General features: G+C 66.7%; 45 protein-coding genes and 1 pseudogene. 34 read left to right on the forward strand and 12 right to left on the reverse strand.

Features of this window, described 5'->3' with window-relative positions:
• The 27 genes from ACE026_RS02570 to ACE026_RS02700 all read left to right on the forward strand — a co-directional run.
• Positions 1–331 (forward strand): helix-turn-helix domain-containing protein (locus ACE026_RS02570; RefSeq protein WP_486037618.1); only part of this gene is annotated, 331 nt, incomplete at its 5' end.
• 174 nt (positions 332–505) lie between these two features.
• Positions 506–925 carry a CopL family metal-binding regulatory protein gene (locus ACE026_RS02575; RefSeq protein WP_126941173.1) on the forward strand — a complete coding sequence of 140 codons (420 nt, stop codon included), beginning with the start codon at positions 506–508 and terminating at the stop codon, positions 923–925.
• Positions 926–1040: 115 nt separating this feature from the next.
• Positions 1041–2912 (forward strand): copper resistance system multicopper oxidase, encoded by a 1872-nt coding sequence (locus ACE026_RS02580; protein ID WP_017354985.1) that lies wholly within the window; start codon positions 1041–1043, stop codon positions 2910–2912.
• Positions 2909–4186: a copper resistance protein B gene (locus ACE026_RS02585; RefSeq protein ID WP_017354984.1), complete on the forward strand. Its 1278-nt coding sequence runs from the start codon at positions 2909–2911 to the stop codon at positions 4184–4186. The genes ACE026_RS02580 and ACE026_RS02585 overlap by 4 nt, the downstream gene beginning before the upstream one ends.
• A 108-nt stretch (positions 4187–4294) precedes the next feature.
• Positions 4295–4969, forward strand: coding sequence for a c-type cytochrome (locus ACE026_RS02590; protein ID WP_239522785.1), 675 nt, complete (start codon positions 4295–4297; stop codon positions 4967–4969).
• Between the two features lie 19 nt (positions 4970–4988).
• Entirely contained in the window at positions 4989–5498 is a 510-nt protein-coding gene (locus ACE026_RS02595) for a nuclear transport factor 2 family protein (protein ID WP_026070602.1), read from the forward strand.
• A 14-nt stretch (positions 5499–5512) separates the two neighbouring features.
• On the forward strand, positions 5513–6037 hold the full coding sequence (locus tag ACE026_RS02600) for a DUF411 domain-containing protein (protein WP_229301210.1): 525 nt from the start codon (positions 5513–5515) through the stop codon (positions 6035–6037).
• Between the two features lie 70 nt (positions 6038–6107).
• Positions 6108–6458 (forward strand): four-helix bundle copper-binding protein, encoded by a 351-nt coding sequence (locus ACE026_RS02605; RefSeq protein ID WP_026070601.1) that lies wholly within the window; start codon positions 6108–6110, stop codon positions 6456–6458.
• Between the two features lie 162 nt (positions 6459–6620).
• Positions 6621–7004: a copper homeostasis periplasmic binding protein CopC gene (gene copC, locus ACE026_RS02610; protein ID WP_486037622.1), complete on the forward strand. Its 384-nt coding sequence runs from the start codon at positions 6621–6623 to the stop codon at positions 7002–7004.
• Between the two features lie 10 nt (positions 7005–7014).
• The gene (gene copD, locus ACE026_RS02615) at positions 7015–7944 is read left to right on the forward strand and encodes a copper homeostasis membrane protein CopD (RefSeq protein WP_017354978.1); all 930 of its coding nucleotides are present in this window, start codon (positions 7015–7017) and stop codon (positions 7942–7944) included.
• Between the two features lie 61 nt (positions 7945–8005).
• A complete protein-coding gene (locus ACE026_RS02620) occupies positions 8006–10432 on the forward strand; it encodes a heavy metal translocating P-type ATPase (protein WP_080354477.1) in 2427 nt (808 codons plus the stop codon).
• A gap of 44 nt (positions 10433–10476) precedes the next feature.
• Entirely contained in the window at positions 10477–10899 is a 423-nt protein-coding gene (locus ACE026_RS02625; RefSeq protein WP_017357200.1) for a hypothetical protein, read from the forward strand.
• Positions 10900–11157: 258 nt separating this feature from the next.
• Positions 11158–12351, forward strand: a complete 1194-nt coding sequence (locus ACE026_RS02630; protein WP_229296417.1) for a TolC family protein — start codon at positions 11158–11160, stop codon at positions 12349–12351.
• Positions 12348–13760, forward strand: a complete 1413-nt coding sequence (locus tag ACE026_RS02635; protein ID WP_017357198.1) for an efflux RND transporter periplasmic adaptor subunit — start codon at positions 12348–12350, stop codon at positions 13758–13760. Before ACE026_RS02630 ends, ACE026_RS02635 begins: the two co-directional genes overlap by 4 nt.
• A gap of 1 nt (position 13761) precedes the next feature.
• Positions 13762–16911 (forward strand): efflux RND transporter permease subunit, encoded by a 3150-nt coding sequence (locus ACE026_RS02640; protein WP_037591652.1) that lies wholly within the window; start codon positions 13762–13764, stop codon positions 16909–16911.
• A gap of 172 nt (positions 16912–17083) precedes the next feature.
• Positions 17084–17596 carry a MerR family transcriptional regulator gene (locus tag ACE026_RS02645; protein WP_017357196.1) on the forward strand — a complete coding sequence of 171 codons (513 nt, stop codon included), beginning with the start codon at positions 17084–17086 and terminating at the stop codon, positions 17594–17596.
• A complete protein-coding gene (locus ACE026_RS02650; RefSeq protein ID WP_065427866.1) occupies positions 17593–17907 on the forward strand; it encodes a DUF2933 domain-containing protein in 315 nt (104 codons plus the stop codon). Before ACE026_RS02645 ends, ACE026_RS02650 begins: the two co-directional genes overlap by 4 nt.
• Before the next feature lies 1 nt (position 17908).
• A complete protein-coding gene (locus ACE026_RS02655) occupies positions 17909–18574 on the forward strand; it encodes a methyltransferase family protein (protein WP_017357195.1) in 666 nt (221 codons plus the stop codon).
• Positions 18571–20958: a heavy metal translocating P-type ATPase gene (locus ACE026_RS02660; RefSeq protein WP_486037626.1), complete on the forward strand. Its 2388-nt coding sequence runs from the start codon at positions 18571–18573 to the stop codon at positions 20956–20958. Before ACE026_RS02655 ends, ACE026_RS02660 begins: the two co-directional genes overlap by 4 nt.
• The gene (locus tag ACE026_RS02665; RefSeq protein ID WP_049436410.1) at positions 20955–21362 is read left to right on the forward strand and encodes a hypothetical protein; all 408 of its coding nucleotides are present in this window, start codon (positions 20955–20957) and stop codon (positions 21360–21362) included. The genes ACE026_RS02660 and ACE026_RS02665 overlap by 4 nt, the downstream gene beginning before the upstream one ends.
• A 133-nt stretch (positions 21363–21495) precedes the next feature.
• A complete protein-coding gene (locus ACE026_RS02670) occupies positions 21496–22830 on the forward strand; it encodes an MBL fold metallo-hydrolase RNA specificity domain-containing protein (protein ID WP_229301209.1) in 1335 nt (444 codons plus the stop codon).
• On the forward strand, positions 22827–24344 hold the full coding sequence (locus ACE026_RS02675; RefSeq protein ID WP_049404647.1) for a thymidine phosphorylase family protein: 1518 nt from the start codon (positions 22827–22829) through the stop codon (positions 24342–24344). The genes ACE026_RS02670 and ACE026_RS02675 overlap by 4 nt, the downstream gene beginning before the upstream one ends.
• The gene (locus ACE026_RS02680; protein WP_017355176.1) at positions 24341–25255 is read left to right on the forward strand and encodes a ribose-phosphate diphosphokinase; all 915 of its coding nucleotides are present in this window, start codon (positions 24341–24343) and stop codon (positions 25253–25255) included. The genes ACE026_RS02675 and ACE026_RS02680 overlap by 4 nt, the downstream gene beginning before the upstream one ends.
• Complete coding sequence (locus ACE026_RS02685) at positions 25252–27717, forward strand: phosphoketolase family protein (RefSeq protein ID WP_017355175.1); 2466 nt, start codon at positions 25252–25254, stop codon at positions 27715–27717. Before ACE026_RS02680 ends, ACE026_RS02685 begins: the two co-directional genes overlap by 4 nt.
• Positions 27718–27742: 25 nt before the next feature.
• Positions 27743–29335: an ABC1 kinase family protein gene (locus tag ACE026_RS02690; RefSeq protein ID WP_017355174.1), complete on the forward strand. Its 1593-nt coding sequence runs from the start codon at positions 27743–27745 to the stop codon at positions 29333–29335.
• A 63-nt stretch (positions 29336–29398) separates the two neighbouring features.
• Complete coding sequence (locus ACE026_RS02695; RefSeq protein WP_082316348.1) at positions 29399–31474, forward strand: heavy metal translocating P-type ATPase; 2076 nt, start codon at positions 29399–29401, stop codon at positions 31472–31474.
• 19 nt (positions 31475–31493) lie between these two features.
• Entirely contained in the window at positions 31494–32597 is a 1104-nt protein-coding gene (locus tag ACE026_RS02700; RefSeq protein WP_036196077.1) for an acetate/propionate family kinase, read from the forward strand.
• Positions 32598–32633: 36 nt separating this feature from the next.
• Here ACE026_RS02700 and ACE026_RS02705 read toward each other — a convergent pair whose 3' ends face one another.
• The 4 genes from ACE026_RS02705 to ACE026_RS02720 form a co-directional block, all read right to left on the reverse strand.
• The gene (locus ACE026_RS02705; protein ID WP_017355170.1) at positions 32634–33833 is read right to left on the reverse strand and encodes a hypothetical protein; all 1200 of its coding nucleotides are present in this window, start codon (positions 33831–33833) and stop codon (positions 32634–32636) included.
• A 94-nt stretch (positions 33834–33927) separates the two neighbouring features.
• Entirely contained in the window at positions 33928–34203 is a 276-nt protein-coding gene (locus ACE026_RS02710; RefSeq protein WP_465251337.1) for a GDCCVxC domain-containing (seleno)protein, read from the reverse strand.
• Positions 34133–34420, reverse strand: coding sequence for a heavy-metal-associated domain-containing protein (locus tag ACE026_RS02715; RefSeq protein WP_017355169.1), 288 nt, complete (start codon positions 34418–34420; stop codon positions 34133–34135). The genes ACE026_RS02710 and ACE026_RS02715 overlap by 71 nt, the downstream gene beginning before the upstream one ends.
• A gap of 8 nt (positions 34421–34428) precedes the next feature.
• Positions 34429–34785: a mercuric transporter MerT family protein gene (locus tag ACE026_RS02720; RefSeq protein ID WP_017355168.1), complete on the reverse strand. Its 357-nt coding sequence runs from the start codon at positions 34783–34785 to the stop codon at positions 34429–34431.
• A 41-nt stretch (positions 34786–34826) separates the two neighbouring features.
• Here ACE026_RS02720 and ACE026_RS02725 point away from each other — a divergent pair, with 41 nt between their 5' ends.
• On the forward strand, positions 34827–35252 hold the full coding sequence (locus ACE026_RS02725; protein WP_017355167.1) for a MerR family transcriptional regulator: 426 nt from the start codon (positions 34827–34829) through the stop codon (positions 35250–35252).
• On the opposite strand, the gene ACE026_RS02730 is transcribed toward ACE026_RS02725, so the two are convergent.
• The 3 genes and pseudogenes from ACE026_RS02730 to ACE026_RS02740 all read right to left on the reverse strand — a co-directional run bounded on the left by ACE026_RS02730 (position 35249) and on the right by ACE026_RS02740 (position 36366).
• Positions 35249–35635, reverse strand: a complete 387-nt coding sequence (locus ACE026_RS02730; RefSeq protein WP_486037633.1) for a hypothetical protein — start codon at positions 35633–35635, stop codon at positions 35249–35251. The genes ACE026_RS02725 and ACE026_RS02730 overlap by 4 nt on opposite strands.
• A 167-nt stretch (positions 35636–35802) precedes the next feature.
• Positions 35803–35950 (reverse strand): annotated as a pseudogene (locus tag ACE026_RS02735) (S1 RNA-binding domain-containing protein); the annotation flags it as partial.
• Positions 35951–36021: 71 nt separating this feature from the next.
• Positions 36022–36366, reverse strand: a complete 345-nt coding sequence (locus tag ACE026_RS02740) for a hypothetical protein (RefSeq protein WP_486037635.1) — start codon at positions 36364–36366, stop codon at positions 36022–36024.
• Positions 36367–36608: 242 nt separating this feature from the next.
• Here ACE026_RS02740 and ACE026_RS02745 point away from each other — a divergent pair, with 242 nt between their 5' ends.
• The 3 genes from ACE026_RS02745 (at position 36609) to ACE026_RS02755 (ending at position 45999) form a co-directional block, all read left to right on the forward strand.
• Positions 36609–36797 (forward strand): helix-turn-helix domain-containing protein, encoded by a 189-nt coding sequence (locus tag ACE026_RS02745; protein ID WP_486037637.1) that lies wholly within the window; start codon positions 36609–36611, stop codon positions 36795–36797.
• Between the two features lie 233 nt (positions 36798–37030).
• Positions 37031–45742 carry a GH36-type glycosyl hydrolase domain-containing protein gene (locus tag ACE026_RS02750; RefSeq protein WP_486037639.1) on the forward strand — a complete coding sequence of 2904 codons (8712 nt, stop codon included), beginning with the start codon at positions 37031–37033 and terminating at the stop codon, positions 45740–45742.
• Complete coding sequence (locus ACE026_RS02755) at positions 45739–45999, forward strand: hypothetical protein (protein WP_486037641.1); 261 nt, start codon at positions 45739–45741, stop codon at positions 45997–45999. Before ACE026_RS02750 ends, ACE026_RS02755 begins: the two co-directional genes overlap by 4 nt.
• Positions 46000–46007: 8 nt before the next feature.
• On the opposite strand, the gene ACE026_RS02760 is transcribed toward ACE026_RS02755, so the two are convergent.
• The 4 genes from ACE026_RS02760 to ACE026_RS02775 form a co-directional block, all read right to left on the reverse strand.
• On the reverse strand, positions 46008–46724 hold the full coding sequence (locus ACE026_RS02760) for a hypothetical protein (protein ID WP_486037643.1): 717 nt from the start codon (positions 46722–46724) through the stop codon (positions 46008–46010).
• A gap of 101 nt (positions 46725–46825) precedes the next feature.
• Entirely contained in the window at positions 46826–49930 is a 3105-nt protein-coding gene (locus ACE026_RS02765) for an efflux RND transporter permease subunit (protein ID WP_486037645.1), read from the reverse strand.
• Entirely contained in the window at positions 49927–51105 is a 1179-nt protein-coding gene (locus tag ACE026_RS02770) for an efflux RND transporter periplasmic adaptor subunit (RefSeq protein WP_486037647.1), read from the reverse strand. The genes ACE026_RS02765 and ACE026_RS02770 overlap by 4 nt, the downstream gene beginning before the upstream one ends.
• Positions 51102–52361, reverse strand: a complete 1260-nt coding sequence (locus ACE026_RS02775; protein ID WP_486037649.1) for a TolC family protein — start codon at positions 52359–52361, stop codon at positions 51102–51104. Before ACE026_RS02775 ends, ACE026_RS02770 begins: the two co-directional genes overlap by 4 nt.
• A gap of 62 nt (positions 52362–52423) precedes the next feature.
• Here ACE026_RS02775 and ACE026_RS02780 point away from each other — a divergent pair, with 62 nt between their 5' ends.
• Positions 52424–53098, forward strand: a complete 675-nt coding sequence (locus ACE026_RS02780) for a response regulator (RefSeq protein ID WP_121036806.1) — start codon at positions 52424–52426, stop codon at positions 53096–53098.
• Positions 53091–54488: a sensor histidine kinase gene (locus ACE026_RS02785; RefSeq protein WP_486037651.1), complete on the forward strand. Its 1398-nt coding sequence runs from the start codon at positions 53091–53093 to the stop codon at positions 54486–54488. The genes ACE026_RS02780 and ACE026_RS02785 overlap by 8 nt, the downstream gene beginning before the upstream one ends.
• Before the next feature lie 6 nt (positions 54489–54494).
• Here ACE026_RS02785 and ACE026_RS02790 read toward each other — a convergent pair whose 3' ends face one another.
• Positions 54495–54956 (reverse strand): hypothetical protein, encoded by a 462-nt coding sequence (locus ACE026_RS02790; protein WP_486037653.1) that lies wholly within the window; start codon positions 54954–54956, stop codon positions 54495–54497.
• A 422-nt stretch (positions 54957–55378) separates the two neighbouring features.
• Here ACE026_RS02790 and ACE026_RS02795 point away from each other — a divergent pair.
• On the forward strand, positions 55379–56216 hold an 838-nt coding region (locus ACE026_RS02795), incomplete at its 3' end, for a thioredoxin family protein (RefSeq protein WP_486037655.1).

Consider the following 56216-nt stretch of genomic DNA (forward strand, 5'->3'; position numbering starts at 1 on the left):
GCGCGTGACTTTGTCCGTCGACTCAACACCGACCTTCGCTCGACGCCTCCAACAAGCCCGCCTGCACACGGGTTTGTCGCAGAAGGAGTTGGGCATCCGGGCCGGTCTGGATCCTTACGTGGCCAGCCCCCGAGTCAACCAGTACGAACGTGGCAAGCACGAGCCCAAGCTGGAGACTGCTGAGCGGTTGGCCCAAGCGTTGGGGATCCCCGCCGCCTTCCTTTACACCGACGATGATCTGCTGGCCAAGTTGCTCCTGCGCTGGGGCTCGCTAAGCAAGCAGCAGAAGCGGGAGTTGGTGAAGCTGATCGAGGCCACACCCGAGAAGTAAACCGAACAAGCGCTAGCCCTATGGGCAACCCTTCGCCTCAACCCGCCCATTGGGCGCTCCTGGAGGGAGCTGCAGTGGCCGTGACTAGTGCGACTGACAAGTGGCGGCATCTCAGGCCTACTTGAGATTTTGTTCACGACCGATACACACGCGCCTTGTCTAAAGTGATTTACAATGTCGCCCGTGTCAGCCTCCTCACTTCTACTGCGACTGCTCCTGATCGTCATGCTCGTGCTTAACGGCGCGTGGTCGGCATTTGCGTCGATCAGTATGAACCCGGCCATGGAAGCGCAGGCCAGCGAAGTGGCTGCCGCGGTGCAAGGCGAAGAAGACTGCGTCGCCCATCACAGTGCTGAGAATCATCCCGATGCCACCTCGATTGAAAGGGCTGGCACTGGGCATGGCGACCATGCCGGTCCCGACTGTTGCAAGTCTTCTGCGTGCCGGTGCGCCTGCGTACACGCGTGCGCGAGCGCACTTCCGGCGCGCCTGCATGTTTCGGTGCAACTGGCCTTGGGCCTGGATGTCATGCCGCTGCCCCTAGGGCATGCGGCACCTGCCTTGCCTCATCTGATCCGACCACCGATCGGCTAAGCGTCCCTAAGCGCCGCAATGGCGCCGTTGGTGTGGCTTGCATGCCTATTTATAGGCCAGCCGCCCGCTCTGTACCACCGCCCGCCGGTGGCAACACGACGCTTGGAGCATTTTCATGTCGCATGATGATTTTCGTGGTCCACACGGTGGACCGCCGCTGCTACCTTCGCGGCGGCGATTTGTCCAGGGCTTGGCCTTGGGAGGCGCAGTCGCAGGATTAGGTTTCTGGCCCAAAGCCAGTTGGGCGCTCAAGGGCCCGGGACAACCCAACGTACTATCGGGCACCGAGTTTGACCTAACCATCGGCGAGACGCCGATGAACTTCACCGGCAAGACCCGCACCGCGATCACCGTCAATGGGTCCGTTCCGGCGCCGTTGCTGCGTTGGCGGGAAGGCACCACGGTCAACCTGCGTGTCTCCAATGCATTGCCCGCTAACTCCCTCCATGGCGCGGACACCTCCATCCATTGGCACGGCATCATTTTGCCGGCCAACATGGACGGCGTGCCGGGCCTGAGCTTTGACGGTATCGGACGTGGTGAGACCTACCACTACCGGTTCACCCTGCATCAGGGCGGCACCTACTGGTACCACAGCCACTCGGGGTTCCAGGAACAAGCCGGGCTCTATGGCCCGATCATCATCGACCCATTGGAGCCGGAGCCCTTCAGCTTCGATCGCGACTACGTCGTGATGCTGAGCGATTGGACAGACCTGGACCCGACGGCCCTGTTCGATCGTTTGAAGAAGATGCCGGGCCATGACAATTACTACAAGCGCACGGTCGGCGATTTTGCGCGCGATGTGAAGCGCAACGGCCTGTCGGCCACGTTGGAAGATCGCAAGATGTGGGGCGTGATGCGGATGACGCCCACGGATCTGTCCGACGTCAACGCCAACACCTACACCTACCTGATGAACGGCACGACCTCGCTGGGCAACTGGACCGGTTTGTTCCGCAGTGGCGAGAAGGTGCGCCTGCGTTTCATCAATGGCTCTGCCATGACGTACTTCGATGTGCGTATTCCGGGGCTAAAGATGACCGTGGTGGCAGCAGATGGCTTGTATGTCCATCCGGTTTCCGTCGACGAGTTCCGCATCGCGGTAGCAGAAACCTTCGATGTGATCGTGGAGCCCTCCGGGCAGGACGCATTCACCATCTTTGCCCAAGACTCCGGTCGCACCGGCTACGTCAGCGGCACGCTCGCCGTGCGCGAAGGATTACGCGCGCCCGTTCCGTCTGTGGATCCCCGGCCGCTGCTGACGATGGCAGACATGGGCATGGATCATGGATCGATGGATATGTCTGGCGGCAGCAAGGGCATGGAAGGCGGCTGTGGTGCGGCCATGGGCATGCCTGGCATGACCCCACCTGCCAGCGGTAACGCGACCTCGGCCCATGCAGGCCATGCGATGCCCGCCGCCGGCGATGGTGCCATGGCAGGCATGCAGCACGGGGGCATGCAATCACACCCTGCCAGCGAGACCAACAATCCCCTGTTGGACAACCAGGCCATGAGCGTGAGTTCGCGCTTGGATGATCCGGGTAATGGCCTGCGCGATAACGGCCGTCATGTACTGACGTATTCCATGCTCAAGAGCACCTTTGAAGACCCTGACGGACGCGACCCCGGTCGCGAGATCGAGCTGCATCTGACCGGACATATGGAGAAATTCTCCTGGGGCTTCAACGGTCAGAAGTTCTCCGATGTCAAGCCGCTGCGGCTGAACTACGGCGAGCGTATGCGCATCGTATTGGTTAACGACACGATGATGACCCATCCCATCCATTTGCACGGCATGTGGAGTGACGTGGAGGACGACAACGGCAACTTCATGGTGCGCAAGCACACGGTGGATATGCCGCCGGGTAGCCGACGCACGTATCGCGTGCGTGCCGATGCGTTGGGCAGCTGGGCGTTCCATTGCCACCTGCTTTATCACATGGAAGCCGGAATGATGCGCACGGTGAGGGTCGACGAATGAACATCAATAGACGCGATACCACCCTGACTGCGCTGACGCTGGCTATCTCGCTGGCCCTGGCCAATGCGGCCAGCGCCCAATCCATGCAGCACGGCTCCATGCCGATGGAGCAGGGCGCGCAGACCCAGACTCAGGATCACTCTGCACAACAGGCGCCGACATCAAAACCTGCGCCAGCCCAAAAGCCTGCAACACCGGCCAAGCCGAGCGAAGCGACGATCGATCATGCGACGATGGGCCACGCCGCGCCGCAGGCTAAAGCAGCCGAGCCTGCCATGCAGGGCATGGACCATTCGCAAATGGGGCACGTCTCGCCCGCGAGCACACCTGCGGCGCCCACAGCACAGGCGCAGTCGATGCAGGGCATGGATCACAGTCAGATGGCACAGCCCGCTGCAGCCGACACCTCTAGTACGGCCACGCCTGCGATGCAGGGGATGGACCATTCCAAGATGGGGCACGGCGCGCCTCCGAGCACGCCCGCAACGCCCAAAGCGCAGACACAGTCGATGCAGGGCATGGACCACAGTCAGATGGGACACGGGCCTGCAGTGCCAACGCAGCCGCGCACCCCGATACCCGCGGTGACGGACGCGGATCGCAAGGCGGCCATCGCGCCGGAACACGCGCATCCGGTGCATGACAACTCGATCAAGAGCTACGTGCTGCTCAATCGCCTGGAAGCCTGGGATGCCGATCCGGGCACCGGGCTGGGCTGGGAGGGCCAGGCTTGGATCGGTACGGACCTCAATCGCGTCTGGCTCCGCAGTGAAGGCGAACGCACGGATGGTCAGACCGAGTCGGCTGATCTGGAAGTGCTCTACGGCCGCAGTATCTCCACGTGGTGGGATGTGGTGGCCGGTGTGCGTCATGACTTCAAGCCTGGGGCATCTCAAAACTTCGCCGCTATCGGTGTACAGGGCTTGGCGCCGATGAAGTTCGAAGTGTCCGCCACAGCCTATCTCGGCGAAGGGGGCCAGACTGCCGCCAATGTCGAGGCCGAGTACGAATTGCTGCTAACCAACCGGCTGATCTTGCAGCCGCTGGTGGAAGTCACCGCCTATGGCAAGAACGATCCATTGCGCGGGATAGGTTCGGGTCTGAGTACCGCTGAGGCGGGGCTACGACTTCGTTATGAGTTCACCCGAAAGTTCGCTCCCTACATCGGCGTGGTGTACGAGCGCGCGTTTGGCAATACCGCAGACATGCGACGCGAGCATGGCGAGTCCTTTGAAGACACGCGCTTGGTCATCGGCCTTCGTACCTGGTTCTAAGGGGAACTGACAATGAAATCCAACAAAAGGATGTGGGTATGGCTCGGTGCCGGCGTGGGATTGGTTGCGGTCGCGGCAACTGCCACGGTCTCTCTGGGCGTGTACAACGTGGCCGCCGACGATCCGCATAGTCGCCCGGTGTATGCGCTACTTGAAACGGCGCGCGAGCGTTCCATTGAGGTGCGCGCCGCCAAGCTTCAGGTGCCCACGAACCTGGATGATCCTGAGCGTATCCGCCAGGGTGCGGGCAACTACAACGCCATGTGCGTGACCTGCCATCTTTCGCCAGAGGCGGCGGCCACCGAGATGAGCAAGGGCCTGTACCCCGCGCCACCGAACCTAAGCAAACAGTCGGTCGCTCCAGCTGAGGCGTTCTGGGTGATCAAGCACGGCATCAAGGCCAGCGGCATGCCCGCGTGGGGCGGCAGCATGGACGATGAGTTCATCTGGAACATGTCGGCCTTCCTGCAGAAGCTGCCCACGCTGGACAAGGCCGGTTACCAGGCGTTGGTGGCCAGCAGTGATGGTCATTCGCATGGCGGCGGCGAGACGCAAGGCCACCATGACGACGAAAAGGCCGAGGATCACCCTGCCCTATTCGAGCCGGGCAACAACTCCATGCCGCATGCGCACCCGCCGGGCGTGGACGACGATCACCACGGCCCGACACCCAGCGACACGGAAGTCGGGTTGGTGAGCCACGGCCATCCCGACGGCAAGGTGGAGTCGCACCCTGCACCACACACGCCCGTGGCCGATGACGGCCATGCGCACACCCATTGATCTCCTTGGAGCCCACGCAATGAACGCAACAGCAATCTCGTTCACCCTCGCACTGGCACTGGCCGTCGTGTCCCCCGCAATGGCGCAGGCGACACAGCCGCACGCACATCACCCCGCTGCCGCGGCATCTGCGGACGTCGACGTCCCAGTCACTGCAGAGGCCGCGGTCGCCGTAGCGGAGCGTTTCAACAGGGCCCTGTCTAGCGGCGATCTGGCCACGGTCGAAGCCCTGCTCGCTGCCGACGTCCTCATCCTCGAGTCCGGGGGTGCCGAGCGCAGCCGCGAGGAATATCTGGGTCATCACGCAGTCAGCGATGCGGCATTCCTCAAGGGCGCCCATCGCCAGCTGCTCCGTCAGCGTGCACGCACCGCTGGTGAGTTCGCATGGGTCGGAACCGAAAGCGAGCTGCACGCCCAGAAAGACGGTAAGCCACTGACCGTCCAGAGCACCGAGACCATGGTGCTGAAGCAGACCACCGACGGTTGGCGGATCGCCCACATCCACTGGTCTTCGCGGACCAAGCGCTAAGCGGAGAACCAGAAATGAAAACCTGCAGATTGAACCGACTGGCGTGGGCGGCTTTTGCGGTCGCCGGCCTGGGTGCCTGCACCCAAGCGGCTACACCCGCGCAATCCACCATCGCGCCCACTGCACAGGTCGTCCCGGAAACAGCCGACGCGACTCCAGCCGCCCTGCCACGCATGACCGTCCACAAGACCCCGACCTGCGGGTGCTGCGGTAGCTGGATCGACCACGTGAAGAAGGCGGGGTTCACCGTGGATGTGCATGACATGGATGACCTGGGTCCGGTCAAGGAGCGCCTGGGTGTCCCCTATGCAAAGGGCTCCTGCCACACGGCCGAGGTCGACGGATACGTCATCGAAGGCCATGTCCCGGCCGAGGACATCAAGCGCCTCCTCGAAGAAAAGCCGGACGCACGCGGCCTGGTCCTGCCCGGAATGCCGCTCGGTTCGCCGGGCATGGAGGTCCCGGAAGGACGCCAGCAGCCGTATACGGTCGAGCTGGTCCATCACGACGGAACCACCGAACCCTTCGCACAGCATTGATCCGCAAGAGCAACAGGGGGCGGTGTTGCGGGCGCGCCGATTCTCGTCCGCGATGAAGCAGGAGATCCACATGACTCACCATTCCGAAGACCACCGGTCTCAGGCCATGAACGAGTGCATCGACAACTGCACGCAATGCCACGCGATTTGCCTTGAGACCATCAACTATTGCCTGAGCAAAGGAGGTGCCCACGCAGCCCCGGAGCACATCGCCCTGCTGGCGACGTGTGCCGATATCTGCGCCACCAGCGCCGACGCCATGTTGCGTGGCGCCAGCGCTCACTCGGTGGTTTGCAGTGCCTGCGCGGAGATCTGCCGCCAGTGCGCCGAAGCATGCGACGCCATGAACGACCCGGAGATGGCGCGCTGCGCCGAAGTTTGTCGCCGTTGCGCGGAAAGCTGCAGCGCCATGGCGGCTTGACGCGTCGAGGATCCCGCCTGAGCGGCGGGATCCTCATCTCAAATATCAAAAGCCGACCAACCGTGGTTTCGGTGACAGCCCGACACCTAACGCTTGTCGGATCCAACACAGCACGGCGCCGAACGGGGCTTTGCATCACATTCGCAATGAGGATTTATCCCTATGAAATCATCAAACGTCCTTCGCTCCTTCGCGCTCGTCCTCGCGATTGCGGCTGGGCAGTTCTCCCTGCAGATCGCGCACGCCCACGCCGCGCTGCAGCAGTCCACACCGGCGGCAAATGCGGTGGTGGCTTCGCCGGGCCAGATCGATCTCGTGTTCAACGAAACATTGATTCCGCGGGCGTCGCGTCTCAAGTTGCTCATGAAGCACGGCAGTTCCACCATGCCGATCGAGAATTTCACGACCGAGATCGTCAACAACGGTAAGACCCTGCGTGCCAAGTTGCCCCAGCCGCTGACTCCGGGCGTCTATACCGTGGAATACCGCGCCGTCGGTGGTGACAACCACCCCATGCCGGACAGCTTCAGCTTCACGGTGCGCTGAGGAGTCGCGAATGTTCGACCTGTCGGCTTATGCACTGAGATTCCTGGAATACCTTGTCATCATGGTTCTTTTCGGGGTTCCACTCTTCGGTTGGTACGGGTCGCGTCGATCGGCACTCGCCGACGCCTTGGCCGGGTGGTCACTCATGGGCGTTCTATTGGCGGGTGCCGTAGCCGGTCTCGTGCTCACCGGGCTCGATGTCGTCTTCAAGACCGCGGGCATCATGGGAATGCCGCTTGCCGAGGTTGATCGCGCATCGCTTGGCTGGTATCTGCTCGAGACGTCCGCGGGCCGGGCAGCCATGGCGAGAGGCGCGCTGCTGGTCGCCCTGATGTTCGTGCTCGGATGGCATCGTCGCCGCGGGAAGGTGGAGACCGCCTTCCCGCTGGGGGCGATGCTGGCGGGCGGCGCACTCGCTTCGCTGGCATGGAACGGCCACGCCGCCGCTGGCGAGGGCTTGGCAGGCGCGGTCCGGCTTGCTGCAGGCATCGTCCATCTTCTCGCGGCAGGCGGCTGGATCGCAGCGGTCCTGATGTTCCTTGCCATGCTGCTGCGCGGCAAAGAGACGAACGGCAGCGGGCGTCTGCGATCAACGCATGACTTTCTGCATGGTTTTTCGACGCTGGGAACGATCTTCGTTGGTGCGCTCATCGTGTCCGGCATCGCGCACTACGGGGATCTCACCGCGTGGTCGTTTTCGGCCCTGTTCCAGAGCACCTACGGGAAGTTGCTGCTGTTCAAACTGGCCCTGTTCGCTGGAATGCTGGGTTTGGGAGCGCTGCACCGATGGACGCTGGTGCCGCGCTTGGAACGAGCGCTGACCAGCGGAGATCCCGCGCAGGAGGTGCGGGCTTTGCGGCAGAGTGTTACGGCTGAGGCCGCGCTGGCCATCTTGATCCTGATTGTTGTTTCAGTGCTCGGGACGCTCAGCCCCGAATAGCTGTGTAACCCGCAATGGCACACTGCCTTGGCAGTCCATCCCCACTAAAGCGAGCATCGGCATGAACTCACCGTCGTCCCATGACCATCACCATTCTGCAGGCGCAGCCCCTGTCGAGGCTGCGGATGGACGGGTCACCGATCCGGTCTGTGGCATGCAGGTCGATCCCGCCACGACGCAGCATCATGCGACCCACGCCGACACACCTTTCCACTTCTGCTCGGAGCGATGCCGCGCGAAGTTCGTGGCCGATCCGGAGCGCTATCTGACGCCCCAGGACGAACCCGAGGTGGCACAGCCCGGCGCCATCTACACCTGCCCGATGCACCCGGAAGTCCGGCAACAAGGTCCAGGCAACTGTCCCTTCTGCGGCATGGCGCTGGAGCCGGAAATGCCGAGCCTGGAGGACGATGACAATCCGGAACTTCGCGACTTCTCGCGCCGGTTCTGGTGGACGCTTCCGCTGACTGTGGTGACGCTCGTGCTGGCCATGTTCGGCCAGTACCTCCCGCGTGTCGTGCTGGGCGACGTGCAGATCCTGCCGTTGTCGATCGACGTGCAGACCTGGGTCGAGCTGGTCTTGACCACACCAGTCGTGCTGTGGGCCGGCTGGCCGTTCTTCGAGCGCTGCGTGCAGTCGATCCGCAACCGCAGCCCGAACATGTTCACCCTCATCGGGATTGGCGTTGCGGCCGCCTTTGGCTACAGCCTGGTCGCCACGCTGGCACCCGGCTTGTTCCCACCGTCGTTTACCGAACATGGGCGCGTCGGGGTGTACTACGAGGCGGCGGCGGTGATCGTTTCGCTGACCCTGCTCGGCCAGATGCTGGAACTGCGGGCGCGCTCGAAAACGTCCGCGGCGATCAAGGGCCTGCTTGGCCTGGCGCCGAAGGAAGCCCGGCGGGTCAACGCCGACGGCACCGAGGAAGACATCCCGCTGACCCACGTCCACGTCGGCGACCACCTGCGCGTGCGTCCCGGCGAGAAGGTGCCGGTGGATGGCGAAGTGGTGGAAGGCCGCTCCAGCGTCGACGAGTCGATGCTCACGGGTGAACCGATTCCGGTCGAGAAGACCGCAGGCGACCAGGTCATCGGCGCGACCCAGAACGGCACCGGCGCGCTGGTGATCCGCGCCGCCAAGGTGGGCTCCGACACCGTGCTGTCGCAGATCGTGCAGCTGGTCGCGCAGGCGCAGCGCTCCCGCGCGCCGATGCAGCGGATGGCCGATATCGCGGCCTACTGGTTCGTGCTCGCGGTGCTGGCGATCGCGGTGGCCACCTTCTTTATCTGGGGCTCCTTCGGTCCGGAGCCGGCCTGGACCTTTGCGGTGCTCAACGCGGTCTCGGTACTGATCATCGCCTGCCCCTGCGCGCTGGGCCTGGCGACGCCGATGTCGATCATGGTCGCCACGGGCAAGGCGGCGCAGGTGGGCGTGCTGTTCCGCGACGCCGAGGCCATCGAGCACATGCGCCGCATCGACACCCTGATCGTCGACAAGACCGGCACCCTCACCGAGGGGCGCCCCGCCTTCAAGGAAGTCGTGGCCTTCGAGGGCTTCGACGCCGACCGGGTCTTGCACCTGGCCGCCAGCCTGGACCAGGGCAGCGAGCACCCGCTGGCCGACGCCATCGTCGCCGAGGCTCGACGCCGGAACTTCGAGTTCGACCGCGTGGAGGACTTCGACTCGGTGACCGGCATGGGTGTGCGCGGGTCCGTGGCCGGCCATGCGCTTGCGCTGGGCAATACCGCGCTCATGGACGACCTGGGCGCCAATCCCGCTGCGCACGTCGACGTGGCCGAGCGGATGCGCCGCGAGGGCGCGAGCGCCATGTTCCTGGCCGTGGACGGGCGCCTGGCGGGGCTGGTCGCGGTTGCCGACCCGATCAAGGCGTCGGCCGCGGCGGCCATCAACGAGCTCCACGCCGCCGGGCTGCGCATCATCATGGCCACCGGCGACGGGCTCACCACCGCACGGGCCGTGGCCACCGAGCTGGGCCTGGACGAGGTGCATGGCGAAGTCCGCCCCGAGGACAAGGCCGAGCTGGTGCAGCGCCTCAAGCGCGAAGGCCGGCGGGTGGCGATGGCGGGCGACGGCATCAACGACGCCCCGGCGCTCGCCGCGGCCGACGTCGGCATCGCCATGGGCACGGGCACCGACGTCGCGATGTCCAGTGCCCAGATCACCCTGGTCAAGGGCGACCTGCGGGGCATCCTGCGCGCCCGGAAGATCTCCCAGGCCACCGTGGCCAACATGAAGCAGAACCTCACCTTCGCGTTCCTCTACAACGCGCTGGGGGTGCCGGTCGCGGCCGGGGTGCTCTACCCCGCATTCGGGATCTTGCTGAGCCCGATGGTCGCGGCGCTTGCGATGAGCTTGAGCTCGGTGTCGGTGGTGGCCAACGCCCTTCGCCTTGCCAAGTCGGCCGCCGTACCGTCCTCGCCGACCACATCTGTGCCGCGCCAGCCCCTGGGCCTGGCCAAGGATTGACTTGGATCAATTGCATCGGTTCCAGTAAGAGGTAAGCTCACGCCATGGTCCACATCCGCCATCGGAACTTGTTCCAGCGCACCGCCCTCCTCGCGATGGTGGCCCTGCTCTGGTCCCAGTTCGCGCTCGCAGGCCATGGCGATTGCCTGGATCTCCCAGTCACGCCGGCGGCGTTTGTCGCTGCCGCCACCGACACCCGACACGACCATGGCCACGGCTGCGATGCCGAGCTCCCCTCAGCGAGCAAGGCAGTGTGCGACGCGCACTGCACCGAGGGTGACATCTCGGCGGACAGTGGGCGCATCCCTTCGATTCCGCCGCTGCTGGCCGAAGCCTGGTTCTCCTGGCTTGCGATCGCCGCGATTGCGGATGCTGCGCCAGGTGTCACGGCTACATGGGTGGATTCGCCGCCCAGACCCGCCTGGCACCGACCTACCGCCCATCCAGCGGCACTCCTGCTGATCTGATGCCTGGACGCTGACTGCTCCGCACGTCTGTGCGGCGCAGTCCTGTGCGTTCGCGCCGTGGCTGCGTCACGGCATGTGTTCCTGCCCTCGTCCGAGCGACCTGCGTCGCGTCGGCCCAAGGACACTGATATGGCATCCCCGTTCGACCGACTGCCGGCCAGGCGCCTGCACCCTCGCCCTCTGTCCCGCCGTCTGCCACCGCTCCGGCACCTTCTTGCCGGCGTGCTTGCCGGCGCCTTGTGGGCCCTGGCGCTGCCGGTGACCGCCACCGAACCCGTCCCGGGGCACAGCCTCGAGTCGATCCGCGCCTGGGTTCTGGAACACAACCCGGAATTGCGGGCCATGGACTTCGAGGCCCAGGCCGCCGAAGCACGGATCCAGCCAGCGGGCGCCCTACCCGACCCGACGGCTTCCCTTGGATTCCGCGGCCTCGATCCGGACAAGCCCTGGCGCTCCGCCGGTGCCGAGCGCGAGGTCAACTACGCGCTGCGCCAGCGCCTCCCGCTTTGGGGCAAGCGCGCCCTGGCGCGGACCGCGGCCAGCCAGGACGCGGTCGCGGTCGGACTCGATCGCCTCACCACTGCGCGCGACTTGCTGGCCGACGCCGAGGCGGCCTACGCACGCTACTGGCATGCCGACCAGGCCGTGGCCGTGCTTGATCGCCGCATCGCCCTGCTCCGCCAGGTGGAAGAGATGGCCGGCGTGCGCTACGCCCTGGGTCGCGCGGCGCAGCAGGATGCCATCCGCGCCCAGGTCGAGCAGACCAGCCTCCAGCGCGAGCGGATCGAACGCCTCGCGACCAAGCAGGAGGCGGCCGCCACCTTGAACGCGGTGCTGGGGCGCCGGTCCGATGCACCGCTGGCGACTCCCGACGAGGCGCCGCGCCTCGCCGTCCACAGCGCCTCGCTTGCCGAGGCACTGGATGACGCCGATGCGCATCCCGCGGTGCGCTCGCAGCAGGCTCGCGCCGAGGCGGCGCGCACGAACGTGGTACTGCAGCGTCGCAACCGCTTTCCCGACATCACCCTGGGCGTGGGTGCGATGCAGTTCGGCAACGGCATCGAGAGCACCGAGCTGATGTTCGAGGTCGAGATCCCGTTCCAGCAGCGTGCCCGCCGCGAGCGCGAGCGCGAATCGCGCCTGCTCGAAGACGCAGCGCTTGCCCGCAGGGACGCCACGCTGCGGGCCGTCGAGGAACGCGGCGCTTCCGCCTGGTCGCAGTGGACCAACGCGCGCGAGCGTCGCGGACTGATCGAGAACACGCTGCTGCCGCAGGCCGACGCCACCTGGCAGTCCGCCCTGGCCAGCTACCAGGTCGGTGAAGTCGACTTCGGGACGCTGCTGGAAGCACTCAATGAATGGCAGGGCGCCGACCTCGCACGGGTCGATGCACTGCGTGACGAACTGTTGGGCGCCGCCGCCGTGCGCGCCATCGAAGGAGAGATCCGATGACCCGTGTCCAGACCCTGTCGCTCGCCATCGGCGTTGCACTCGCCGCCCTCGCCGTCGGCTGGATTGCCGGCCGCGCCACGAACGACTCCCCGACCGCGGGCACGTCGATCGACGGCCCGGCCGCAGAACGCAAGGTGCTCTATTACCGCAATCCCATGGGCTTGGCGGACACGTCGCCGGTGCCGAAGAAGGATTCGATGGGTATGGACTACGTCCCGGTCTATGCCGACGACGCACCGCCGGCGGCACCGGGCACGGTGGTGCTGCCGCCGGACAAGGTGCAGGCGCTGGGCGTGCGCACCGAAGCGGTCAAGCGCGGAGCCCTGTCCGCTACCGTGCGCACCAGCGGCACGGTCGAGGTCGACGAGACCCGGCAGTACGCGATCGCCCCGCGCTTCGAAGGCTGGGTGGAGCGGCTGTACGCGAACCAGACCGGCATGCGGGTCAGCGCCGGGCAGCCGCTGCTCTCCGTCTACAGCCCGCAGCTGGCCGCGGCGCAGCAGGAATACCGGCTGGCCGACGAGACCGCCCGCAGGCTGGCCGGGTCCGATCCCGCGAGCGCGGCGTCGATGGTCCGCCTGCGCGATGCCGCCCGCACCCGCCTGCGCAACTGGGAAATCAGTGACGCGCAGATGGGCAAGACGGGCCTGGTGCTCACCGCGCCCGCGGACGCGGTCGTGATCGAGAAGCCGGTGGTCCAGGGCGCGCGTTTCGAGCCCGGCGAAACCATCCTGCGCCTGGCGGACCTGTCGAAGGTGTGGGTGATCGCCAAGGTGCCGGCGGCGCAGGCCGCGGGTATCCAGCCCGGCCAAACGGCCCGCTTTGAAACCGTGGCCCTGCCGGGCCAGGTGGCCGAGGGCGAGGTCACCTTCGTGCAGCCCGTCATCGATGCGATGACGCGCACCGTGGATGTGCGCATCGCCCTGCCCAACCCCGCTGGCGACCTGCGGCCCGGGCTGTATGGGACGGTGGTGCTGGAGGAGCCGGGGGCTGGACCGGTCCTGACCGTTCCGCGCTCGGCCGTGCTCGACAGCGGCACGCGCCAGGTGGTGCTGGTCGAGACCGGCCCTGGCCGCTTCGCACCGCGCGATGTCAGCCTGGGGCGGCGCGGCGGCGATCGCATCGAGATCCTCGACGGCCTGACCGAGGGCGAGCAGGTCGTGGTCTCCGCCAACTTCCTGATCGACGCCGAAAGCAACCTGCAGTCGGCACTCCAGGGTCTTGAGGGTCACACAGGACACGGCGCGCCTTCGGGCACCGCTGAGGATCCACACGCCGGGCACGGCGAGGACGCCGCCGACCCGCACGCAGGTCATGGTGACGAGGCCTCTGATCCGCACGCCGGTCATTCCATGCCGGCTACCCCGGAAGAGACTCCGCCCGCCCCCACCGGCCACGAGGGGCACTGACATGCTTGGCCGTCTCGTTGAATGGTCGGTGCGCAACGTCTTCCTGGTGCTGCTGATGGCGCTGGCGATTGTCGCCGGTGGCATCTACGCACTGATGAACACGCCGCTGGACGCACAACCGGATCTGTCGGACGTGCAGGTGATCGTGTTCACGGAGTACCCGGGGCAGGCGCCCCAGGTGGTCGAGGACCAGGTCACCTATCCGCTGACCAGCGCCCTGCTCGCGACGCCGAAGTCGAAGGACGTCCGCGGCTTCTCGTTCTTCGGCGCCTCCTTCATCTACGTCATCTTCGAAGAAGGCACGGACCTGTACTGGGCGCGCTCGCGCGTGCTCGAGAACCTCAACGTCGCGTCGAAAAACCTGCCGGCTGGCGTGGCACCGGCACTGGGACCCGACGCGTCCGGCGTGGGCTGGGTCTACCAGTACGTGCTGCAGAGCGACCGCCACTCGCTGGACGAGCTGCGCGCGATGCAGGACTGGTACCTGCGTTACCAGCTCACCACCGCGCCCGGCGTGGCCGAGGTCGCCAGCGTCGGCGGCTTCGTGCGCCAGTACTCGATCACCGTCGATCCGGTCCGGCTGCGCGAGTTCGACATCCCGATTTCACGCGTGTCCGAGGTGATCGCCGAGAGCAACCGCGACGTCGGCGGCCGCGTGATCGAGATGGCCGAGACCGAGTACATGGTGCGGGGCCGCGGCTACCTGCGCGGTATCGAGGATATCGAGAGCCTGGTTCTGCGCGCCGAAGGGGGCGCACCGGTGCTGATCGGCGACGTCGCCCGGGTCGAACTGGTACCCGATGAGCGCCGTGGCATCGTCGACCTGGACGGCGAAGGCGACGTTGTGGGCGGGATCGTCATTGCGCGCTTCGGCGAAAACGCCCTGGCCGTGATCGGGGGGGTGAAGGACAAGATCGCCCAGCTTGCGAGTGGACTCCCCGAGGGCGTCAGCGTCCAGGCGGTCTACGACCGCTCCGATCTCATCGTGCGCGCGATCAAGACGCTACGCACGACGCTGCTCGAGGAGAGCCTGATCGTCGCACTGGTGTGCCTGGTATTCCTGTTCCATGCGCGCAGCGCGCTGGTCGCGATCGTCATGCTGCCCGTCGGCGTGCTGATCGCGGTGATCGCGATGCGCATGCTGGGCATGAACTCCAACATCATGAGCCTGGGCGGCATCGCGATCTCGATTGGCGTGATGGTCGACGCGGCGATCGTGATGATCGAGAACGCGCACAAGCACATCGAGCGCTCCGACGGCTCCCGCAGCCGGACCCAGCTGATCATCGATGCCTGTCGCGAGGTCGGGCCGGCGCTGTTCTTCAGCCTGATGATCATCACCGTCTCGTTCCTGCCCGTGTTCGCCCTGGAGGCTCAGGAAGGTCGCCTGTTCAAGCCGCTGGCCTTCACCAAGACCTTCGCGATGGCCGGTGGCGCGCTGTTGTCGATCACGCTGGTACCGGTACTCATGCTGCTGTTCGTGCGCGGCAAGATCGTGCCCGAGCACAAGAATCCGGTGAACCGGTTCCTGGTTGCGGCCTATCGGCCGGTGATCAACGTCGTTCTGCGGCATCGCATGGCCACAATCATGTTTGCGTTGGCCGCCCTGTTTGCAAGCCTGTGGCCTGCATCGCGGCTGGGCAGCGAGTTCATGCCAACCCTCAACGAAGGCACGCTGCTGTACATGCCCGCGTCGCTTCCGGGCATGTCGGTGACCAAGGCCTCGGAGCTGCTGCAGCAGCAGGACCGGATCATCAAGGGCTTCCCGGAAGTGGAGTCGGTGTTCGGCAAGGCGGGCCGTGCCCTGACGGCCACCGATCCCGCACCGCTGGAGATGTTCGAGACCGTCATCAACCTCAAGCCCGAGGACGAATGGCGGGACGGCATGACCACCGACAAGCTCATCGCCGAGATGGACGCGGCGCTGAAGTTCCCGGGCGTCGCCAACTCCTGGACGATGCCGATCAAGGCGCGCACCGACATGCTGGCCACCGGCATCCGCACGCCCGTGGGCATCAAACTCTTCGGCACGGACCTTGAGCAACTCGACGCGCTGGCCACCGAGATCGAAGCCGTGGTGCGCGAAGTGCCGGGCACGACCAGCGCGTTCGCCGAACGCCTGACCGGCGCCTACTACCTCGACATCACCCCCGACCTTGGCAGCCTGGCCCAGTACGGCGTCACCCTGGGCGAGGTGCAGAACGTGGTGGCCGCCGCGCTGGGCGGCGAGATCGTCACCACCATCCTCCAGGGCCGCGAACGCTTCAGCGCGATCGTGCGCTATCCCCGCGAACTCCGCGACGATCCGCACCGGATAGGCAGCCAAGTCCTTGTGCCGGTGCCCGGCGGCGCCCAGGTGCCGCTGGGCGAACTGGCGCGGATTGAGGTCAGGAAGGGTGCGCCGAGCATCCGCACCGAGAACGCGATGCTGGCGGCGTACATCTACGTCGACACCCGAGAGAGCGATCTCGGCCGCTACGTGAAGGCTGCGCAGGAAGCGGTCACCGAGCAGGTGCAGTTCCCGCCTGGCTACTACGTGACCTGGAGTGGACAGTACGAATACATGCAACGTGCCGCGGAGAAGATGCGTGTCGTCGTTCCGGTGACGCTGGCGCTGATTTTCCTGCTGCTGTACCTCAACTTCCGCCGTGTCACCGAGTCGCTGATCGTGATGCTGTCGGTGCCCTTCGCACTGGTCGGTGGCATCTGGCTGATGTGGATGCTCGACTACAACACCAGCGTCGCGGTGATCGTGGGCTTCATCGCGCTGGCCGGCGTCGCCGCGGAAACCGGCGTGGTGATGCTGATCTACCTCGACCACGCACTTGAAGCGCGTGCCGCGCAGAGGCAGGCCGAAGACCGGGCACTGGATTCACGGGACCTGCGCGAGGCCATCATCGAAGGCGCGGTCGACCGCGTGCGCCCGAAGATGATGACCGTGGTCGCGATCATGGCGGGCCTGCTGCCCATCATGTGGAGCAGCGGTACTGGCTCGGAAGTCATGCGCCGAATCGCTGCGCCGATGGTAGGTGGCATGGTGTCTTCGACCATCCTCACCCTGGTCGTGATCCCGGCGCTGTACTCGCTGATCAAGCAGCGGCAGCTGGCCAGGAAGCCGCACCCCTCCTCCGCACTACCCAAGGAGAAGTAGTGATGGGGCCGTTCAACGCAGGCAGGGACCGACGGCTCATGCAACTGTGGCCGCGAACATCCGTCCGTCCACGGCCAATTCGCGCGTTACTGGCTTCGCCCACCGCAAGGCCGGTTGACCTGTGTGCGAGACACAGGTCTAGCCTGATCAACACCTCGCCGGGAGCAAGCCGATGACGACCAAGGAAGAAGTGACGCTGCCGCTGATGACGGTCCGCCAGCTGGCACGGCAGGGCGATGTCACGGTGCATGTGGTGCGCAACTACCTGCGGCGCGGTCTGTTGCAAGCGGCCACGCATACCGAGGGCGGCTACCAGTTGTTCTCCACCTCGGAGCTCCTTCGCCTGCACTTCATTCGCACGGCGCAACACCTTGGCTTCACGCTGGGGGAAATCGAGGAAATCATCCACCACAGCCTGCTGCGACATAGTCCCTGTCCGCTTGTGCGGGACATCATTCGGCGCAGGCTCGACGACACCCGCCAACAACTGGACAGGCTGCTCGCCATGCACGGACGAATGGAGCGTGCCATCCACGCCTGGGCGGAGCTTCCGGACTCCATTCCGACTGGCGATGACGTCTGCGCATTGATCGAATCTGTTGCCGCTGCTGAAGGCGGCGGGTTCGTCAAGTCCACCCCCCGGCGACTTCTTGGACGCCGCCCCACAGAGGAGAATTTGCCATGACAGCCTCCAGTCCTGCCCCCTCAGGCTCCCGACGCTGGGTCTTCTGGATCTTCCTGGCGCTGGCCGTGTTCTATCTCGCCGTCGAGCACCGCGCCCACCTTGGGGGGACGCTTCGCTGGTTGCCCCTGGCCATCCTGCTGCTATGTCCCTTGATGCATGTGTTCATGCACAAGGGGCATGGCGGTCATGGAGGTTCCGGAAGTCATGGGCGCGACGGCAATGCCGACGACACACCCCATGGCCAGCATGAGAGCCGTAGCAAGCGGGCACTGAACGACGAAACGTCCGACACCTCGAACGGAGGGCACTGACATGCAGGCACCCGACTCCGGCTACGGTCTTTGGCTCCTCGCCGCCATCAACGCCGCGTTCTTCATCTTCTTCGCCTGGAGCTTCTACAAACCGCTGACCCGTTGGGACTGGCGTGGGTTCGGTATGTTCTCCGCCTTCGTCGTGGCCCTGTTCGCGGAAATGTATGGCTTCCCGCTGACGCTGTACGTCCTGGGCGGCTGGCTCAGCGCCAACTATCCGCAGGTGGACTGGCTGAGCCATGACGCGGGCCATCTGCTCGAGATGTGGTTCGGCTGGCGCGCCAACCCGCATTTCGGCCCATTCCACATCGCAAGCTTCGTCCTGATCGGCGGCGGCTTCTGGCTGCTGTCGGCCGCCTGGCCGGTGCTGTATCGGGCACAGCGTGAAGGCCGGCTCGCCCGCGAGGGCGTGTATGCGCGCATGCGTCACCCGCAGTACGTCGCCTTCCTGCTCGTGCTGACCGGTTTCCTGCTGCAGTGGCCCACGCTGCTCACGCTCGCCAGCTATCCAGTGCTCGTGTGGGCCTATGCCCGCCTGGCGCGTCGTGAGGAAAAAGACTGCTTGAGCCGCTTCGGCGACGACTACGTCCGCTACATGCAGGAAGTGCCGGCCTTCATCCCGCGACGCCGGCGCGGCCCCGCTCCATCCCAAGGAGAAACCCGATGACGCACGTCCACAAACCCACTGTGCGCACGCGCACCTGGCCCATCGGCGACATGGTGAGTGCCGGCTGCGCGCGCACGCTGGAGAAGGCCGTGGCCGCGCTGCCTGGAGTCAACGCCACCAGCGCGAATTTCGCTACCGCGACCCTGCAGGTGTCCTACGACCCGGCCCGCCTGTCGGGGGGCGCGGTCGCCACCGCGATCCGCGACTGCGGCTTCCAATGCAACGCGCCGATGCCCGATGCCGACCCCGCCGCAGGCGCGCACGCCCATGCTGCGCATGCCGGGCACGGACAGGAATTGGCCGCAGAGCGCCCCGCTGACGCCCACGCCGGCCACGGCGATGACGCCACGGATGCCGGTGGCCACGACGCCCATGCGGGCATGAACCACGGCAGCGATCTGCACGCCGCGGCGCGCGACATGGGCCGCCGCTTCCTGGTCGCCCTCGCCTTCGCGATCCCGGTATTCGTGTGGTCGCCCATGGGCGGGCTGATAGAGCCGCCGCCGGTGCCGTTCGGACTGCGCGAGAACGTCTGGTTGTTCCTGCTGGCGACCGGCGCCGTGCTGTATCCGGGCTGGCCATTCTTCAGCGCCGCGATCCGGTCCCTGCGACGGGGTGTGCTGGACATGGCGGTCCTGGTGCTCCTGAGCGTGGGCACAGGTTACGGTTTCAGCATCGCGTCGACGTTCTTCTTCGACGGGCCGAACTTCTACGAGGCCTCGGCCGTCCTGCTGACCTTCGTCCTGCTTGGCCACTGGCTCGAGATGCGGGCTCGCGCCGGCGCCTCGGACGCCATGAAAGCGCTGCTGAAGCTGTCCCCACCCCGCGCGGTCGTCCGGCGCGAGGGGCAGGAGCTCGACATTCCCACCGCTGAAGTGCTGGTCGGCGAGACCGTGATCGTGCGGCCCGGGGCGAAGATCCCGGTCGATGGCATCGTGACGGAAGGCAGCTCTCAGGTCGACGAATCCATGCTGACCGGCGAGTCGATGCCGGTGCGCAAGGATCCCGGAGAGTCCGTCGTCGGCGGATCGATCAACAAGAGCGGCGCATTCGCCTACACCGCCACCAAGATCGGCAGCGACACGGCACTGGCGCAGATCATCAAGCTGGTCCAGACCGCGCAGAACTCCAAGGCGCCCGCGCAGCTGCTCGCCGACCGCGCCTCGCAATGGCTGGTGCTGGCTGCGATCGTGATCGGGCTGCTGACCTTCGCGGTCTGGTTCTGGTGGCTGGGACAGCCGCTGCTGTTCGCGCTCACGCTGACGATCACCGTCTTCGTCATCGCCTGCCCCGATGCACTCGGTTTGGCCACGCCGATGGCGATCATGATCGGCACTGGCCTGGGGGCACGACACGGCATCCTCTTCAAGCATGCCGAATCGATTGAGAAGAGCGCACGCCTGGACGTGGTGATCTTCGACAAGACCGGCACCCTGACGGTCGGCGCCCCCGAGGTGGTCGACATGGCGGTCGCGCCGGGCTGGACGCAGGAGCGGTTGCTGGCCGCGGCCGCCGCGGTCGAGGCGCACTCCGAGCACCCGCTGGCGCAGGCCATCCTGAAGCGTGCCGGTCCGGTAGCCGAGCGCGCTACCGCGTTCACCAACATCGATGGCCAGGGCGCTACCGGCGTGGTTGACGGGGTGCAGGTGGTGCTGGGCAACCGGATCCTGATGGTCGAGCACGGCATCGACCTCTCGGTATTGGAAGCGGAGGCTGCGCGCCTCACCGGTGCCGGTCGCACGGTGATCTATGCCGGGGTGGGTGACCGGCTCGCAGGCTTCTTCGCGATTGCCGACGCGATCCGGGAGACCTCGCGCGCGGCCATCGACGAATTGCACCGGCGCAACATCAAGGTGGCGATGATCACCGGCGACAACCGCCCCACGGCCGAGCGCGTGGCACAGGACCTGGGAATCGACATCGTGCTGGCCGACGTGCTGCCGGGCGGCAAGGCCGATGAGGTCATCAAGCTGCAGTCGCAGGGCCTCAAGGTCGGCATGGTGGGCGACGGCATCAACGACGCACCGGCGCTCACCCAAGCCGACGTTGGGTTCGCGATCGGCGCCGGCACCGACGTCGCCATCGAGAGTGCCGACATCGTGCTCATGCACAGCGACCCTTATGACGTCGTTCGCGCGACCACCATCGCCCACGCCACTCTGCGCAAGATGCATCAGAATCTGGGCTGGGCCGTGGGCTACAACGTGCTGGCCTTTCCGCTGGCGGCCGGTGTGCTCTATCCGTTCGTGCTGTCGCCAGAAATCGCCGCGCTGTCGATGTCGGGCAGTTCGGTGATCGTCGCCCTCAACGCGTTGCTGCTCAAACGCCTTCCACTGGCGGATGCCGCCACCCCTCGCAGCCCATCTAAGGAGTCCACACCATGAATACGGTCACACACGTCGCCCATTCCAGACCCCGAGGTACCAATCGCAGCCATTGGGTCGCCGCACTGGCCCTCGCGCTCGCGTTCGCATTGCCGGGGGTCGTCTCCGCGAACGAGGGTGGGTTCCGCCACAACGTGTTGATGCGCGGCCAGGTGCTGGAAAAGCAGGACGGAACGCTTGTGGTCTGTGTCGGGCAGGCCGACGGTGCCCAGGTCGGGCAGGTGCTGGACGTGATCCGGCACAAGCGCCGTATCCGGCATTCGCGGGCCGGCGGTCCACGCTACCGCCGCGAGAACGTTGGCCAAGTGCGCATCGTCGAACTGTTCGACAGCCACTACGCGGAGGCTGAAGTGATCTCCGGGAGCCCCAAGGTCAACGACACAGTGGAGCTGATCCGCCCCTGACAGGCGCGCGGGCGATGCAGATGCGCCTCGGCCCTCGCCATGCCCTCCGCAATCACTTCCCTTCCAGGACAGGAGCCACACCATGACAGCGTCTTCCAACCCCACCCTGCAATTCCTCGGTGCCGCGGGCACCGTGACCGGCTCGCGCTACCTGGTCGAGGCCAACGGTCAGCGCGTGCTCGTGGACTGCGGCCTGTTCCAGGGCTACAAGCAATTGCGCGAGCGCAACTGGGCTCCGTTTCCCGTCGAGGCGTCATCAATCGACGCGGTGGTCCTGACCCACGCCCACCTGGACCATTCGGGCTACTTGCCCGCACTGGTCAAACAAGGGTTCCGCGGCCGGATCCACTGCACCCATGGCAGCGTGGCCCTGTGCGGCCTGCTGCTTCCCGACAGCGGACACCTGCTCGAAGAGGAGGCCAAGTACGCGGCCCGCAAGGGGTACTCCAAGCACAAGGAACCACGGCCGCTTTATACCGAGGATGACGCCCGCCGCAGCCTGAAGCAGCTCAAGGGGCATGACTATGGTCGCGACATCGAGGTCGCATCAGGCGTCACGATCCGCTTCCATCCTGCCGGCCACATCCTGGGCGCTGCCCATGTCAGCCTTGACGTCCAGGGCCAGCGCCTGCACTTCAGTGGCGACCTGGGACGGCAGCAGGAGTCGCTGATGAATCCGCCGACGCCCCTGCCCGCCTGTGACGTCCTGGTCTGCGAATCCACATATGGCAATCGGGAACACATTCCGATCGACCAAGAAGCCGAGCTGGCACCGATCATCCGCCGCGTTGCCGCCCGCGGGGGCGTGATCGTCATTCCCGCCTTTGCCATCGGCCGCGCCCAGGCGCTCATGCTGCATATCGCCCGGCTGCGTGAGCGCAAGGACATCCCTCGCGTGCCGGTCTACCTCAACAGCCCGATGGCGATCAACGCGACCCGGCACTACCACGACCACCACTCCGAGCACCACGTGTCCGACGAGGACTGCCAGCGGATGTTCGACGTGGCCACCTTCGTCAACACTGTAGAAGAGTCGAAGGCACTCAACCGCCAGCGCGGGCCGATGATCATCATCTCGGCCAGCGGCATGATCACCGGCGGGCGCGTGCTGCACCACATCGAGGCGTTCGGCCCCGATGACCGCAACGCGATCCTGCTCGCGGGCTACCAGGCCGGAGGAACACGCGGTGCCGCGCTGGCGGCAGGCAAGCGCACGTTGCGCATGTTCGGCCGCGAGGTCCCCATCCGCGCCGAGGTGGTGCAGCTGGAGGGCTTCTCCGGCCACGCCGACGCCGGGGAGCTGCTGGACTGGATGCGCACCGCGCCGTCCGCGCCGCGCATGGTCTACCTCACCCACGGCGAGCCCGACGCTGCAGACACGCTGCGCGGGCGCGTGCAGCGTGAACTGGGCTGGCGTGCGCGCGTGCCGGGGCACCTGGAGCAAGTCGGATTGGAGGATGCGAGATGACCACGCAGGCCCCGGGCCACACCCGCCTGCGCGTCACCCGTGCCGGCATCGACACCTACCAGCAGCCGGTGGTCTATATGCACCGCGACTGCGAGGTCTGTCGCTCGGAAGGCTTTGCCGCGATGACGCGCGTCAGGCTGGACGTGGACGCCCGCACGCTGGTGGCGACGCTGAACGTGGTCATCGACGATCGGCTCGGCCTGGACGAGGTGGCGTTGTCGGAGGCCGCGTGGACGCTCCTCGATCCCGCGCCCGACGCCCTCGCCGGCGTCAGGCACGCGGAACCCGCGGCGTCGGCGGGCGCGCTCCGTGCCAAGGTGTTCGGCGCCCGGTTGGACGACGCGCAGTACTTCGCCCTGGTGCAGGACGTGATGGAAAGCAGGTTGTCGGACCTGGAGCTTGCAGCTTTCGTCACTGCCAGCGCGGGTGACCGCCTGGACCATGCGGAGACGACCGCGCTGACGCGAGCCATGATCTCCGTGGGCCAGCGCCTGGACTGGGGCGAAGGGCCGGTGCTGGACAAACACTGCGTAGGTGGCCTGCCGGGCAATCGCACCACCCCGATCGTGGTGGCCATCGTGGCTGCGCTGGGCTACCGCATCCCGAAGACCTCGTCGCGCGCGATCACGTCGCCCGCGGGCACCGCCGACACCATGGAAGTGATGGCGCCGGTGGCGCTCGACCTGGCGGCGATGCGCCGGGTGGTGGAGCGCGAGGGCGGCTGCATCGTGTGGGGTGGCAACGTGCGCCTGAGCCCGGCCGACGACATCCTGATCCGGGTCCAGCGCCCGCTGGATTTCGACAGCGACGGCCAACTGGTCGCCAGCGTGCTGTCGAAGAAGATAGCCGCGGGCTCCACCCACGTCCTGATCGACATGCCGGTGGGTCCGACGGCCAAGGTGCGAGGTGAGGCCGCGGCCCACAGCCTCGGCACGCGGCTTGCCCACACCGCGGGCGCGCTGGGATTGCAGTTGGGCATCCATCGCTCCGACGGCACCCAGCCGGTGGGTCGGGGAATCGGCCCGGCGCTCGAGGCGCACGACGTGCTCAAGGTGCTGCGCAACGCGGCCGATGCACCCGCCGACCTTCGCGAACGCGCACTTGCGCTGTCCGCGGCGCTGCTGGACATGGCAGCGGGCAGCAACGCCGGCACCGGACTGGAGCGCGCGCGCGGCGTGCTGGATTCCGGGGCGGCGCTGGCCAAGTTCCTGGCGATCTGCGAGGCCCAGGGAGGCTTCCGCGAACCGCCACGGGCGGCGTTCACCGCCGACGTCCCGGCGCCTGCATCGGGCCGCATCGCGGCGATCGACAACCGCAGGCTGGCCAAACTGGCCAAGCTGGCCGGCGCCCCGACATCCCCCACCGCCGGCCTCGAAACCGGTCTGCGGATCGGCGATACGGTCGAGCGCGGACAGCCCATGATGACCCTGCATGCGGAGTCGCCGGGAGAACTGGCCTACGCCCTGGAGCACGCCGCGACGCTGCAACCCTTTGTGCTTGGAGAGGTTCCATGACCCGTGTGCTGATGCCCTTCCCGGCCGATGCAGTGTTGGCCGGCACCATCAACCAGCCCCTGCAGGCGCGCATTGCACCCGTGGCCTGGCGGCACTTCCCCGATGGCGAGTCGCTGGTCACCCTGGACGACGCACTGGACGGCGCCGATGTGGCGATCCTGGCCAGCCTGCGCAACGCCGATGCCCTGGCCCTCCCGCTGCGCTTCGCCGCCCGGACCGCGCGCGAGTTCGGGGCTCGTTCGGTCGGCCTCATCGCACCCTACCTGGGGTATATGCGCCAGGACACCCGCTTCCATCGCGGCGAGGCGGTCAGTACACCGCTGTTTGCGCAATTCCTCGAAGAGGCTTTCGACTGGCTGGTGACCGTGGACCCGCACCTGCACCGCGTCGAGCGCCTGCAGTCGCTCTACCGCATTCCGACGGTCCACGTATCGGCGACGCCGGCCGTGGCCCGCTGGATCGCTGAGACCGTCCCCGACGCTGTGCTGATCGGCCCTGACAGCGAGAGCGAGCAGTGGGTAGCGGACATCGCCGCCCTGTCCGGCATGCCCTACCAGGTGCTGGCCAAGGAGCGGCACGGCGACTACGACGTGCGCGTCAGCCTGCCCGACCCGCAGGCCGTGGCGGGCCGGACCCCGGTCCTGATCGACGACATCGTGTCGTCCGGCCACACCATCCTGGAGACCCTCGCACACCTGCGCCGGTTGTCGTTGCCGCCGCCACTGCTGGTCGCCATCCATCCGGTGTTCGCCGGCGATGCCTATGCCCGCCTGCAGGAAGCAGGTCTGGCCCGCATCGTCAGTACCGACACCATTGCCCACCCGTCGAACGCGATCGCGCTCGGCGCGGACCTCGCTGACGCGGCATCGACCCTGATGTCCGCTTCGGCCGACTCCCCGGAGGACCCATGAACCTGCATCTCAACTGCTGCACCGCCGACCAGCTGTCGGCCGCCGAGCGCCAGCGGACCCTTGAACTCGCCGACGCCCACCGGCGGGCCGATCCCGCGTTTGACCATTGGGCGGCCGGCTACGGCGTGATCCGACATGACCCGCTCACCCAGCTCCGGGTCCGCCAGATGGTGCACGAGCTGGTGGCCTTGGGCCGCACGCCCGATGCCGGCACCGCCTGGCAGCGGCTCGCCGCGGCCGATCGCGTCACCAGCGCCGGCATGTGGCTGGTGGCCCACATGACCTACAGCCAGCGGGTCCGCACCGACGGCGCGGCCCTCGAGGCCGATGACTTCAAGGCCACGCCCGAAGGCCACACTGGCGGGTCCCTCAACATGGTGCCGGCCTACGCCGGCTACCTGCTGATGGACGCCCTGGATGGCGTCACCCGCGCATGGATGATGGGCCAGGGGCACTGCGTGGCCGCCATCGACGCGCTGAACGTGCTGGTTGGCAACATGACCGCCCGGCACGCCGAACGTTACGACCGCTCCGACGCGGGGCTGAGCCGGTTCGTCGGCGACTTCTATGCCTACACCCTCAATCCGGACGGAACACCGGCGTCGCCCCTGGGCTCCCACGTCAATGCGCACACCGCCGGGGGCGTGATGGAAGGCGGCTATCTCGGCTTTGCCGAACTGCAGTACGTGCATGCACCGCTCAAGGACGAACGCCTGGTGGCGTTCCTCAGCGACGGTGCGTTCGAGGAACAGCGCGGCAGCGACTGGGCGCCGCGCTGGTGGCGTGCCGAGGACAGCGGGCTGGTCAGCCCGATCATCATCCTCAACGGGCGGCGCATCGAACAGCGCAGCCAGATCGCCCAGCAGGGCGGCGAGCGGTGGCTGGACCGGCACCTGCGATTGAACGGCTTTGATCCGATCGCGCTGGACGGGCGCGATCCGGCCAGCATCGCGTGGGGTATCCATGTGATGGAGTCGCGCCTGCAAGCGGGCGCCGCCGTTCCCGATGCCGACGTGCGGCTGCCCTATGGCATTGCCGAAACCGTGAAGGGCTTCGGATTCCCCGGCGCCGGGACCAACGCCTCGCACAACCTGCCCCTGCCCGGGAATCCGTCGAAGGAGGCCGAGGCACGCGCGCTCTTCAATCAAGGCGCCGCGGCGCTGTTCGTGGCCGCGTCCGAGCTCGAGGAGGCTGTTGCCGCACTCAACAGCCACGACCTCCAGCAGCGCGTGCGCGAGCGCGACCATGCGCTGGCCGATCGCCAGGTGGAACCGCCCCGCGTCCCGGCGATCGCCGACCGCGGCGCCGGCGGCGAGAGCTCGCCGATGACCGCGCTCGACGAGCAGTTCGTCGCCATCGCCGAAGCGAACCCGGGGCTGCGCGTGCGCGTGGGCAATCCTGACGAGCTGCGCAGCAACAAGCTCGATCGCACCCTGGACGCAATGAAGCACCGGGTGCACGAGCCCGAGCCCGGTGTCGCGGAATCGACCACTGGCGCGGTCATCACCGCGCTTAATGAGGAAGCCGTGGTATGCGCCGCGCTCGGCAACAAGGGCGGGCTGAACCTGGTGGTCACCTACGAGGCGTTCGCACCGAAGATGCTTGGCGCCGTGCGCCAGGAATTGATCTTCGCGCGTCACCAGGCACAGGCGGGGCGACCGCCCGGCTGGCTGGGCGTGCCTCTCGTGCTGACCTCGCACACGTGGGAGAACGCGAAGAACGAGCAGTCCCATCAGGATCCGACCATGGCCGAGGCGCTCCTGGGCGAAATGGCCGACATATCGCGCGTGGTGTTTCCCCCGGACGCCAACGGCGCCGCCGCGGCCCTCGCCCACGCCTACGCGCAACGCGGCACGGTCACCACCCTGGTCGTCCCCAAGCGACCGGTGCCGCACGAGCTGACACCGACGCAGGCGCAGGCGCTGGCCACCCAAGGTGCGCTGTGCCTGGCCGGCAACCCGGCGACAGCGGCGATCCTGCTGGTCGCCACCGGTGCTTACCAATTGCAGGAAGTGCGCCACGCGCAGGTGCGCCTCGTTGAACGTGGCGTGTCGGCCGCGATCGTCTATCTCGGCGAGCCCGGCCGGTTCCGCACGCCGCGCGATCCGGACGAGGCGCGGTACGTGCACTCCGACAGCGAGGTCCATGCACTGTTCCCGGCGGAACGGCCGCGCATATTCGTCACGCATACGCGGCCCGAGCCCTTCCTGGGCGCGCTGCGCCGGCTCGACACTGGCCCGGCCACGACCGCGGCGCTCGGCTTCGTCAACCGCGGCGGCACGCTGGACGTGCCGGGACTGCTGTTCGCCAACCGCAGCACCTGGGCGCACGTGGTCGATGCGGCCGCGGGCGTCCTCGGCCAGTCCCGGGGCGGCCTGTTGTCGGAAGCGGAGCTGGCGGCAGTGGATGGTCGGGGCGATCCGGCCACGATCCTGCGTCCTGCAAGTGGGTCGACGCCATGAGTTGTCCAACCGGGAGCGCGCGTTGATGGCGGGCACGGTGCGGCGCGGAGGCCAGATTGCCTGGGCGGGACTCAAGCTCGGCGTCGCCGTGCTGCGCCTGCGCCGACGTGCACCCGACCTGCTTCCGGCATACGTCAGCACCACACTGGTGGGGTTGGGCACCACCTTCGTCAAGCTGGGCCAGGGCTTGAGCCTGCGCTGGGACCTGCTGCCGGCGCCCTATCGCGAGGCGCTGTCGCGATTGCACAGCGATGTGCCCCCCTTCCCGGCGGAGGAGGCCATGCGTATCGTCGAACAGGCGTTTGGCGCGCCGGTCGGCGAACTTTTCGCCAGCTTCGATGACAAGCCCCTGGCCGCGGCTTCAGTGGCCCAGATCCATCCAGCGCGCATGCATGATGGTCGCGATGTGGTCGTCAAGATCACCCGCCCCGGGATCCATGCCCAGGTGCAGGCGGATCTGCTGCTCCTGCGGCGCACGATGCGCGTCGCCCAGTGGATCTGGCCGCCACTGAAACGCCACCGGCCGCTCGAACTGGTGGACGAACTAGGCGCATTCCTGCGTGACGAGATCGACATGCGTCACGAGGCGCAGAACATGCGGCGCATGGCCAAGGTGCTGGATGCCCTGCCCGGCATCACCCAGCCGCACGTCGTCGAGCCGTATGCCACCCGCAACGTGCTTGTGCAGGATCGAAGCCACGGGACCCGTCTGGAGGCCGCGTACGGCACAGCGGCCGCTCCCGCACTGGCAAGGGCGCTGCTCGGTGCCTACGTGCATCAGCTCTTCGGCGCCGGCGTCTTCCATGCCGACCCGCACCCGGGGAATCTGTTCTTCTTTGACGACGGTCGCCTGTGCCTGCATGACTTTGGATCGATCGGCGTGCTCGACCCTGCATCCCGGCTCGCGCTCGGCGGCATGGTCGAGGCCATTGCGGCCGACGACGCCGAGGGCGTGCTGGATGCAGCGATCGCCATGGGCTTCTTCCCGTCGCAGGTCGACCGCCGCTCGCATGTGCGCGAGATCCACCTGATCCTGGCCGAGATGGCCAGCCGTCCGCTGGCGCAGTGGTCCATTGCCGAGGCAATCTGGCGCGTGGCACGCATTGGGCAGGGCGCTGGCTTCCGGCTTCCGGCCCACCTGCTGTCCCTGATCCGGACGCTGTTCCTGGTCGAGAACACGCTGCGGGCGCTGGATCCGAATCTGGACCTGCTGGGGACGCTGTCCGCGCAGGCGGCCGCGATCGCCGACATTGCCGAAGCCAGCCGCCCCAGCGGCAACAGGCCGCTTGCCATGCGGCTGGCCCGCACTGCGCGCCAACTGCCACAGATCGCCACCGACCTGTTGCGGCAGGCGCAACTGAGCGACGGACGACCCGCCTTCTCCGTACACCACCATGGCCTGAGTTCCACGCAGGAGGCAATCGCGCGCACGGGCAACCGGCTGGCGTTGGCCCTGGTCACCTTGGGCCTGTACGTAAGCGGTGCGCTGTTGAGCCTGCATTCCGACGGCCCGCAAGTGTTCGGTCACATGCCTTTCCTGGCTATGGTGGCTTTCGCTGCTGCGGGATTGCTCTCACTGCGGCTGGTGATGGCCATCGCCAGATCGGGACACTTGTAACAGAACACTGATCTATCTCCCCGCTGGTGCCCGGCGCATCAGTGCATCCAGGAAGGCAGACCCATGACGCAACACAATCATCATCATCAAGATCATCAGGCGCACGGCGAGCAACCGCCGCATCCCCGCACGGGTGCTGAAGGTGACGTCCATGCCGGGCACGACAAGCATGCCGGCCACAGCGTGGCGAGCTTCCGCGACAAGTTCTGGCTCACGCTGCTGCTGACCATCCCCACTCTGATCTGGAGCGGGATGATCCAGCATTGGTTCGACTACACCGCACCACAGTTCCCGGGGTCGGCGTACATCCCGGCGGTGTTCGGCACGATCGTGTACTTCTACGGCGGCTCGCCGTTCCTCCGCGGCGGATACCACGAGCTGAGAAATCGCCTGCCGGGCATGATGACGCTGATCTCGCTTGCGATCACCGTCGCCTTCCTTTACAGCGCGTTGGTCACGCTCGGCGTTGTCGAGGGCTTGGACCTGTGGTGGGAGCTGGCGACGCTGGTGGCGATCATGTTGCTCGGCCACTGGATCGAGATGCGTTCGATCAACCAGGCACAGGGCGCTCTCAAGGAACTCGCGAAGCTGCTGCCTGATATGGCGGTGCGGTTGGATGAGGCCGGTACCGCGAAGGAAGTCCCTGTCGCGGAACTGAAGCGCGGCGACCTGCTGCTCATCAGGCCCGGCGCGAGCATTCCCGCCGACGGCGTCGTGAAGGAAGGGACCAGCGCCGTCAACGAAGCGATGATCACCGGCGAGTCCAAGCCGATGGACAAGTCGACGGGCGACCGGGTGATCGCCGGCACCGTCAACGGACAGGGCTCGTTGCGTGTCGAGGTGACGGGAACCGGCGACGAGACCGCGCTCGCGGGTATCATGCGGCTCGTCGAGCAGGCCCAGACGTCGCGCTCGCGCGCCCAGGCCCTGGCGGACCGGGCGGCGTTCTACCTCACGATCATCGCCATCGTCTCCGCCGCGGTTACCGCCATTGTCTGGCCACTCCTCGGTCGACCGTGGAGCTTCACGATCGAGCGCGTAGTGACCGTGCTCGTGATCGCCTGTCCCCATGCGCTGGGTTTGGCCATCCCGCTGGTGACCGCCATCTCGACCACGATTGGCGCACGGAACGGCCTGCTCGTGCGCGATCGACGCGGCCTGGAAGAGGCCCGTTTGCTGAACACGGTCGTGTTCGACAAGACAGGCACGCTCACGCTCGGTTCGCACCGCGTCGTGAAGACCACTGCCGCCGATGGACTCACCGACGACGAGGTGCTTCGCGTGGCCGCGTCGGTCCAGCGCGACGCTGAACATCCGATCGCGCAGGCGCTGATGACCAGCGCCAAGGAACATGGCATCGACGTTCCGATGTCGCAGGACTTCGAGTCCATGCCGGGACGCGGCGTGCGCGCAGTCGTCGAGGAGCGCTCGCTTCACGTTGGCGGGCCGGGTCTGTTGAGAATGCTCGCGGTCGAACCGCCGGAGACGCTTCGGCGGGCTGCCGAATCAGCGGCAGCCGATGGTCAATCTGCAACCTACCTGGTGGAAGGCGACCGGGTGCTCGCCGTATTTGCGATCGCGGATGCCATCCGTCCCGAATCGTTCGACGCGGTCAAGCGGCTGCACGACGAAGGACTGGAGGTTGTCCTGCTGACGGGTGATTCCACGGCGGTCGCAAACGCGGTCGCGAAGGAACTCAACATCGACACCGTCTTCGCCGAGGTATTGCCCGAGGACAAGGTGGCAAAGATCGAGGAGCTGCAGGCCCAGGGCAAGCGCGTCGCGATGGTGGGTGACGGTGTCAATGACGCTCCGGCGCTGCTCACGTCCGACGTCGGCATCGCCATCGGCACAGGGACGGACGTCGCGGTCGAGGCCGGCGACGTCGTACTCGTGCGCAGCGACCCGCGCGACGTGCCAGCGATCATCGAATTGAGCAAGGCCACCTATCGCAAGATGATCCAGAACCTGTGGTGGGCCGCCGGCTACAACATCGTCGCCATCCCTCTCGCCGCTGGCGTTCTCGCCGCATGGGGGATCCTGCTGCAACCTGCGCTTGGGGCAGTGCTCATGTCGCTGAGCACCGTCGTTGTGGCAATCAATGCGCAGTTGTTGCGCCGGGCGGTGCGGTCCCCATGAACATGATTCGGGGACACCTGTGACCACGCGCCGGCTTCTTGCACTCAACGTTGGCTCGTCCACCCTCAAGGGCGCGTCCTATCTGTTCAACACTGAGGGACACGGCGCGCAGTCTCGTCTGCTCGAGCGCTCCCGGGCCGAAATTCCAGTCGGCGTGGATGCGCAGGAGCGCCTTGCCACCCTGCTCGAGGCATTGTCGGAGCCGTGGCCCAGCCCCGACGTGGTGGTGCACCGAATCGTACATGGCGGTGACCTGCACGACGCCCGCGAGCTCGACGAAACCGTGCTCGCGAAACTGGATGCATTGGTGCCGTTCGCACCCTTGCACCAGCCGGTAGCCCTCGCTTTCGCGCGTGCCGCGCGCATGCGTTGGCCGCACGCGCGCCAAGGCGTGGCCTTCGACACCGACTTCCACGCGTCGCTCGCGCCCTGGAGCCGGCGCTTGCCTGTCCCTGAAGCATGGGATGCGCTGGGCATCCGCCGCTACGGTTTCCATGGACTCGCCTTTGCCTCCGCGCTCCGCATAGTGGCCAGCCACGACGCTGGAATCCTGAAGGGCCGCGCTGTCTTCGCGCATCTGGGGGGTGGCTGCAGCGTCTGCGCCGTCGAGGGCGGCCGCAGCCGCGACACCACCATGGCGCTCACTCCGCTGGGTGGAATCCCGAGCCCTACCCGCTCCGGAGATCTCGATCCCGGCGCGTTGCTGTATCTGCTGAGGCATGAACGCCTGGATGCGCAGGCGCTTGAAAACGGCCTGTACCGCAGTGCAGGCCTTGCCGGAATCGCCGGCCATGGCGACATGCGCGTGTTGCTGACGGATCCCGGCCCGCAGGCCCAGCTTGCCGTGGAGCTCTTTGCAGTCCGGATTGCGCAGTCCATCGCGGCCATGGCCACGGCAATTGGCGGTCTCGACCATGTCGTCTTTTCCGGCGGCATCGGCCATCGCGCGCCGGTTTTGCGGGCTCGCATCGTCGCGCGACTGGCCTGGCTCGGCCTGGCGCTGGCACCTGACGTCAACGATGCTGGAGCCACGCGGATCGACCGCGGGGGCGGGCCGAGCATATGGAACGTCGCGATCGATGAGGAGCGCGAACTGGCTGAATCGGCACTCGCCTGGCTGTAGCCACGACACGCCCCAAGGGTCGGCTCCGGTGGGGAATCACTCCTCGATCCGTGACGACGTGAGCACCGCTGCGAATCCACCACCGGGGGTGCGCATGTTCGTGGTCTGGCCCTGGTACAGCCTGGCCGCGAACAACAGGACACCCGCCTCGGACGCGAAGCAGCGCACATCCGCCTTGAGGGACTGGCCCCCATGCACGATCCGCATGCTCGGTGGCGCGAAGGCCTGTGCGATGTAGGTCGCCGACGCCATAGACGCCCAAGTCCGCCGGGTCAACTTGTCGCCCCGATAACTCCCACGGCTGCCAAACCCTGCTGCAGGCTTGAAGAAATATCCGTTGCGCACTGCCCACAACGCATCCCGGTTCGCGGGCACGAGTTCGACCGTGGGCGGGATCACCTGGCCCAGCAGTGCCGTCGAACCCGCATCGACCCCGAACCCGCCGAGCAGAGCCGGGTCCCCGAGCACCGCAAGGTTGCGCTTGTCGGCAAACAGCGCGTGTGCTCGGGGATGCGGCATCAGCGCGACGTCCCCTGCCAGGTAAGCCTCACGAATGTCTGCATGCGAGGCATCCTCGAGCGCGAAATCGGTCAACCGGTTGTAGACAGTGTCGATTCGACCGTGGGCATCCTCAAGCCCGTCCGAACCAAACGACAAATCCTCGGGAGCGCTGATCACGCAGTCCACGCCATGGTCCCGAAACGCGTTCGCGTACAGCACAAACTCGGGGTAAAGGAACTGCGCTCGCGGAGTGCTGTCCACGATGGCCAGGCGCGACGGCGTGCGCCCGGATTGCTGCCGAGCATCCTCCATCCAGGCCGTGACGGCCGCATCACGCGCTTGGGCCGCGTTGGTCCAGGTGGCCCATGCTGGCGGCGCGCAAGACCGCACGGCATCGAGCAACAAGGCATTGAGGAGCAGACCGCCTGGATTGGTGTTGACCTCGATCAGCCGCGGGCCATCGACCGTCAGGTGAAAGTCCAGACCCAGGACGCCCCCCGCCGAACCCGGATCATGGGTTGCAATGTCAGGGGCCCATTGCAGGACCCGTTGGCTATATCCCGGGTTTCCTGCGACGTCGAAGACCGCCGCCGCGACTCGTCCCATGGCCTCCAACGCGGGCCGATCAACGAACAAGGCATAGGGTGAAAATAAGTGCGCGTGTACGGCGGGATCAGTCGTGAACTCCGGAAAGGCACCCCGGATCGACTCGTGCAGACGGAGGATGTCGACCACTTCGCATGCACACCGCTGGTTGAGCGGCGCGCTTTCCAGGGTGGCACAGTCGATCTCGCAGCCTGTCTGTCCAACTATTATCGGAGTCCGCGGTTCAACCACAACAGGGATTGTTCTGTTGGATCGGTGGACATGGCACTGTTCCGAACGAGCAGAACACACAGCAGTCGCCTTGATGCGGACGCAAAACCGCTCCACAGCCCGTGCACTCATAGAAGAATTGACACGCTGTGATGGGCATTGTCTCGGTCGCCCGATGGCCGCACTCCGGGCAGGTCAAGATGCTTTCCAGCTTGACGTCACTCACCGCCAGTCCGCACCTTGGCCGGGAAGCCTGCTTCCGTGACTGCACGCGCGATTCCGGCTGCATCCGTCTGGCTCGATTCGAACGTCACCGTGACTGTTTCAGCCCGGGTGTCCACCTTCACATCGGCCACGCCCGGCACCTTCTCCAGCGCCTTCCTGATGGTGATGCCGCAGGCGGGACAGGTCATGTTCTCAGCATCGAGCATCACTACGGTTGCGGGCGTCGCAAGAGCGGCACCGACCGACAGAGCAGCCACCAGGGCCAGTATCCACTTGTGCATCGCGCCTCCTACAGAATCCAGACGATGTAATAGGGAAACAGCAGCAACAGGACGATGAGGGCTGTCGCCAACCAGAGCCAACGTCGCCTGCGTCGCAGAGCGTCCGGGGCGATGCAACTGCCATCCACACCGCACCGTGCCGCCGGTCGATACAGCATCCAAAACGCCACGGCCAAGGACAGTACGGCGGCGGCGCTGAACCAGGGCCTCAAGGGATCGAGAGCTGTCAGGGTGCCGATCCAGGCGCCACTGATGCCCAGCAGGACCAGCACCAGCGGCACGACGCAGCAGACCGATGCGCCAATGGCGGCGATGCTCGCGCCAACGATGGCTGGAACAGACGATTTGGCCGGGGTTGTTTGCATCAGAGCATACTAGCCTCTGTACCTAGGTACGGAGTCAAGCCGTGCGTCCGAACACGTTTACGATCAGCCGGCTGGCGGCGGCGGCCGATGTGCACGTCGAAACCGTGCGCTACTACCAGCGGCGTAGGCTGCTGCGTCAACCCGAGCGACCCATAGGAGGCGTGCGTCGTTACGACGAAAACGATGTCAATCGGCTTCAGTTCATCCGGCGCGCTCAGATGATGGGATTCAGCCTCGACGAGATCGCTGGCCTGCTAGAGATCACAGGCGAAGGTTCTTGCGAGCAGACCCGTCAGCTGACCGAGCGAAAGCTCGTCGATGTCCGTCTACGAATCCGCGAGCTGCGACAGCTGGAGAGGGATCTCGAACAGAAAATAGCGCGGTGCGCCCAAGTGCCGGCGGGAGAGTGCTGCCCAACCCTCGATTTTCTGGAGCGGCCAATAAAGCCAGCTGCGACAGGCAGTTAGCTCACTTTCGGCCCGTTTTTACACGAATCCCTGCCGACCCTCAGTTCTGCATCCCAACTGCTGTTCATGCTGCTCTGCATCTTCGCCACGCGTTCAAGGTGCTCTGCCACATCCTCTCCCGTGCGGGATGCATCGTCGTAAAGAACGTAGATTGCTCCCACTGAGTCGAAGAAACTGCCACTGACGGCCAGCTCACCTCCGTTGTAGCCAAACCCTCTGATCAGAACTGTGCAATCACAGGTCCAATGCTCAATCAACATAGAGCCTAGGCCCAACCCGTCCTCGTCTGTTACGAATCCTGTCGCATTGAGCTGGTCTGCTATGCGCGTCAGCTCAGCTGGAACGAACTTCGACAAGACCTCATGCGCGTTGAACTTTTGCATCTGCGGATACCCCTGGATTTCGAAGGAGCTGCCATGCAACAAGTGGCAAACTTGCATTGGTGCTGCGGCAAACTGAGGCTCTGAAAGCGGAAAGGCGCCCCGAGGGGCGCCTTTCCGCGTTGACACAACAAACGAAGGTGCGCGCCCGATTGCTCGGCCGTCAGCCATTAGCCATCCGCCACGGCCTTGATGGACAGCCATACGGCCCTGCCTTTCAACTTCCAGCACCTTGACCTTCACCAGATCACTTCCCTTCAGCGCGTCCGACACTTTCTCTACGCGCTCGCTGGATATCTGCGAAACGTGCGTAAGCCCACCGTCAAACAGACATTTCTTAAGTAGAGCTTCTGAAGTGGGCGGCAAGCAAACAAGTCACGCTATCAGCCTTAGTTGTCCTTCGCCATGGGACTGGCGTTCTCGGGGATGACCCCAATCTGCTTGACCTTGATCTGGGCAGAGAGCATCGAGCTCGCGACCATATAGGCCGCTACCGCGAGTACGCCGAGCCACGCATCAATGTGGACATTCCAGAGCAGCAAGAAGATGTGGAATACCCAGAAGACGATGGGAGACACGATCCCTATCGCCTTCTCAAGCTTAATTCGGTTCACCACCACGTTGTTTTGGAAGTAGGGCAGCGGATGTCTGCCCTTCTTCAGGCTGAGATAGGCGCGGATGGTCACGGGGATGATGAAGAAGACCAGCAGTACGTTGTAGAAGATGACTCCCATCTGTGTTGCTCCTTGGTTGTGTTCAATGCTGGAACCTTACAGTGACCTTCGCTTGGTTCAATCAGTAGTACTCAAGTGCAGTCTTGCTGCAGACAACGCCGAAAGACTTCTCCACCAGATCAATTCGTGGATAGGCGGACAGTCGGTTCAATGTATGCAAATCGTAGTATGTCGAATATTAGTATTCAAATCGAGACCATCCATAGACGGCTCGAGCTGCCCATGAAACTCAGCCAGTCTCCGTGTTCGCCAGCAAAGTCCGGCGGCTGCGGAAGGATGGCGGGCTGTCGCAGGAGGAGCTTGCGAAAGCTGCGGGTGTTCATAGGACATACGCCGGCATGATCGAGCGCGGCCAGAAGAACGTTGCGATCTATAACATCGAGCGCATTGCAGTGGCACTCGGAGTCCGTCCGGGATCACTTCTGGATTGAGTCAGGCTCCAGCTGTGTAGTGATGACGCAACCGGCCCTGGTGGGTTGCGTCCAGTGCCGACTGCTTGAGGTCGCGCCGCGTCAGGCTCATCCCCCGCCCTCGCCTCGCGACCAGCCAGGCCGCCACTCCCCTCACTTTTCGGGCCGATGGCCGCTCACGCACCCGGCCTTCACAGCTACCAAGGCATCCCAAATGCAACTATGAAGGCCGCGACCTGCCCCCTCGGTAAACCATGCCCCACTTTCGTCGTCTTTTTGGTCGTTGGCTCCGCCTGCGTCGGCTGGTGCGTTGGCGTTGGCGTGAGCGCCAGGCCTCGGTCCCGGCCATCGAAGCCACCGAGGTCCCACTGCGTGCTGCGCTGTACAGCGTTGAACAGATGGAGGTGTACGGCCGCGCCCTGGCGCGCCAGCATCGGGTGCGGATGCGACCAGGCGCAGAGCGCCTGCTCGATCGCCTGCAGGCCAACGAGCGTGTCCTGGAAGATGCCAACACCCTGCTCAGCAACGTAGTGCGCGAACAGAGGCCGGTGACCCCGGCCGGGGAATGGCTGCTCGACAACTACTACCTGATCGAAGAACAGATCCAGACCGCGCGACGCCACTTGCCGCGCGGCTACAGCCGGCAGTTGCCTTCGCTGGTCGCCGGCCCCTCGGCCGGGTTGCCGCGCGTGTATGAGCTGTCGATGCAGGCGATCGCGCACGGCGATGGCCGCATTGACGGCGATACGCTGGGCCGCTTCATCGCCTCGTACCAATCGCTCGCGCCGCTGAGCCTGGGCGAACTGTGGGCGGTTCCGATCATGCTGCGCCTGGCGCTGCTGGAGAATCTGCGGCGGATGGCGGCGCGGGTGATGCGCGACGGGACGGACCGTGGCTTGGCTGCCCAATGGGCGGACAGCCTCAATCGCGCGGCGTCGGACACTCCGACCGATGTCGTGCTCGTGGTGGCGGACATGGCACGCTCCGAGCCGCCCTTGACCGGCGCCTTCATCGCCGAGCTGACCCGCTCGCTGCAGGGGCGCGGCGGCGCGTGGGCCATGCCCATCGCCTGGCTGGAACAGTGGGCCGCCGCGGCTGGGCAGCGCATCGACGAACTGGTCGCCGCCGAGGGACAGCAGCAGGCGGCTGACCAGGTCTCCATCGGCAACAGCATCGGCAGCCTGCGCTTCCTCTCCACCATGGATTGGCGCACCTTTGTCGAAGACATGAGTGTGGTCGAGCAGCGGCTGCGGGAAGACCCGATGGCCGTCTATCCGCAGATGGATTTCGGTACCCGCGATGCCTATCGCCATGTCGTAGAGAAGATCGCGCGGGGTAGCCGCGTCGCCGAAGAGCGCGTTGCGACCATCGCGCTGGATCTGGCGCGGGCGGCTGCGCCGATCGATGGGCCACGTACGCACGTGGGCTATTGGCTCGTCGGCGAAGGCGTGAGCGCCACCGTGGACGCGGTGGCCGAGGCGGCACCGCGCCGCCGCAAGGCACGGCGACTGGCGCACCGCGTGCCACTTGCCCTGTACCTGCTGCCGATCGCCCTGCTGGCGGTGGTGGCCACCGCTGGCCTGCTGGCCTCGGGCAGCGGCTCGGTGCCCGTATGGCTGGCCGCGCTGTTCGGGCTGCTGGTATTCAGCGAGCTGGGCATCGTCCTGGTGAACTGGACGGCGACGGTACTGGTCACGCCCAGGCCGCTGCCCAAGCTCGATTTCAGCGAAGGAATCCCGGCCGCCTGCTCCACCGTGGTCGCGGTCCCCTCGATGCTGTCCAGCATCGAGGGCATCGATGTCCTGACCGAAGCGCTGGAGGTCCGCTTCCTGGCCAACCGCGACCCTCAGCTGCGCTTCGTGCTGCTGACGGACTTTCTCGATGCCGCGGCAGCCGAGATGCCGACGGACGACACCCTGCTCGCGCACGCCGTGGAGCGGATCGAGGAATTGAACCGTCGCTACGCGGCCGAGCGCGGAGATCGCTTCTACCTGCTGCACCGCCCCAGGCAATGGAACCCGGGCGAAGGGGTGTGGATGGGGCACGAGCGCAAGCGCGGCAAGCTGGCAGCGCTCAATGCCCTGCTCCGCCAAGGCGATGCGGCCGCGTTCATGCGCACCGTCGGTGACACGGCGGCCCTGATCGGCGTCCGCTACGTCATCACGCTGGATTCGGACACGCAGCTTCCGCGGGATGCCGCACGCGCCTTCGTCGCCACCCTGGCGCATCCGCTCAACCGCCCGCGCTTCGATCCGGCGCTGCAACGCGTGGTGGAGGGCTACGGCATTCTGCAGCCCAGCGTCGGCACCAGTCTGGGCACGCGCCGTACCTCGCGGTTTGCGCGGATGTTCGGCAGCGAGCCCGGCATCGATCCGTACTCGCGCATGGTCTCGGATGTCTACCAGGACCTGTTCGACGAAGGCTCGTTCGTGGGCAAGGGTATCTATGACGTCGAAGCGTTCGAGCATGCGCTCGAGGGCCGCCTGCCCGAGAACCGCATCCTCAGCCACGACCTGCTGGAAGGCTGCTATGCACGCGCCGGCCTGGTCAGCGATGTGCGCCTGTACGAGGACTATCCGGAGCGCTACGCCGCCGATGCCAAGCGTCGTGCGCGCTGGATCCGCGGCGACTGGCAGCTGTTGCCCTGGTTGATGCCATGGACCCCGCGCCCGGGATCGGGATGGGAACGCAACCGGCTCAGCCTGCTGTCGCGCGGCAAGTTGCTGGACAACCTGCGCCGGAGCTTGGTGCCGATCGCTGCCTTGGCCTTGCTGGTGGCGGGTTGGCTGTATGCCGAAAGCCCGGCTGCGTGGACGGCATGGGTGCTGGCACTGTGGTTCGCGCCGCCGCTGATCGGCATGCTGCGCGATGCGCTGAGCGTTCCGGACGACACCCCGCTGGAAGCGCACTACATCATGGTCGGGCGCGGCACGCTGCAGTCGCTGCTGCGCGCGGCCACCCAGGTCGCGTGTCTGCCCTACGAAGCGTTGCTCGCCGGTGGCGCGGTGCTGCGCACGCTCTGGCGCATGACCGTCACCCGCCGCCACCTGCTGCAATGGAACCCCTCCAGCGAAGTCGAACGCCGCCTCGGCAGCGACCGCGGCGCGGAATGGCGGGTGATGGCGCCGGCATCGTTGCTGGCAATTGCGCTGGCGGCCGTTGTGGCCAGCGTGGCTCCGCAGGCGCTGCCTGTCGCCCTGCCCCTGCTGTTGGCGTGGACCTTCGCGCCCGCGTTGATGGCGTGGCTGGGCCGGCCGCCGGCTGCAAGCGTGGCCGAACTGTCCGTGACCCAGCGGGCATTCCTGGGCCGGCTGGCACGGCGCACCTGGTCGTTCTTCCAGGCGTGGGTGCGCGAGCAGGATCATTGGCTGCCGCCGGATAACATCCAGGAGCATCCAACCCTGGTGGTGGCGCGGCGCACCTCGCCGACCAACATCGGCCTGTCGCTGCTGGCCAATCTCTCTGCGTGGGATTTCGGCTGGCTGCAGCTGGGCGCGGTCGCGGAACGCACCGCCCTCACGTTCGATACGCTGGACCAGCTGCCGCGCCATCGCGGCCACTTCCTGAACTGGTACGACACCGAAACCCTGGCGCCGCTGCAGCCGCGCTACGTCTCCACCGTGGACAGCGGCAACCTGGCAGGCCACCTGCTGACGCTGCGCCAGGGCCTGCTCGCGCTGGTGGATGCGCCGGTGCTGGCACCGCACACCTTCGACGGCCTGGCCGATACGCTCGGCGTGCTGGAAGAAGAACGGCAGCGCCATCGCCCTGCTGACGCGCCACTGGGCGAGGCACTCAACCACCTTCGCCAGCGCTTGGCCTCTACGCGCACCGACCCACCCCGTGGGACGGCACAGCTGCTCGCCCGGTTGCAGGAGCTGGCCGGCCTGGCCGACGCCGTACTGGCGCAATGGCCGGCACCGGAGTCACCCGAGGAAGGTGTGCTGCACTGGCCTGCGCTGTTCGCTGCCGAATGCCATGCCGCCCACGCGACACTCGCCGACCTCCCTGCCGATGCCGGCGCGGACGACGAGGCACCAGTACCGAGCCTGCGCGAGTTGGCCGCCCTGCCCGGCTCCGTCGGTGCGGACGCGCGCGCGCGCATCGAGCAGCTGCAGGCGCTGGCGCACCGCGCCGGACAGTTCTCACTGATGGAGTACGGGTTCCTGTTCTACCGCACTCGGAACCTGCTCTCGATCGGCTACAACGTCGACGACCATCGCCTCGACAACAGCTTCTACGACCTGCTGGCTTCCGAAGCGCGGCTGTGCGCCTTCGTCGCCATCGCCCAGGGCCAGTTGTCGCAGGAAAGCTGGTTCGCGCTCGGGCGGATGCTCACCGAGGTCAACGGCACACCGACGCTGTTGTCGTGGAGTGGCTCGATGTTCGAGTACCTCATGCCGCAGCTGGTGATGCCCAGCTATCCCGACACGCTGCTCGACCAGACCGCGCGGCATGCGGTCGAGGCGCAGATCGTCTACGGCCGCACCTTGAACCTGCCGTGGGGCGTGTCCGAGTCCGGCTATAACGCGGTCGATGCCCGCCTGAACTACCAGTACCGCGCGTTCGGCGTGCCTGGGTTGGGGCTCAAACGCGGCCTGGGCCAGGATCGGGTCATCGCGCCCTATGCCAGCATGATGGCGCTGATGGTGGCACCGGAGGCGGCGTGCCAGAACCTCCAGGCACTTGAAGGTCTCGGGTTCTCCGGGCGCTTTGGCATGTACGAAGCGATCGACTACACCCCCGCCCGGGTGCCGCCGGGGCAGGATCACGTGCTGCTGCGTTCGTTCATGGCCCACCACCAGGGCATGGGCCTGCTGTCGCTGGACTACCTGTTGCGCGACCAGCCGATGCAGCGCCGTTTCGTTGCCGATACCGAGTTCCAGGCCACCTTGCTGCTGCTGCAGGAACGCATTCCGCGCATCGGCGTGTTCCATCCGCATGAGGTCGAAGCCCTGGGCGAGCACTCGGCCATGGCCGAGCACGAGACCTCCCTGCGCGTCCTGCGCGACCCGGCGGGCCCGCGCCCGGAAGTGCAGTTGCTCTCCAATGGGCGCTACCACGGCATGCTGAGCCATGCCGGCGGCGGCTACAGCCGCCACGGCGACCTGTCACTCACCCGCTGGCGCGAAGACGGCACCACCGATGCCTGGGGGTCGTTCTGCTACCTGCGCGACGTGGACAGCGGCGAGTTCTGGTCTGCCGCCTACCAGCCCACCTGCGTGGCGCTGGACCATTACGAGGCGATCTTCTCCGACGCCAAGGCAGAGTTCCGTGGTGCCCGCCGCGGCTGCGAGAGTCATCTGCAGGTCGCCATTTCGGCCGAGGACGACATCGAGCTCAGGCGCCTGCGCCTGACCAACCGCGGCCGTCGCCAGCGCACGGTGGAGATCACCACCTATGCCGAAGTGGTGCTGGCGCCCGCCGCGTCGGACGACGCGCATCCGGCCTTCAGCAACCTCTTCGTGCAGAGCGAGATCCTGGACGCCAAGCAGGCCGTGCTATGCACGCGCCGGCCGCGTTCGCACGACGAGATACCGCCGTGGATGTTCCATCTGGTCGCGGTGCATGACGCGGAGGTGGTGTCGATCTCCTACGAAACCGACCGTTCGCGCTTCCTGGGGCGTGGCAACACGCCGCGGACGCCGCAGGCGTTGACCACCGATGTCGACCTTTCCGGCACGGACGGCTCGGTGCTCGACCCGATCGTGGCCATCCGCGTCCGCGTGGTGCTGGAGCCCGAGCAGACCGTGCAGCTGGACATGGTGTATGGCATTGGCGCCGACCGCACCGGTTGCGAGGCGATGGTCGACAAATACCGTGATCGCCGTCTGGCAGACCGCGTCTTCGATCTGTCCTGGACACACAGCCAGGTGGTGCGCCGGCAGATCAACGCCAGCCAGGCCGAAGCGTCGCTGTACGAGCGCCTGGCCAGCCACGTGCTGTATGCCAATCCTCTGCTTCGCGCGGGCGACGCCGTCCTGCAGCAGAACCAGCGCGGACAATCCGGGCTGTGGGGCCATGCCATCTCGGGCGACCTGCCCATCGTCCTGCTCAAAGTCACCGACGCGGAGAACATAGAACTGGTCAGGCAGCTGGTGCAGGCGCATGCGTATTGGCGCCAGAAGGGACTCAACACCGACCTGGTCATCTGGAACGACAGCAAGGCCGGCTATCGGCAGGAACTGCAGGACCAGATTTTGGGGATGGTGGCCGCCAGTTCGGAGACCGGCCTGCTGGATCGCCCCGGCGGCATCTTCGTGCGGCCGGTGCAGAACATGAGCCACGAGGACCGCATTCTGTTGCAGGCGGTGGCACGGGTAGTGCTCAGCGACGAAGACGGCACGCTGGCCGCCCAGGTGGGGCGCCAGCCCCTGCCCGTGCGACGCATTCCGGCCCTGGTGCCGCAGGCGGAGCAACAGGAGCTGGCCCTGGCGATGGAAGAGACGACAGGGCTTCCCGTCGTCGCCGACCCGGGGCCCGAACCCGGGCTGCCGCCGGGTGCCGAGCACGACGAAGAGGTGGACGACCCGTGGCCGTTCCTTCCGTACCGCGGCGCCGGCCGTTTCGACAACGGCACCGGCAGTTTCAGCGAGGACGGCCGCGAATACGTGGTGGTGGTGCGCGAAGGTGCCCCGACGCCGGCGCCTTGGGCCAACGTGATCGCGAACGCCCGTCTGGGCACGGTCGTCAGCGAGAGCGCACCGGGCTACACCTGGTTCGAGAATGCACACGAATTCCGCTTGACGCCCTGGCTCAACGATCCGGTGTCGGATACCGGCGGCGAAGCCTTCTACGTGCGCGACGAGGACACCGGCCGTGTCTGGTCGCCGATGCCGCTGCCGTGCCGGGGCACCGGCGCGTACCGGACGCGCCATGGATTCGGTTACACCATCTACGAGCACATCGAAGACGGCATCGTGAGCGAGTTGTGGGTCTTCGTCGACGTCACCGCCCCGCTGAAGTTCTCGGTCCTGCGGTTGCACAACCTCTCGGGCCGGCCGCGGCGGCTGTCGGCCATCGGCTACGTGGAATGGGTCATGGGTGACCTGCGCCCGAAGTCGCGCATGCATGTAGTGACCGAACGCGACCCGCAGACCGGTGCGCTGCTGGCGCGCAACAGTTACAGCACCGAGTTCGGCGGCCGGATGGCCTTCTTCGACACCGATGCCGAGGGCTGCGGCTGGACCTGCGATCGCCTGGAGTTCATCGGCCGCAACGGCGGCCTGCACGCACCGGCCGCGTTGCGTCGCGAACGTCTGGATTCGCGGGCGGGCGCAGGCCTGGATCCCTGCGCGGCGATCCAGGTGCCGCTGGAGCTGGCGCCGGGCGACCGCAGTGTAACCACGTTCCGTCTGGGCGCGGGGCGCGACCGCGAGGAAACGCTGGCGTTGGCACGAAGCCGCCAGGGTAATCAGGAAGCCATCGATGCGCTGGACGCGGTGCGCATCCACTGGCGCAATGTGCTGGCCACGGTGCAGGTACGCACGCCGGACCCGGCCTTCGACGCACTGGCCAATGGGTGGCTGGTCTACCAGACGCTGGGCTGCCGCTACCTGGCGCGCAGTGGCTACTACCAGTCAGGCGGCGCGTTCGGCTTCCGCGACCAGCTGCAGGACGCACTCGCGCTGGTACACACGCGTCCGGACCTGACCCGCGAACACCTGCTGCTCTGCGCGGCGCACCAGTTCACCGAAGGCGATGTGATGCACTGGTGGCACCCCCCGCAAGGTCGCGGCGTGCGCACCCGCTGCTCGGACGATTATCTGTGGTTACCCCAGGGCGCATGCCGCTACCTGGAGGTCACCGGCGACGCCAGCGTGCTGGACGAAGTGGTTGGCTACATCGAGGGTCGCGCGGTGACCCCGGAGGAGGAAGGCTACTACGACATGCCCACCCTGTCGGCGCAGCGCGGCACCCTGTATGCGCACTGCGTCGTCGCGCTGGAACGCGGGTGCCGGTTGCTCGGCGAACGCGGGCTTCCGTTGATGGGCAGCGGCGATTGGAACGACGGCATGAACCGCGTCGGCGACCAGCAGCGCGGTGAGAGTGTGTGGCTCGGGTTCTTCCTCCACGACACGCTTCGCCGCTTCATCGGGCTGGCCAACGCCCGTGGCGATGCCTCCCGTGCACAATGGTGCGAAGAACAGGCCGAACGCCTGCGTCAGAACCTGGAACACCATGCGTGGGATGGGGCGTGGTATCGCCGCGCCTGGTTCGACAACGGCGCCATGTTGGGCTCGTCACAAAACCAGGAGTGCCGCATCGATTCGATCTCCCAGAGCTGGTCGGTGCTGTCCGGCGTTGCCGCGCCTGAGCGCGCTACGCAGGCACTGGATTCGCTGTACACGCATCTGGTGCGGAAGGACGCCAAGCTGATCCAGCTTCTGGACCCGCCCTTCGACCAGACCACGGAGGACCCTGGTTACATTCGTGGCTACGTACCGGGCGTGCGCGAGAACGGTGGCCAATACACCCACGCGGCGGTGTGGGCGGCCATGGCATTCGCACAACAGGGCGATGCGGTGCGTGCCTGGGAGCTGGCCGGCATGATCAACCCCCTCAACCACGCGCTGGACCCGGCGGCGGTCCAGACCTACCGCGTCGAACCCTATGTGTTGGCGGCCGATGTCTACGCGGTGTCGCCGCACGTCGGGCGCGGCGGCTGGACGTGGTACACCGGCTCGGCCGGGTGGATGTATCGCCTGCTGGTGGAATCCCTGCTCGGCATCCGTCGCGACGGCGATCGTCTGTCGCTTGAGCCCTGCCTGCCCGATCACTGGCCGTCATTCGAACTGAGCTACCGCTTCGGGCGCAGCCTGTATGAGTTCGTGGTGACCCGCACTGCCCAGGGCCAGCCGACGCTGCATGTGGATGACGTCCTGCAGCCGGACCTCAGCGTCCTGCTCCGCGACGACGGTCATTACTACCGTGTCGCGCTTGATCTGGATGCGCCTCCGGGATGAACGTCCGCCCCGACATACAGGTGCAGCTCGATGCGCTGGGTGAGATGCTGGACCACTGGGTGGCGCGCGTGCGCCATCCGGCGCAGTTCTGGCCGCAGTTTGAGCAGCTGACTGGCGAGATTCTCGACCAATGCGCGAACGCGGAGAGGGACCATGCGCGTGCGTGTATACAGGCCATGCTCAAGGGCCATGGGCTGGAGTTGCCGCCATGGCACGAACGCGATGAAAGCGTGCCGCCGGGCGAGCCAGGAGAGTGATGGCTTCGTCACCGCTTCTGCAGTGCAGCTTCAAGCAGGCTGACGTACGTATCCAGCCGGGTTCGAAGCCCGATCAACATCCAGCCAGCCGCGTAAAGCAGCACCATCATCCAGATGATCAGGCCCGCAACTGGATTCACATCGAACGCTGTAGCCCAGTCTCCCCACGTCCAGTTGCGGAACTGTAGATAGAGCGCAACCAGGACCGGGAAGATGCCGAGACGTTGAATACCTCCAAACGCAAACCCCATGCGCTCATCCATGCGCTGGCGCAGTCCACTCGAGAATCGCAGCATTTCCTCGCAGTGCTCGCTCGGGAACGCCCGAAGTTGACCCACAAGGCGGCGCCAGTAGGCGAAATCGACATCCATTTCTACTGCGTGCGAGCGCCGCAGTCTGAGAAGCTGGGGTAGTTCACGCTTTGCCGTGAGGATCAGATGGACGGCAAACCCCGCGAGCTCCACCACCAGACAGATGGATGACGTGATTGCCGCTGGTTGTGGAGCGATGAGGCGTGGGCTCAACGCAGCGGCGAGCAGCCCCACGCCTGCCGCACCCAAGCCGATCCAGAGGGAGGCGCGCTCCACGCGCGACGGCTTCGCCTCCCGGCGACGGGCAACGTAGGCCGCAACGTTGTCGTGTAACCAGGAGAAACTGAGCTCCATTCCAGGGCCAGAAGCTTCGCGTGGTTCAGGTGCGCCAGGCGCTGCGGCGTTCGTGGTCATCTCCATTCCTGATCAGCTCCGCTCTCCGTGCGATCCCAGATCATACCGCCGGCCGGGCAATGACGCCTCCGCACCCTACCCAGCCAGCCGGCCAGCGCCTTCTACACCGCTTTGGCCTCCGCCCCCACCCCACCCCGCCGCTGCTCACGCCGGCGATGCACCCAGTAGTACAGCGTCGGCAGTACCAGCAGGGTCAGCAACATCGCCGAGAGCAGCCCGCCAATCACCACCACCGCCAGCGGCTTCTGGGTCTCAGCGCCAATCGCATGCGACGTCGCCATCGGCAGCAGCCCGAACATCGCCAACAACGCGGTCATCAACACCGTGCGCAGGCGCTGCAGTGCGCCCTGCACCACGGCGTCGTAGAGCGCCATGCCCTGCTCGCGCAACTGCCCGAAGCGCGTCAGCATGATCACGCCGTTGAGCACCGCTTGCCCGAACAAGGCAATGAAGCCGATCGCCGCCGACACCGACAACGGAATCCCGGTCAGCAGCAGCGCCAGGATGCCGCCGATCATCGCCAGCGGAACGTTGGCCAGGATCAGCGCGGCGCTGGTGACGTCCTTGAAGGCATCAAACAGCAGCACGAAGATGATCAGCACCGACAGCGGCACCACCCAGCCCAGACGGGCCATGGCGCGCTGCTGGTTCTCGAACTCGCCGGACCAGTCGATGCGGTAGCCGTCTGGCAATTGGATGGTGGCATCCACCTGCTTACGCATATCGGCAACGACGCTGCCCATGTCGCGACCGGCGATGAAGATGCTCACGGCTTTGACGCGCTGGGCATTCTCGCGGGAGATGTTGATCGCGCCGCTGGCCATGGTGAAGTCCGCTACATCGCCCAGCGTCACCGTCTGGCCTGAGGCCGTCCCCACCGGCACGGTGCGCAGGCGCTGCAGATCGCGGTCGGCATCGGACAGGCGCAGGCTGATCGGGAACTGGCGCTCGCCCTCCCACAGTTGGCCGACCTCGCGGCCGCCGATGGCAGTTTCGATCACCGCGTCGATGTCCTGTACGTTGAGGCCGTAGCGCGCCGCGCGGTCGCGATCGATATCGATGCGCAGCTGCGGCAGGCTGCCGTCGCGGTCGATGAAAGCGCTCTCCACGCCGTCCACGCCCTTCACCTGCGCCAGGATCGCCTGAGCCTGGCCGGTCAGCACGTCCAGATCTTCGCCGCTGACCTTGATCACCACCTGGCCCTTGATTTGGGAAATACTCTCCAGGATGTTGTCGCGCACCGGCTGGGAGATCGAGAACTCGGGGCCGGGAATACGCGCTTCCAGAATGCGCTGCATCTGCGCCACCAGCTCGCGCTTGTCGATCTTCCGGGTCCACTCGGACTCGGGCCTGAGCGCAACCAGCGCTTCGATCTGGTTGGCGCCCTTGGCATCGGAGCCATCCTCGGGGCGACCCAGCTTGGCCACCACCGTCGAAACCTCGGGCAGGGTCCGCACCAGCTCACGGATGCGCCGGGATTGGGCCTGCGCCTCGGCCAAGCTGGTGCTGGGGTCGAGTGTGGCGGTCAGCCAGATCGAGCCTTCATCCAGTTCGGGCAGGAATTCCGACCCCAACCGCGTGCCCAATGCCAGCGTCACCACCAACATGGCCACTGCCGCAAGCACCACCGCACGGGGCCGCGCCATCGCACCCTCCAGCCACGGGCGGTACCAGCCGACCAGCCGGTTCATCACCGGGTTCTCGCCCTTCAGCCGCTCGCGCCGCAGCCACCAGAAACACAGCAGTGGCACGACGGTCAGGGCCAGGATGAGTGCGCCGATCAGCGCCGACGTCACCGAATAGGCCATGGGGGCGAACATCCGGCCTTCCTGGCGCTGCAGGGTGAAGATCGGGATGTGCGCGGCGATGATGATCAGCATCGAGAAGAAGGTCGGCCGCCCCACCTCCGACGCGGCTGACAACACCGTCGCCATGCGCTCGCGCCGGGTGCTGCCGGGCGGCATCTTCGACATGCGCGAGACGATGTGCTCGGTCACGATCACCGCACCATCGATGATGATGCCGAAGTCCATCGCGCCCAGTGAGAGCAGATTGGCCGGCACGCCCCACAGATGCAGGCCGAGGAAGGTCGACAGCAAGGCAAGCGGCATCATCGCTGCCACGATCAACGCCGCACGGGCGTTGTAGAGGAACAGCCACAGCACCAGGAACACCAGCACCGCACCCTCCACCAGGTTGCGGAACACCGTCTTCAGGGTGGTCGAGACCAGCCAGGAACGGTCGTAGAACGGTTCAAGCGTGACGCCGTCCGGCAGGTGATTGGCCTCGATCTCGGCCACGCGCGCATGCAACGCATCCAGCACCAGGGACGGGTTCTCGCCCTTGCGCATCAGCACCATGCCGAACACGGCGTCGTCGTTGTCATCCTGGCCAACCAGGCCCTGCCGCGGCAGGCCGGTATCGACGATGCGGGCGAGGTCGCGCACCAGCACCGGTGTGCCTTGCCGCTCCCCCACGACAACGGTGCCGATATCGGCCGGCGAACGCATCAGCCCAACACCACGGATCAGATACTGCTGCTGCCCACGTTCTACATAGCCGCCGCCGGCGTTCGCACTACCCCGCTCCAGCGCCTCGGCAAATTCCTCCAGGCTGATCCCGCGGTCACGCAGCTTGCCCAGGTCCGGCTCCACCTGGAAGGTCCGTGCATAGCCGCCAAAACTGACCACGTCGGCCACGCCCGGCACCGTACGCAGGCGCCGCTCCATGACCCATTCCTGCACGGTGCGCAGCTCAGTGGAGCTCATGTGTGGCGCGTGCAGGACATAGCGGTAGATCTCGCCCACCGCCGAACTCATCGCCTCCATCTCCGGCTGCACACCGTCGGGCAGGTCCACCCCCTGCAGGCGCTCCATTACCTGGGCGCGCGCGAAATAGTCGTCCGCGCCGTCATCGAAGGTCAGGATGATCATCGACAGCCCGAACTGGGTGTGCGAGAACACGCGCACCGAGTGCGGGATGCCGGACAGCGCCACCTCCAGCGGCATCGTGACTTCGCGCTCAACTTCTTCGGCCGCACGCCCAGGGTGCAGCGTCACCACGGTGACCTGGGTATCGGAGACGTCCGGGAAGGCTTCCACCGGCAGCTCGCGGAACGCGGCGAACGAGGCGCCGATGAAGATCAGCAGCGCCAGCATCACCATCAACGGCTGACGCAGGCAGTACGCAATCAGACGATCGATCATGGGGCAGCCTTGGCTGCCGCCGCACCACCGGCGGGTGACTCAGCGCTGCCAACGTTCTGATCGAGCACCTGCTGCAGCAGCAGACCGCCGTCCACAACCACGCGCGCGCCAGCGGCCAGCCCCTGCCCCACCCACAAGCGCCCTTGGCCCAACTCCTCGGCCTGCACGGAGTGCCGCGCGAACCGGCCCTTGCCCTCGTCGACGAACACCACCTGCTCACGCCCGAGCAGCAGCACTGCCCCCTCCGGCAGCGATACGCCACCGTCCATCGGCACTGTGATCGCAGCCCGGACGTACTGACCCGCCTTGAAGCGGCGCTCACGGTTGTCCAGCTCGGCACGCGCCTGCACCACGTGGCGCTCGGTGTCGATATAGTCATCGACATGGCCGAGTACGGCGTGCGCTGCTTCGCCTTGGACCGGCGTGAGGCTCACGGCCATCCCTGTCTTGAGACGCCCCGCAAGCGCCTCGGGAACATCGACGATCAGCCACAGCCGGTCCGGATCGCTCACCACCGCCAGCGGCAGCTCGGCCTCCGGCGACACGCTCATGCCCGGGCTCATCCGGCGCTCGACCAGGATGCCGTCGATCGGCGAGCGTAGCGGCATGCGCTGGTCGATGCTGCGGCTGCTGCCGAAACCACGCGTCAGCGCCTGCAGGCGGGCATGCTCGGCCTCGTTGGCCGCCAGTGCGGATTCGGCTTCGTCCAGTTCGCGCCCCGAGGCGACGCCGGCCTCGTGCAGTTCGCGGACGCGGGCCAGTTCGTTGCGTGCCTGACGCAGCTCGGCGGCGCCACGTGCGCCCTCGGCCTGCACCTGCCCGAACTCAGGCGAGGTCACCCACGCCAGCACCTGGCCCGCCTTGATCTTCTCGCCCGGTGCCGCCTCGATGCGCGCCACCTGGCCCGGCAGCGGCGAGCGCAGCATGCTGGAACGCGTGTCATCCCAGGTAATCCGCGCCGGCAGCTGCAGGACCGAGGCCGAGCCATCGGTCACTTCTTCGCTTCGCAGCACCTTCAGTTGCGGGCTGTCGGCAGCGAAGCGGATGGTGGCGCCCTCGACCGTCGGGGCCGGCACGGCCACAGGTCCGGCGTCGCGCGCACAGCCACCGGCCAGCACAGCGGCCACGAGCAGCGAAAGCAGCCGGGCCGAGCCTGCGGTGCGGGAGTACATCATCGGGGGAGTCCTTCGGAAGCAGTAACGGCGGCGTTCCAGCGCGCCAGGGCGGAGGCATGCGCCAACCGCGCATCGATCAGATCGGATTCGAACTCGCGCCAGCTGCGCCGTGCGTCCAGCAGATCGGTCAAGGTGGCAGCGCCGCGGCGATAGGCCAGTTCCAGGCCGTCCAGGCTTTGCCTGGCCGCCGGTCCCTGCAGCTGTTCGTACTCGGTGCGGCGCTGTGTAGCGGCGGCCAGCGCGTGCCGCAGCTGATCCAGCTCAGCGCTCGCTTCGCGCCGCAACTGCTGCCGTTCCAGGACGGCGGCCTCGTAGTCCGCCTCCGCTCGCTGCTGCTCGCCCCGCCAGCGCTTGGCACCGCCCAGCGGTACGCTCATCGATACGCCCCAGGTCACCCCGCCGATATCGGCGGGCTCGCGCTCGGCTTCGATGCCAAACTGCACGTCGCGCCGGCGTTCACTGCGTGCCAGTGCACGTGCCGCGTCCGCCGCGATCACCCGCGCTTGGGCAGCTCGCAGATCAACGCGATCCTCCAATGCGGTCGGTGCGGGTGTCGCGGGTGTCGCGCTCGAGCCCGCGCGCGGCCACGCATCGTCGGCGCTGAGCGCAGCATCGATGTCATTGCCCAACAGCAGCGCAAGCGCATGCCGTGCCTCGCGAAGGCCACGCTCGGCCTCACGGGCGGCATCGGCCACCTTGAGGTCATCCACCGCCAATCGCGAGCGCTCGATCGGGGCCATGGCGCCGGTCGCCACCTGCTTGTCCGCTGCGGCCAGGCTCTCCGCCGACGCGCGCCGGTCCTCCTCCGCGATGCGTTGCAGTTCCTGCGCAGCCTTCAACCCGAAGTACGCCTCGGTGAGCGCGACCTGCTGTTGGCGTCGTCCGTCGAGCAGGCTGAGGTTGGCCGCCTCGACCAAGGCGTCGGCCTGACGCATGCGCCAACCGCGCTTGCCACCGCGCTCCCAGGTCCAGCCCAGGCCGAGTGTGGAATCCACGCGCTTGTCTTTCCATCGGCCCGGGCCGATGCCCTCCTGCCGGCTGATCTTGGAGGTGCCCACGCTCAGCTCCGGGCTGGGGCGACGCGACGCACTCAAGGCATCGCCCTGCGTGCCGCGCAGCTCGAGCGCTGCCGCGAGCAGATCCGGGTTGTGCGCTGCCATGGCCTGTTCCGCCTGGGCCAGCGTCAGTGCCGAAGCGGTGCCCGGCGCTATCAGAAGTGCGGCCATCAGGGCGGCATAGCGGGTGGTGATATTCATTGCCGACACGGTAAGGTGCAGCGCTTTCGTCAAACTTTCCCGAACCTTGCGTCAACCTTGCAATGCGCATTCTGCTGATTGAAGACGATGCCGCGCTGGCCGATGGCCTGGTGCGGGCACTCACCCGCGCCGGTCATGCCTGCGATCATCTCGCCCGTGGCCTGGCCGCGCCGTCGGCGCTGGCCAGCGTCAGCTATGACCTGGTGGTGCTGGATCTTTCCTTGCCCGACATCGATGGATTGGATCTGCTGGCGCGGCTGCGGCAGGACGGCTTTACCGTGCCGGTGTTGATTCTCACCGCCCGCGACGGCGTGGAGGACCGCATCCGCGGGTTGGATGGTGGCGGCGATGACTACCTCGCCAAACCCTTCGCCCTCGGCGAACTCGAGGCGCGCCTGCGTGCGCTCGCCCGTCGCCAGTCCACCGCCCCTGCCCTGCGCCAGCTGGGCGCCCTGCGCCTGGATACCGGCACCCGCGAACTTCGTGTTGGTGATCAACCGCTGGAACTCACCGCACGCGAGCTGGCCCTGATGGAGATCCTGCTGCAGCAGCCGGGGCGCATCGTGGCCAAGCAGCGCCTGTTCGATGCGGTTTACAGCTGGGATCACGAGGCCAGCCTGTCGGTGATCGAAGTCCACATCAGCCGCCTGCGCCGCAAGCTGCAATCGGCCGATGCCAAGATCGGCATCCGCATGCTCCGTGGCCTTGGCTACCGCCTGGAAGCCAGTGATGGCTGATGCGCCGTACAGCCTGCGCGGCGTCCTGCTGCGGCGCTTGTGGCTGCCCCTGCTGGTGCTGCTGCTGGCCAGCGCGGTGGGCGCGTTCGTATTGGCGCGGCATTACGCCGAACAGGTGTACGACCGCTGGCTGCTGGATTCGGCGATGTCGCTGGCACAGTTGATCGAGGTGCGCGGCGACACCGCCCACATGGAGATTTCCCCCGCCGTCTCGCGCATGTTCACCTGGGACACGGTGGATCGGATATATGGCGACGTGACCCGCGCCGATGGAACCCGGCTCTACGGTACCGGGGCGCTGCCGACCGTCACTGCCGCGCTGGCCGAGGACGCCGATGACAGCCCTGCGCGCAGCTACTATGACGCGGTGATCGATGGCCGCGACGTGCGCGTGGGGCAGGGCGCGATGACCCCGCCGGGTTCGGCCACCCCGATTGTGATCCGCGTGGCCGAGACCCGCACCAAGCGCCTTCGGCTGGAGCATCGACTGCTGCTGGCAAGCATTCCGCTGCAGGGCACGATCCTGCTGCTCGCGGCGTGGCTGGCGTGGTCCGGCACAGGCGCGGCGGCGCGGCATACCAACGGCGCGGCGCGACGGCTGGCCAGCGCACCGCTGGATGCCCTGACCCCGCTGGAACCGCGCGACGCCGCGCCGCGTGAGCTGTGGCCGGCGGTGGATGCCTTCAACCAGCTGGTGAGCCGCCTGTCAGCGATGCAGGACGCCCAGCAGCGCTTCATCAGCAACGCCGCACACCAACTGCGCACGCCGCTGGCCGGGCTGCAGATCGAACTGGAGAGTGCGCTGCGCGAGCAGGATCCTGCTGCGCAGCGTGACGCGCTGGCCGGATTGCTGCGCGGATTGACACGTCTGCGCCATCTGACCCACCAACTGCTGATCCTCAGCCGCTCTGAAGACAGCGCCGGCGCGATGCTGACCATGCGTCCGGTGGATCTGGCCGAGCTCGCCCGCGAAGAACTGGAGCGGCTGATGGACCGCGCGGTGATTGCCAACGTCGACCTCGGCTACGAAGGTCCCGATGCCGGTGTCATGGTGATGGGCGAGCCCCAATTGCTGCGCGAGGCGATCAGCAACCTGGTCGACAACGCCCTGCGTTACGGCGCACTGGACGGCGTGATCACGGTCAGCGTGGAGGTCACCCGCGGCCAGACGCGGCTCAGCGTCAACGACAACGGCGCCGGGATCGATCCGTCACTGCGCAGCCGTGTCACCGAGCGGTTCTGGCGCGGGGATGCCCATGGGGATGGCTGCGGGCTGGGCCTGGCCATCGTGGCCGAGATCGCGGGACGGCACCGTGCCACGCTCACCATCGGCGGTTCACCGCTGGGCGGCGCCCAGGTCATGCTTGCATTTCCATCGCGGGCGGGCTGAAACACATCACGGCAGCCAGTACACCGCCTTGAGGGCCTCCGCCAAGCGCGATGCGGCCTCTTGCTGGGTGAATGGTGGCGTGCGCGGCGGGTCATACACCTCCGGGCGCGTGCCTGCGACGACCAGATCGATCGCATAACAGGCGCCGTTGTGCACTGCGCGGTAGCTCTCGGCGTTGACGTAATGGCTCATGGCCGCATCGCCCACCGTCGCGTGGGTGAACGGCACGCCGCCGATATCGACCGTGGCCGGTGCCGCGGGCGCGGTCGCTTCGGCAGGCGTCTCCAGACAGGCCTTGACCGCCGTTGCGTCGTCGCTGCGGCCGATCCGCAGCTCGCCGGCGGTCACGCCGTCCGAGCCGTCCAACACCAGGGCGACCAGCGGCGTACCGACGCTCCCAGGCGGTGCGAACAGCTTCCACGTGGGCGAGGCGAGGTAGTCACGCTGGAAATCCTGTACCACCCGCACGCCGCGCACCGGGCGAACGGCGATGCCGCCCGCCCCTTCAGCATAGGCAGGCGCGGCGGCGGCGGCCGCTGGTGAGGCGGCGTCCGGCGCAGTGGGGGCCCGCTGCGCATCCGCCGGTGGTTGGCTGCAGCCCGTCAAAGCCAGCAGAAGGGCCGCGAGTAGAACCGGCGGTGCAGGGAGTGGATTCAGGGCCATGTGCGGCTCCGGGAACAGGGGTGTCCAGCGTGCCCACTGCCTCGTTAACGCGGCGGCTACTGCCTGCCACTTGCCGCCTGGCGGGCGTCCCCACGCTGCCGCGGAACCTCGCCTCACATGCCCGGCCGCCCTACGCCTCATGAGCAATCGGCATGACCGTGACCCGCCCGGCACTGCAGCCGCTGACTAGACTCGTCACATGCCGCGTCCGCGGCGCTCTCATACGTATGGATCTCTCGATGCGGCGTGTTCTTTCTCTTGGTCTTCTCGGCGTGGTCAGCCTGCTGCCCGCCTGCTCCCCCGCTCCCTCCCCCGCGCCGAAAGCGGCCACCACCGAGACCGCCAAGGCCGATGAAATCGCGTGGCGCCACGGTGATGTCGACGACGCCTTCGCCGAGGCCCGCGACAGCGGCAAACCGGTGCTGCTGTACTGGGGTGCGGTGTGGTGCCCGCCCTGCAACCAGCTCAAGGCCACGCTGTTCAAGGATCCGGCCTTCATCGCGCTGACCCGGCAGTACGTGCCCGTCTATCTGGATGGCGACGAAGAAGGCGCGCAGGCCTGGGGCGAGCGGTTCGGCGTGCGCGGCTACCCGACCCTGATCGTGCTCGACCCCCAGCGCAACGAGCTCACCCGCCTGGCCGGCGGCAACGACAGCGAAGCGCTGACCCGCGCACTCACCCTGGCCGCCGGCCGCCGCACGGCGGTCAGCGAGGTGCTGCAGCATGCCCTGAGCACACCCGGGGACGTCAGCGCCGACGACTGGCGCGTGCTCGGCGATTACGGCTGGGAAGTGGATGCCAATCGCCTCGCCGGTGAACGTGATGGAGCGTCATTGCTGCAGCAACTGGCCACGGCGGCGCCCGAGCCTGCGCTGCAGCGGCGGTTCGCGTTGCTGGCGCTCGGCGCCGGCAAGCCGGACAAGACACCCACACCGGCGCAGCGCACCCGCACCCGCGCCCTGCTCGATGCCGTTCTTGCAGCACCCGCCGAGGTCCGGGCCAATCGTGACCTGCTGGGTTACCAAGGGCCTGCCCTGGTGGCGCGGGCCCGCGCCCCGCCGGCAC

Source organism: Stenotrophomonas sp. AGC87, from assembly GCF_057333975.1.

Bases quoted from the DNA above. Each gene is read 5' to 3' on its own strand.
- ACE026_RS02575 (WP_126941173.1), top strand. From the start codon at position 506: ATGTCGCCCGTGTCAGCCTCCTCACTTCTACTGCGACTGCTCCTGATC.
- ACE026_RS02580 (WP_017354985.1), top strand. From the start codon at position 1,041: ATGTCGCATGATGATTTTCGTGGTCCACACGGTGGACCGCCGCTGCTA.
- ACE026_RS02585 (WP_017354984.1), top strand. From the start codon at position 2,909: ATGAACATCAATAGACGCGATACCACCCTGACTGCGCTGACGCTGGCT.
- ACE026_RS02595 (WP_026070602.1), top strand. From the start codon at position 4,989: ATGAACGCAACAGCAATCTCGTTCACCCTCGCACTGGCACTGGCCGTC.
- ACE026_RS02600 (WP_229301210.1), top strand. From the start codon at position 5,513: ATGAAAACCTGCAGATTGAACCGACTGGCGTGGGCGGCTTTTGCGGTC.
- ACE026_RS02605 (WP_026070601.1), top strand. From the start codon at position 6,108: ATGACTCACCATTCCGAAGACCACCGGTCTCAGGCCATGAACGAGTGC.
- copC (WP_486037622.1), top strand. From the start codon at position 6,621: ATGAAATCATCAAACGTCCTTCGCTCCTTCGCGCTCGTCCTCGCGATT.
- copD (WP_017354978.1), top strand. From the start codon at position 7,015: ATGTTCGACCTGTCGGCTTATGCACTGAGATTCCTGGAATACCTTGTC.
- ACE026_RS02620 (WP_080354477.1), top strand. From the start codon at position 8,006: ATGAACTCACCGTCGTCCCATGACCATCACCATTCTGCAGGCGCAGCC.
- ACE026_RS02625 (WP_017357200.1), top strand. From the start codon at position 10,477: ATGGTCCACATCCGCCATCGGAACTTGTTCCAGCGCACCGCCCTCCTC.
- ACE026_RS02635 (WP_017357198.1), top strand. From the start codon at position 12,348: ATGACCCGTGTCCAGACCCTGTCGCTCGCCATCGGCGTTGCACTCGCC.
- ACE026_RS02640 (WP_037591652.1), top strand. From the start codon at position 13,762: ATGCTTGGCCGTCTCGTTGAATGGTCGGTGCGCAACGTCTTCCTGGTG.
- ACE026_RS02645 (WP_017357196.1), top strand. From the start codon at position 17,084: ATGACGACCAAGGAAGAAGTGACGCTGCCGCTGATGACGGTCCGCCAG.
- ACE026_RS02650 (WP_065427866.1), top strand. From the start codon at position 17,593: ATGACAGCCTCCAGTCCTGCCCCCTCAGGCTCCCGACGCTGGGTCTTC.
- ACE026_RS02655 (WP_017357195.1), top strand. From the start codon at position 17,909: ATGCAGGCACCCGACTCCGGCTACGGTCTTTGGCTCCTCGCCGCCATC.
- ACE026_RS02660 (WP_486037626.1), top strand. From the start codon at position 18,571: ATGACGCACGTCCACAAACCCACTGTGCGCACGCGCACCTGGCCCATC.
- ACE026_RS02665 (WP_049436410.1), top strand. From the start codon at position 20,955: ATGAATACGGTCACACACGTCGCCCATTCCAGACCCCGAGGTACCAAT.
- ACE026_RS02675 (WP_049404647.1), top strand. From the start codon at position 22,827: ATGACCACGCAGGCCCCGGGCCACACCCGCCTGCGCGTCACCCGTGCC.
- ACE026_RS02680 (WP_017355176.1), top strand. From the start codon at position 24,341: ATGACCCGTGTGCTGATGCCCTTCCCGGCCGATGCAGTGTTGGCCGGC.
- ACE026_RS02685 (WP_017355175.1), top strand. From the start codon at position 25,252: ATGAACCTGCATCTCAACTGCTGCACCGCCGACCAGCTGTCGGCCGCC.
- ACE026_RS02690 (WP_017355174.1), top strand. From the start codon at position 27,743: ATGGCGGGCACGGTGCGGCGCGGAGGCCAGATTGCCTGGGCGGGACTC.
- ACE026_RS02695 (WP_082316348.1), top strand. From the start codon at position 29,399: ATGACGCAACACAATCATCATCATCAAGATCATCAGGCGCACGGCGAG.
- ACE026_RS02710 (WP_465251337.1), bottom strand. From the start codon at position 34,203: ATGCAGCCGGAATCGCGCGTGCAGTCACGGAAGCAGGCTTCCCGGCCA.
- ACE026_RS02715 (WP_017355169.1), bottom strand. From the start codon at position 34,420: ATGCACAAGTGGATACTGGCCCTGGTGGCTGCTCTGTCGGTCGGTGCC.
- ACE026_RS02720 (WP_017355168.1), bottom strand. From the start codon at position 34,785: ATGCAAACAACCCCGGCCAAATCGTCTGTTCCAGCCATCGTTGGCGCG.
- ACE026_RS02730 (WP_486037633.1), bottom strand. From the start codon at position 35,635: ATGCAAAAGTTCAACGCGCATGAGGTCTTGTCGAAGTTCGTTCCAGCT.
- ACE026_RS02740 (WP_486037635.1), bottom strand. From the start codon at position 36,366: ATGGGAGTCATCTTCTACAACGTACTGCTGGTCTTCTTCATCATCCCC.
- ACE026_RS02750 (WP_486037639.1), top strand. From the start codon at position 37,031: ATGCCCCACTTTCGTCGTCTTTTTGGTCGTTGGCTCCGCCTGCGTCGG.
- ACE026_RS02755 (WP_486037641.1), top strand. From the start codon at position 45,739: ATGAACGTCCGCCCCGACATACAGGTGCAGCTCGATGCGCTGGGTGAG.
- ACE026_RS02760 (WP_486037643.1), bottom strand. From the start codon at position 46,724: ATGACCACGAACGCCGCAGCGCCTGGCGCACCTGAACCACGCGAAGCT.
- ACE026_RS02765 (WP_486037645.1), bottom strand. From the start codon at position 49,930: ATGATCGATCGTCTGATTGCGTACTGCCTGCGTCAGCCGTTGATGGTG.
- ACE026_RS02770 (WP_486037647.1), bottom strand. From the start codon at position 51,105: ATGATGTACTCCCGCACCGCAGGCTCGGCCCGGCTGCTTTCGCTGCTC.
- ACE026_RS02775 (WP_486037649.1), bottom strand. From the start codon at position 52,361: ATGAATATCACCACCCGCTATGCCGCCCTGATGGCCGCACTTCTGATA.
- ACE026_RS02780 (WP_121036806.1), top strand. From the start codon at position 52,424: ATGCGCATTCTGCTGATTGAAGACGATGCCGCGCTGGCCGATGGCCTG.
- ACE026_RS02785 (WP_486037651.1), top strand. From the start codon at position 53,091: ATGGCTGATGCGCCGTACAGCCTGCGCGGCGTCCTGCTGCGGCGCTTG.